The organism is Streptomyces sp. WMMB303, assembly GCF_029351045.1.
In the GTDB taxonomy this organism is placed as follows: Bacteria; Actinomycetota; Actinomycetes; order Streptomycetales; family Streptomycetaceae; genus Streptomyces.
Genome location: NZ_JARKIN010000001.1, coordinates 3,327,844 through 3,385,308 on the forward strand (window position 1 = coordinate 3,327,844; position 57,465 = coordinate 3,385,308).

Below are 57,465 nucleotides of genomic sequence, written 5' to 3' on the forward strand. Positions count from 1 at the left end.
CCAGAGCTGCCCACGACGTCGGGGGCCGATTCGCCCGGACAGCCTCATTCCCCCGCACGTATGACGAGCTGTCGATAAACCCCATGTACGCCCCCAAGCCTGTGCTTTCCGCCCCTGCTCCCCACCCCGGTACCGCAGTCCCCGCACGTCAGCACGGGATCGGAGACAGCGGCCGGGCCCGGCGCTCGCCCGACCGCGCGCGCCGCCGTCCGCGCGCCGCCCCGGACCACCCGTCGTCCGGCCGGTGCCCCGTCCGGTGGTTTCGTCCGGTGGCTTCGCCGGAGGACTTCGTCAGCTCGGCGGGCGCCAGCCCGGGTCCCGCCCGGCGAGGCCGACGATCCTGTCCAGCAGCGGGGCGTCGGCCTCGACGTGCACGACCGGCCCGAAGATCCCCTGCTCCCCGTCCTCGGCGACCGCACCGGCCAGGAAGCTGTGGACGGCACGCAGGCTCGGCTCGTCCGGCTCGTACTCCTGTCCGGTGGCCCGTGCCAGGTCCCAGCCGTGCACCACGAGCTCGTCCAGCGTGACCAGACCGCCCTCCGTCCCCGTCAGGGTGATGCCGCCCGCCTGCGTGCTGCCCGTCCAGGCGTCCGGCGCCGACCACGCCACCGCCAGGTCCGCCAAGGAGTGCGGCAGGCTCTCGCGCCAGTCGTCGGGGAGCTGCTCTCCCGAGAAGGGGACCGGAGCCTCGGCCGTGCCCTCCCCCACCTCCTTGCGCGCCGTGCGCTGGAGGCCCACCGCCAGCTGGCCGATGTGCCGGAGCAGGTCCCGTACGGCGAACTCCGTGCAGGGCGTGGGGGCGCCGAGCTGGTCGTCCCCCACGCCGGTCACCACCGCCGCCGCGCGACGCGCCGCCGGACGCAGGTCGACGGGAACGTCTTCCCCGCCGCCCGGCCCGGCCCCCGCCCCGGACATCACGTCACTGACACCGTCCACCATGCCGCTCGCCTCCCGTTCCGCGGATACGTCGCTGCCGCCAGAGCGAGGTGCCCGCGCGACGCGGCCGCCGCCGCGCCCCGGCGCCGCCCCGGCGGGACGACGCCGGGGGTACAGCCGTGCGGCCGTGAACACCCCGTGACACCAGCGTCCGCCTCTGCAGACCATCCGGCACGGCGGAACTCGTCGACCGCGGGCCCGGCACCCTCCGGTGCCTCCTGTCGCCCCGGCTCGCGGGCGGGTCCCGTACGGCCGCCGCGCGGGAAGAGCCCTTCGCGGGTGCTCCGCCGTACGGGTGGATCAGCCACCGGCACACCCCGCGGAGCCGCGGGCCGCTGCTCGCCCGCGGCGGCCGGCGTGAGCGGCGTGCCCGTGTTCGGCGTGCCCCCTCCGTTTGGCGGTGATCTGCCGGGGAATCATCGACCCCAGGGGAGTATCGGAGCATCGGGGGAAGCTCATGGGGGATACGTCGCGCCCGCGTCGCACCGACGCCGAGGCGGTCGGCACAGACGCCGCAGCGGACGCCGGAGCCGCGGCGGAACGGGCCGCGAATCGCACCCGCGCGCGGGCACCGCTCCCGCGGCGCGACCCCGACCGGTTCGCCGACGGGCCTCCCGACCCACTCGCCTCACTGCTGGCCAAGGTCACCAAGGGGGAGACGGTTCCGACTCCCGGGAGGGGCACCCCCGGTACCCACCCGGACGGCGAGGAACGCGACCCCCGCGAGGAGGAGTGGCGGGAACACGACCGCCGCGGCCCGTACGGGCAGGGCCGTCGCCGCAGGAACTGACGGGCGCTCCGTTCTTCCGCCCGTCCCGACGGACCGCCCGCCGCCGGGGCCCATGCGGCATGTCCGCCACCTCTGGCCCACGCATGGCCCGCACACGCTGGTCAGGGATGGCAGATGAGGGAAGCGAGGTGCGACACGCACGCGCGGAGGGGGTTCCTCTCCGACGGAGGAACCCCCTCTGACCTGCACGCTTTCTAACTGTGCGGAGGCGGTGGGATTTGAACCCACGGAGGTGTCGCCACCTCTACGGTTTTCAAGACCGCTCCCTTCGGCCGCTCGGGCACGCCTCCGGGTGTCGTCGCGCGTACGACACGGGAACAGCCTAGCGTGTGATCAGTCGTCGCCCTTCCGGGATCCGAGGGTCAGCTCGACGGTCTTCTCCTTGCCGTTCCGTTCGTAGGTGAGCTCGACCTTCTCGCCCGGCTGGTGGGTCCAGATGGTGCCGATGAGGGTGGGCCCGCTGTCGATCAACGTGTCGTCCAGCTTGGTGATGACGTCGCCGGGCTCGAGGCCCGCCTTGTCCGCCGGTCCGCCCGGGGTGACCGGGTCGGCGCCGCCCTCGCCGCTGTCGGAGATGGTGGCGCCCTTGCCGTTGCCGCCCAGCTGGACTGTCGCGCCGATCACCGGGTAGACGGGCTGCCCGGTCTTGATGAGCTGCTTCGCCACGCGCTTGGCCTGGTTGGAGGGGATCGCGAAGCCGAGACCGACGCTGCCGGACTGGCCGCCCTGCATACCGCCTCCGCCACCGCCCGGCTGGATGGCCGAATTGACGCCGATGACCGCGCCCTGGGCGTTCAGCAGCGGGCCGCCGGAGTTGCCGGGGTTGATCGAGGCGTCGGTCTGGAGCGCGCTCATGTACGACGCCTTGCTCCCCTGGCCGTCGCTGGACGCCACCGGACGGTTCTTCGCGCTGACGATGCCGGTGGTGACCGTGCCGGAGAGGCCGAACGGGGCGCCGATGGCGATGGTGGCGTCACCGACCGCCACGTTGTCGGAGTCGGCGATCGGCAGCGGGTTCAGCTTGCGGCCGCCGAGACCGCTGAGCTTCAGCACGGCGATGTCGTAGCCCTGCGCCTTGCCGACCACCTGGGCGTCGTACTTCTTGCCGTCGGAGAACGTCGCGGTCAGCTTGCCGCCCTGCGCCCCGTTGGCCACCACATGGTTGTTGGTGAGGATGTGGCCTTCCTTGTCGAAGACGAACCCGGTTCCGGTGCCCTCTTCGCCGCCGCCGGAGGAGCGGATGGTCACGACGCTCGGCAGCGCCTTGGAAGCTATGCCGGCGACGGACTTGGGTGAGCGGTTCAGTTTCTCGGGGTCGCCGGAGGAGCTGATCGTGGTGGCGCCGTCGCTGCGGTCGGCGGCCCAGAAGCCGATTCCGCCGCCGATCCCGCCGGCCACGAGCGCGGCGACGAGGACACCGGCGAGCAGGCCACCGCGGCGCTTCTTGCCGCCCGGTCCCGGGCCGGCCGGGCCGGACGGCATCGCCCAGGGGTCGTGCGGGGGCATCCCACCACCGCCCGGACCACCGGCGCCGGGACCACCCGGGCCGCCGGGGCCCGCCGGGCCGCCCGGACCGCCGTAGGGCGGTGGTGGAGGCGGCATCGGGGTTCCCGTTCCGTCCTGGCCCCAGCCGCCGGACTGCCCCGCGCCGGGCGGACCCGAGCCGGGACCCGCGTCCGGTCCGGAGCCGACGCCCGGGTCGTCGCCGGGCTGCCGCGGGCCGGCCTCGGTCGCCACGGGGGCCGGCGCGGCGGAAGCGGGCGGCGTACCGGGGGCGGCGGGGGCCGCCGCCGGGGGGGCGACCGGTGCGTCGGCGGGCTGCTGCGGGGTGGGGACCGCGGGCTCGTCCCCCGCGGACTGCTGCGCCGCGGGCGGCGCGTCGGTCCCCCCCTGCGGTGGCTGCACGAGCGTGTCGTCCATGGACTCCCTCTTCGATACGACCGTGTCCTGGACGTCCGGACCCTTCTGCGTACGGTCCGCGTCGGTGGCGGCGTCGGCGGATGCGGGGGCGGACGAGTCAGGGGAGGGCAGCGAGAAGTCGCCGTCCTCGCGGCTCGTCGGGGCGCCGGTCGACGGGGCCTGGGCCGGCGCCGGGGGCGTGGGACCCGGCCCCGCCGCAGGCGTCACGGCAGCGCCCTCGTTCTCGGTGCTCACAGCTCACTCCTCATCAGGTACACGACATCGCAGAGATGGGCGTGTTCACGTACGCGGGTATCCGGAGACAGCTTTTCCCATCACACATCAGACGGGCGTAAACCGACGCTGAGCGTCCGCACCCCCTTCTTTACGTCGGGTCAAAACCGGACATAGAACCCCATTTTCTCGGTAGCTCCCGGATTTGCGGGCGCTGCCGGGCGCGCGAGTCGGCTCCGGCGCGACGTCACCCACACGCGTGATCACGGCACCCAGCCTAGGCGCGCCCGCACCGAACCGCCCCTCGGCGGATCCGCACCGAAACCGTCCCTCGGCGCACCGGTACCGGATCCCACCGGGTCCGGCGCCGATCGAAACCCCGCGAGCGCCGCGAAGTGCTCCCCACAACCCTGCACAGTGTGTCCATTCGGCCCGGTGGCACGATATCCCGGTGAGCAACGAGATCCGTGCCGGGTCACGCCATCGCCTCGACCACCTGCCGTCCGTCATCGCCCATCGTGGTGCCTCCGAGGCGGCACCCGAGCACACGCTGGCCGCCTATCGCCGGGCGATCGAAGAGGGCGCCGACGGGCTGGAGTGCGATGTACGGCTCACCGCGGACGGCCATCTGGTCTGCGTCCACGACCGCAGGGTGAACCGCACCTCCAACGGGCGCGGCGCCGTCTCCGCCCTGGAGCTCGCGGACCTGGCCGCCCTCGACTTCGGCTCGTGGCGGGACCGGCACGCCGACCTGTACGAGTCGCCGGACAGCGCACTGGACCCGAGCGCCGCCACGCACGGCGGGGCGGCGAACCCGGCCGGCGCCCCCGAGCCCCCCGAGCCCCCCGACCGCTGCGCAGGAAGCCCGGTGCGCCGCAGCACGACACGACGCCCCAGCCCTGCCGGACCACCCGGCCCTGCGGAACGCCTCGGTACGGCGGAACCGCTCGGCGCGATGGGGCGGCTCGGGGTGGCGGCGGACCCGGAGAGCACCTCCGTCCTCACTCTCGACCGCCTTCTCACCCTGGTCGCCGAGGCACCGCGCCCGGTCGAACTGGCCATCGAGACCAAGCACCCCACCCGCTGGGCGGGCCAGGTGGAGGAGCGACTGCTGGAACTCCTGGACCGGCACCGGCTCCGCACACCGGTCCGCATCATGAGCTTCTCCGCGCGTTCCCTGCAGCGGGTCCGCATCGCGGCGCCGGAGATACCGACGGTGCTCCTGACCCAGTTCCTGCTCCCCCGCCACCGGGACGGCAGACTGCCGTACGGCGTGCGCACCGTCGGTCCCAGCATCCGCGTCCTGCGCAGCCATCCGGAGTACGTGGCCCGGGCGCACCGGGCCGGCCACGAGGTGCACGTGTGGACGGTCGACGAACCCGGGGACGTCGAGTTGTGCGTGCGGCTGGGGGTCGACGCCATCATCACCAACCGTCCCCGCCAGGTGCGCGCCCAACTCCGGCGCGGGCTTCCAGGTTGAGGACGCAGGAGCCGGTCGGAGGGCGTGCACCGGCGCACTCGGTGCTTATTGCAGCCGCGCGGGTGCGTCAAGAGAACGGGCGTGGCCGGTTTCCGCCGCACTCTGCTGGGGCATTCATCCCGATGGCGTGGGGCAAAGGAGGTCTCGGGGGTGGCGTTGGTGGTGGCACAGGAGGTGCCTACTTCGTCGACCATGGCCGTGCCCCATGGTCCGTCGGGAGTACGCGTCGCACGGCGCAGGATGCGCGAGGAACTCCTCGCGTGCGGAGCACCCGACTCGGTGGTCGATGATGCGATCTTGATTCTTTCCGAACTTCTCAGCAACGCGTGCCGTCACGCGCGGCCGCTGCACGAGGAGACGACCGGAGCGAGCGGCGCGAGCAACCCGGTGGAGACCGTCAGGGCGTCGTGGCGCAGGGACGTACGAGGCGAGGTGACCATCGCGGTCACGGACGGGGGCGGTCCGACCCGTCCACTTCCGGCCAAGCCTTCCGTCACCGCCCGCGGCGGCCGAGGGCTCGCCATCATCACGGCTCTCGCCCGCGACTGGGGGGTGCGTTCGGAACCCCGCACCCTCGCGGACGAGCCACCCGGGGTGACGGTCTGGGCGGTGCTGCGGCCCGACAGCTCGTTCAGCGGCCGAGTCGCCGCCAGCCTCGGAGGCGGGCTGAGCGGCGAGTTCGATCTGGCCTCCGTGGAGGAGCTCCGTTAGCCGGGGCGGTCCTCGACCGCCCCGCCCGGCGGGCGCCGGCCCCTCGACCCCAGTCGGTCCGCGTCGGCCGGTGGCGGCCCGTGTCCCCTCGACACCAAGTGTCCGCACTGCGCCACGGCGAGCCCCGGTGCGCGCCGTGCCGAGTGCGGAGGGCGGCGGGTGCCGTCGAGCTACTAGGATCGCGGACTCCACAACCGCCGCACACCTGGAGAACCGCTCGCATGGCAAAGAAGCGCCGACCCCAGACAGCCGCCGCGGCGCCCGCCGGAACCCCCGCGGGCGCGGCAGCAGCCGGAGACTACCCGGTGGTGGGAGCCCGGCAGCCCTGCCCGTGCGGTTCGGGCCGCCGCTACAAGGCGTGCCACGGCCGGGCGGCAGCGCAGGCGGCCACCGAGCTGGTGCGTCGCCCGTTCGAGGGTCTTCCCCACGAGTGCGACTGGGTCGCGATGCGCGAGCTGGTCCCGGCCGCCACGGCACGCCTCACACTCAAGGGCGGCCTGCCGGAGGGGGTCCCCGCAGTGACCCTGGCGACGGTGCTGCCGATGGCGTGGCCCGCGCTGCGTCGCGACAGCGGCGAGGTGCTGCTGGGCCTGCAGAACGACACCGCGTCCGGCGACATCAGCCGCGACCTGGCGGACACCCTGAACCGGGCGCTGGCCGCCGAGCCCGGTACGCCGGTCGCCGCGGGCCGTCCGGCGCCGGACGGCCCGCGACTGCAGGACCTGCTGGATCTGGAGGCGCCGTTCGTGCCGGAGGTGCACTCGGGCTTCGAGTTCTGGCTGGATGGCGAGGAGCAGGCGGCCGGTGAGGTGGCGGCCTCTCTGGAGAGTGCCAACGAGGCCGTCATCCCGACCGCCAGGCTCGCGTCCGTGGAGGGCGCGTACTGGTGCGAGGCGCCGGAGAAGAACCATCTGCGCTGGGTGATGACCCACCCCGAGGAGCAGCTCCTGGACGCGCTCGCGCGGCTGCACGCGGCCGGCGCCTCGTCACTGGACGAGCCGGGCGGCGGCTCCGGGGACTCGCGGCTCGTGGGTTCCTTCCGCGCCCACGGTCTGACGGTGCCGGTGTGGGACCTGCCGCGCGGCATGAGGTCCGAGGACTGTGAGAAGCCCGCGGCGGGGTTCGCTGAACGGCTGGCGGAGGCACTGGCGGTCACGGCGCCGCTGACGTCCGAGGAGCGCCGCTCCCGGAGCGGCCTCACCAACCGTCAGGTAACCCTCAACTAAGGGGTTTCGGCGGGATCCTGTGTGGATTCGGCGAAGGTTTCACGACCGTGACTCCCGTCACACTGACACCTCAACTCGCCCTGCCCACAGGTAAATCGGCGTCCGGATCTGGGCGATCGAATTTGCTAACCGCCGATCTCTTGTTACCGTTCTAAGAGCCCGGTCGCTGGTGCATCCCCCGTCGCCAGCGACCGGGTTCTTTTGTGCCCGGCGTCGGCCGGTCCCGCCGACGTCGGCGAACTCCTCTCACGACACGGTGAGTTGACTTCCCCCCTACGGCCGGCGGTCGCTTCCGGCACGCAGCAGCCGGTCCCCGTTCACCGAGCTGACCTCGGCCACCGCGGAGTAGGCGTGCGCCGCCAGCGGTGGACGGTCATCCGAGGTCTCCGGGGTCCCGTCGCGCGGCGTCTCGCAGACGCCGCCCTCGTGCCCGTCACGCAGGACGCAGCGCACCCGCGCCGTCCGCCCGTCCGGCCCGTGCAGGGTGAGAAGAGCGGGCAGCCGGCTGCCGGTCGGATTGCGGTAGTACGTACGGGCCCAGGTATCACCGCCTTCGGTCAACACGCAGACCCGGGCCGCCACACCATGGGGCGAGACGATTTCCAGCCCGCACGAGGTGGCCTGATCCCCCTGTCCGGACGAGGGGGAAGCGGAGGAGTGCGCCCCGGGTGTTCCGTTCCCGGCCTGCCGTGGCTGGGCGGCCTGGAACACCTCCGCGGCCAGACGCGCGTCCTCGCCCGCCACCGCCGCCGCGAGGGGCACCGCGGCGACGAGCGCCACCGCGCTGGCGAGTGTGACCACACGGAGCCGGGAAGCTCTCTGTTGCGGCTGGTGCATGAGGGAACCCACCTGGGACGCGGAGAGGACCGGACCGACTGATGAGGTGAACATATCGGGACCGAGGGGCCGCCGAGGCGCTACAGCGACCTGTTTCCCCCGTAACTCCGGTCGGCTGCTACCCGTACGGGGGAATGACCGCATCGCCGGGCCGCCACCGGGCCCGGTACAGGTGACACCGAGCCGCCCCGGGCTCGGGACGACCGGCTCGGAAACGCCCGGCCCTGGCGCAGTCGGCGCACGGCACATCGACGCACGGCGCATCGACGTACGGCGGCGCGTCGGCGCACGAGGGTCGTGCCGTGCGCGTCGCTCAGTAGGCCAGCCGGCTTCCGCTGTCCGGGGACGCGGCGCTCTCCTCGACCAGCACGTCGAGCAGCGTCTCCATCCGGGGCAGCCACGGACGGCCCGCGTCCGCGCGGTCCGGCTCCCGCTCCCAGCGCACCTTGCCCGCACCGGTGAGCGAGCCGGGGAGTGCCACATAACCCCCGTCGCCGTGGAACCGCAGCGAGCTGGGTACCCGGTCCTGGGCGTACAGCAGTTCGCCCAGCTCTTCGAGGCCGTACGGCTCGACCAGCACCGAGAAGCGGGTGGGCGTCGCGATCACCGGGCCGACGCGGACGCCGGTGCGGTCGAACGTCGCGAGTGCCCGTGCCCCGGCGACAGCCGGAAGACTCAGCGCGCAGGGCGCGGTGCCGCCGGTCGCGAGGATGACGGAGGCGTCCGGCCTGTTCCGCCACCACCAGCGGACCATCGTCGGGTCGGTGGTGGCCGCCAGCAGCACGGGATCGAAGGGGTGTGCCCCAGGAACCACGCACTCAGGGTCCGGGCACGCGCACACAGCCGACGCGCCGCGGGTCCCCGGGGCGGTCAGAGCGGCGCCCGGCACCACCGGCCACTGCCACTGGGCGGCCGCCGTCAGCGCCGTGCTCCGCATCGGTGACCTGTGGTTGTACCGTCCGGACCGCGCCCAGAGCCGTCGGCCCTGGAGCTGCGCCCAGGCCCGGAGGGAGCGCCTTCCGAGGATCTCGCGCATGAGCGCTCGTTCCTTTCCGTGAACGCCGAACAACGCCTATTTCATGAACACCGCAAACACCGCCAACTGGCCGTGCCGACCGATCTCTAGCTCACTTCACCATGGGGAACGCTGGTGACCGTGCGTGCCGAACAGCGCATCATGTTGCGGGTCGAGCGTGGAACGTGGCGGGGGGTGGCGCGCACATGGCGTTCGGTCCGTGGACTGCCACCTGCGCCGGTGCTGCTCGTACTTGCTCGTCTTGTACCGGGGACCGCTCGTGGTCCGCCGTACCGCGCATGTGCTGACTGGTGCAATCCTGCGGCTGATGCCCTCCCGCAAGAAGCGGGCGGGCCTGCGCCCGCTGCTCCCTAGGACGCCGTGACTCTCCACAGGGTTCCGTACCCGCAACAGCGGTGCCAACGCGCCGCTGAATGGCCTCAGTCGACAGCAGTATGCACGCCATGTGGGCGATTTTCCGCCAATCTTCTCACCCCTCGGCCTGCCCTCGTGAGACAGGTCCGCTCGCCGGACATTCTCGGCACTGCAGCGTACGTGCTGGACATGCCCCAACGGCATGTGTAGATGTAGTGGCATTGATAGCGGAGCAGCATGACATGGGGGTTTGCGATGCTATTGGGACAGTTCACCCGCAGCCCGAGCTGCCGCCCATGACCTCCTCGCGCCTGCCGAAAGTGGCTGGAATCCAGTCGTCGGTTTCCTCGAACCCGTCGCCGGCCGCCGCGGCCTCCACCGCCGCGGCCTCCACGGCGGCCCCGGGGCCCGCTGTCCCTGCTTCTTCTGCCGCGTGCGCTGCGGATTCATCCGCGCGGGCCACCGCGCTCGGCCCCGGAGGCTCACCGGCCGACCGGGACCGGATCGGTGACCTCTCCTCCCTTCACGACCTCACCATTCGTCTCGTTCGCACCACGAGCCTCGACTCGGCGCTCCGGGAGACGCTGCGCGCCGGCGCCACGCTGCTGGGCGCCCCCCGCGGCATGGTCGCGCTCGCGCCCGGCACCGATCCTGGAAGCGAACCCTCCGATTCCCCGGAGCGGGCCACCGAACGCACCATCGGCCTCGGCCTCGGGCGTGCCGACCTGGGGCAGATCGAGACCGTTCCGCGTTTTTCCGCCACCTACGCGCGCGTCCTCGACGCGGAAACCGACCGCAGCCGTACCACCGGACCGGATGCCGGACGCGGCCATACGGCCGGACCGGACACCCGCCCGGCGGACGAGACGGACGGGACTCATGCGGCCGACGGAGCGAGCCGACCGCACCAGCCCGGCCGCGGCCCCGACCACGAAACCGGCCACGAGCCCGCCCCGGGCGAGGCCGGAGCGAGCGCCTCCGAGGCGGAGTCCGTACCCGACCCGGGTGCCGGGCTCGCCCACCCCGCCCTGATCTGCCCCGACATCGCGGCCGACCAGGCGCTCTCCCCCCGGCACCGGGAGGTCGCGGCCCGCCTCGGCTACGCGGCCACCTACGGCGTGCCGCTCACCACCGGGTCCGGCACCCGGCTCGGCGCCGCCGTCTGGTTCTTCGACGAGCCGGGTGAGCCCACCGTCCGTCGGCGGGAACTCCTCGACAGCTATCTGCGGCACGCCACCGAACACTGCGCGCGGCTCGGAGAGTGCGCACGCACCCGCGCGGACATGGTCACCCTCCGTGAGGAACTGCTGCCCAGCGCGCTTCCCCGCGTCCCCGGGGTCTCCCTCGCGGTACGGCACCGCACGGGTCCGCGCGGCGGCGGTGACTGGTACGACGCGCTGCCACTGCCGGAGCGGGCGGTAGGACTCGCGGTCGGCGGTGTCACCGGCAGCGGGCCGGCGGCGGTCGCCGCCATGGGCCGGCTGCGGGCCTCCCTGCGGGCGTACGCGGTGATGGAGGGGGAGGATCCGGTCGCTGTCCTGTCCGACCTGGAACTGCTGCTGCGGCTGACCGAGCCCTCCTGCTCGGCCACCGCGCTGTTCGCCTACGCGGAGCCCGCGAGCCGCAAGATCCTGCTCGCCGGGGCCGGGCACTGCGCCCCGCTGATCGTCGGCCCCCGGCGCATCGAACCGGTGGAGACCGCGGTCTCGGCGCCGTTGGGGATGCTGGCGTGCTGGGAGGCACCCAGCGCGGAGGTCGTCCTGCGCGAAGGCGAAACGCTTCTGTGCTACACCGACGGGCTGCTGCACCGCACCGGCCACTCCATGGACCGCGCCTTCGCCCGGCTCCGCTCGGCCGCCGCCTCCGCCCCGCGCACGGCCCGGGAGGATCCGGACGCCCTCGTCGACCACGTGCTGCGCACGGTGCTGCCCGGGCCGCTGGCAGATCTGCCCGACCACCCCGAGGACGTCGTCCTGCTGGCCGCCCGCTTCTGAGCGGCGGCACCGCCCGACGGCACCGTTCAACATCACATGCGCACGGCTGTGGACCAACCGGGCCCCACCCATACGATGGAAGGTGGTTTTATCCGTCAAAGAGGAGGCAGACGTGGCAGACGCCGCTGACGAGCAGCCGATCAAGCAGCGGAAGAACGGCCTGTACACGGGCGTCTCCGACGAGCTCGCCGCGAACATGAAGTCCGGCTGGAGCGACACCGAGCTGCACGATCTGGAGCCCGTCGCACAGGCGGCGGAGCTCGCCGAGCGGCGCGAGCGGCTGTCGGCGCGCTTCCCCGGCGAGCGTCTGGTGGTCCCCGCGGGCAACCTCAAGACCCGGTCCAACGACACCGAGTACCCCTTCAGGGCCTCCGTCGAGTACGCGTACCTGTCCGGGAACCAGACCGAGGACGGCGTACTGGTCCTGGAGCCCACCGGTGCCCGCGGCCACCGCGCCACGCTGTATCTGCTGCCCCGCTCCGACCGGGAGAACGGCGAGTTCTGGCTGGACGGCCAGGGCGAGCTGTGGGTCGGCCGGCGGCACAGCCTCACCGAGAGCGCGACGCTCTACGGAATGCCCTGCGCCGACGTCCGGACGGTCGCCGACACGCTCCGCGCGGGCACCGGCCCGGTGCGGGTGGTCCGCGGCCACGACGCCGGAGTCGAGGCGGCGCTGGCCGACAAGATCACCGCCGAGCGGGACGAGGAGCTGCGGGGTTTCCTGTCCGAGATGCGGCTGGTCAAGGACGCGTTCGAGATCGGCGAGATGCAGAAGGCCGTCGACTCCACCGTGCGCGGTTTCGAGGACGTCGTCCGCTCCCTCGACAAGGCGGAGGCCACCTCCGAGCGCTACATCGAGGGCACGTTCTTCCTGCGCGCCCGCGTGGAGGGCAACGACATCGGCTACGGCTCCATCTGCGCAGCCGGACCGCACGCCACCACGCTGCACTGGATGCGCAACGACGGCCCGGTGCGCTCGGGCGAGCTGCTGCTGCTCGACGCCGGTGTGGAGACCCGTACTCTCTACACGGCCGACGTGACGCGCACCCTTCCGGTCAACGGCCGCTTCACCGAGCTGCAGCGCACGATCTACGACGCGGTGTACGAGGCGCAGGAGGCGGGCATCGCCGCGGTCAAGCCGGGCGGCAAGTACCTCGACTTCCACCGTGCGGCGCAGCGGGTGCTCGCCACCAAGCTGGTCGAATGGGGTCTGATCGAGGGCCCGGTGGAGCGCGTGCTGGAGCTGGGGCTGCAACGCCGCTGGACGCTGCACGGCACCGGCCACATGCTGGGCATGGATGTGCACGACTGCGCGGTCGCCCGCCGCGAGACCTACGCGGACGGCACGCTGGAGCCGGGCATGTGCCTGACAGTGGAGCCGGGGCTCTACTTCCAGGCCGACGACGAGACCGTGCCCGAGGAGTACCGGGGCATCGGTGTGCGCATCGAGGACGACATCCTGGTGACCGAGGACGGCAACCGGAACATGTCAGCCGCACTGCCGCGCAGCAGCTTCGAGGTGGAGAGCTGGATGGCGAAGCTGCGGGCGTGAGCCCGCGCGCACCGGGCGGGCTCACGCCCGGTGCCTGCGCGCCGACGGGCACCGCCCGGTAGCGGACGCCGCGGGGCACACCCCGGCGCCGACCGGGCGGTCCCGACGACCGGCCGGAACCCGACCGGACCATCGAGCACAGCGGCGATGACGGGAGACGACGTCACGGCACGAACCTGCTGCGCCTGTCATCGACTAGGAAGAGAGCACGCTTTGGTCTCCCGGTTGCGGACCGGACTGTTGTCCGCGTTTCCCTTCCTCGCCATGGGTGCCGTCGGTGCCGCCGATCTGACCGGCGGACCCGGGATCGGCCTGCAGCCGATGATGGCGCTCGGTCCGGCCTTCGCCGGGCTGAGCGGCGGCAAGCGGCGCACCGCCCTGGTCGGCGCGCTGGCGATGGCACTGTCGATCGCGCTCAGCCTCTACAACGGCCAGTTCGGCGAGCGGCGCGGCAACGCGACGCTGATCTCCGTGGCCGGGGTCTCCGTGGCGGCGCTGGTGGCGACCGCGATGCGGCAGAAACGGGAGGCGGAGCTGGCCAACGTGCGCTCCATCGCGGAGGCCGCACAGCGGGTGCTGCTGCGCCCGGTGCCGCGCAGTGCCGGGCGGCTGCAGGTGGCCGTCTCCTACACGTCGGCCGTCGCCGAGGCCCGGATCGGCGGCGACCTGTACGAGGTGGTCACCTCGCCGCACGGGGTACGGGTGATCATCGGTGACGTCCAGGGCAAAGGGCTGGAGGCGGTGGAGACCGCCGCGGTGGTGCTCGGCGCGTTCCGCGAGGCCGCGTACGACGAGCCGGACCTGGCCACGGTCGGGGACCGGCTGGAACGGGCCCTGGACCGGCATCTGCTGGGCGAGAAGTTCGTGACGGCGGTGCTCGCCGAGGTGCCGCACGGGTCCGGCACACGCACCGCGACCCTGCTCAACTTCGGACACCCCGCCCCGCTGGCGGTCCGGCAGGACGGCAGCGTGCACTTCGCCGAACCGCCGCGGCGCTCGCTGCCACTGGGGCTCGGCCTGCACGGCAGTGAACCGCCGCGTCCGCACGAGGTGCCGTTCGCGCCGGGCGACCAACTGCTGCTGTACACCGACGGCGTCACCGAGGCCCGCGACAGCGACAACCTCTTCTACCCGCTCGACCACCGCGCCCACCTGCTCAAGGACTCGGACGCGGAGGGCGCGCTGGAAGCCGTGCGGCTGGACATCCAGGAGCATGTGCGCTCTCCGCTGCACGACGACGCCGCCATGCTGCTGCTGCGCTACCGGAGCCCCGCCGTGCCCCGCGGGCCGCGGACCGCCGCGGCCGAGGAGTGAGACGGCGGCCCGTCCGGACGGAGGGCCGGTTCTCCCGCGGAACGCGCCCTGGTCAGGAAGCGGTCATCAGATGCCCGTCGCGGCGGGCGAGCACTTTGTCGAAGCTGACGACGGCCCCGCCGCGCCCGGAGCGGTTGCGGAACCGCACATGGTCGGCGAGGGACTCGATCAGGTAGAGGCCGCGCCCGCTCTCCGCCTCGTTCCCGCATCGGGGGTCGTATCCGGAGGGGAAGCCGGGGCCGGTGTCAGCCACCTCGATGCGACAGCGGTTGCCCTCCAGATAGGCCGAGACGCGGTAGGCACCGCCCAGGTCACCGGCGGCGCTGCCGTGCTCGACCGCGTTGGCGCACGCCTCGGACAGCGCCAGGCACATGTCGTAGGCGACATCCGGGTCGACACCGGCCGAGGCCATGGAGCTCAGCAGGAGTTGGCGCGCGAGCGGCACACTGGCGGCTTCGCGCCGTAGCCGGAGAGACCACCACAGGCTGCTCATGCTCACCCTCCATGCGGCTCGACACACGGCTTACCTATTGCCTGCGGGTACCGGCACTACGCGGCGCCGCGGCGATGCCCCCCGTACGGCGGAAGAGCGCGGCGCCGGGTAGTGGAGCCGGGGGCCCTGCGTGCGGGTACGGCGGAGGCACGCACCGGGGCACGCGCCCCCGGCGAGGCCACCCGCGCACGCTGGCCCCGAGCACCGGTGAGTCGGTTGAGCACCGGTGGAGCGGGTGTGGCCCTGGTGTGTGCGGGCTGGGACGACGGTGAGATGATGGCGCGGCCATGACTGCCGGTGCGGACCTGAGACTGCTGCGGGCCGCGGTGTTCGCCGCGGTCTGCGTCACCGTGTCCGCCGCGGGGCATGTGCTCGCCGCGGGGACGGTCCTGCCGTTCGGCACGCTGGCACTCGGCTTCGGCTGCGTCTTCGCGGTCGCCGTCGCGCTCGCCGGGCGGGAGCGCTCGCTGCCGGGTATCGCGGGACTGCTCGCGCCGGGGCAGGTCGCCTTGCACCTGGTGTTCTCGATGGGCTCCCACAGGCTGCACGGCGGAGCGGCGGCGGCCGCTCCGGCGGGCCCGCGGCCGGGCGGCATCCAGGCTCTGGCGGGGAAGCTGCTGTGCCACGGCGGCACCGCGCCGCTGAGCGACGCCGAGGCGCGGCGCGTGGTGGTGAACGCCGGGCTCGATCCGCAGACCGCCGCGGGCGCGGACGGCGCCGGAAGGACGACCGCGGACGCGGCGCACGCGGCCGGCGCCGGCTCCTTCCCCGGCACCCCGCTCGACTGCCTGCACGAGGCGGCGCGGGCCGCGGCCGGACTGCTCGACGTACCGATGCTGCTCGGGCACGTGTGTGCCGCGCTGCTGCTCGGCTGGATGCTGCGGCGGGGCGAGGCCGCGCTGTGGCGGCTGGTGCGGCTGTCCTACTCAGCCGCGGCAGTGGCCGAGGAACTGGTGGCCGCGCGTGCCCTGCGCACCGCCCTGGCCTTCGTCCGGGCCCTGCACAACGGGCTGCTGCCGCGGGTTCCGGAACGGCCCGTGCCCGAGCGCCCGGAGGACGGGACGGCGCACCCGTCCTCGCTGCTGCTGCAGCACTCCGTCCACCGCCGCGGCCCGCCCGCGCGGCAGGCGGACGCTTTCACGCTCGCGGCCTGACGCACGCACGACGCTCACCGGACCGAGCCGTCCGCCCCCGCCCCGGGGTGCGGTCGGCGCGGGCCGTGACGCTGCGCGCGGTGCCGCCCTCGCGTGCCCGCCTCCGATGCCATGCCATGCCATCCGTCCTGTGTCACTCAGGAGCTCATTTCATGAAGATCGCGAACCGCCGCGCCGCAACCGTCTGCGCGCTCGCCGCCGGAACCGTCCTGCTGGTCGCGGGGCCGGCGTCGGCGCACGTCGGCGTCGACCCGCAGGAGGCCGCCAAGGGCGGCTACAGCACCGTCAACTTCAAGGTGCCGAACGAGAAGGACGACGCGTCGACCGTCGAGCTGGAGGTCAACTTCCCGGCGGACCACCCGCTGACGTCCGTGATGCCGCAGCCGGTACCCGGCTGGGACGTCAAGGTCGAGAAGAAGAAGCTGGACAAGCCGATCACGATGCACGGCGAGAAGGTCACCGAGGCCGTCTCGAAGGTCACCTGGAGCGGTGGGAAGGTCGAGCCGGGCGAGTTCCAGCAGTTCCCCGTCTCCATGGGGCAGCTTCCGAAGGACGCGGACCACCTGGTGTTCAAGGCGCTGCAGACCTATGACGACGAGGACGTCGTGCGCTGGATCGAGGAGCCGCAAGAAGGCGGGGCGGAGCCCGAGCACCCGGCGCCGGTGCTGAAGCTGGCAGCGGCGGAGGAGTCCGGCGCGGACGCGGACGACTCGGCGGACGACGCCAAGGCCGCCGGGAAGACGGCGGCAGCGCCCGAGGAGGACTCCGGTTCCGGCTCCGACACCACGGCGCGCGTCCTCGGCGTGGCGGGCATCGTCGTCGGCGTCGCGGGCATCGCCTTCGGCGTCCTGGCGGGGCGCCGTCGGACCGCCTGACTCCCGCCCGCACCTCCCCCGGGTGGTGCGGGCGACGTCGGCCGCCGCCCGCACCCCCGGCCCTGCACAATCCCTACTGCACGATGCGGACAAGCACTATGCGCACCATGAGAACGACCGCGGCAGCCGCGGCACTGGTCGCGGCCGCCGGGCTCGCCCTGGCGGGCTGCGGCTCCGGCGACGACGGCGGCGGCAGCGCCACGGACAAACCGGCGACGGTCGAGAAGCAGCAGCACAAGGGCGGCACCGTCCTCGACCAGCCCTTCGACAAGCCCGATCTGACGCTCACCGACACGCACGGCAAGAGCTACGACCTGATCGAGAAGACGAAGGGCCGCCCCACCCTGCTCTACTTCGGTTACACGCACTGCCCGGACGTCTGCCCGCTGACCATGAGCAACATCTCGGTTGCCAAGTCCAAGCTGCCCGAGGAGCAGCAGAAGAAGCTGCGGGTCGTCTTCGTCACCAGCGATCCGGAGCGGGACACCCCCAAGGAGCTCCGGAAGTGGCTGGACGGCCAGGACCCGTCCTTCATCGGGCTCACCGGTGACTTCGACACCATCCAGGCGGGCGCTCGCAGGGTGGGCGTCAGCATCGCGCCCTCGTACAAGAAGAAGAACGGCGACGTCGTCTCCACGCACGGCGCCCAGGTGCTCGCCTTCTCCCCCGAGGACGACAAGGCGCACGTCCTCTACACGGAGGGCAATTCCGGGCCGGACATCCTCGAGAAGGACCTGCCCGAGCTGATCGAGGGGAAGAACCCGTGACCGCCGCGCGCCGCCCGCTTCCCGCTCTGGCACTGGGCGCGGTGTGCGCGCTCGCCCTGACCGGCTGCTCCGGCGGCGGGGACGGGAGGGACGGGAAAGACGCAGCGAAGGGGGACGGCCGCCCGGAGCTGAAGGTCAGCGGCGCCTACGTGCCGCAGCCGCCGACCGAGGAGATGGCCGGGGGCTTCCTGACCGTACGCAACAGTGGCGACAGCGCCGACAGGCTGACATCGGTCTCCAGCGACGTGGCGGGCAAGGTCGAACTGCACAAGACCGTCGAGCAGCAGATGCAGCGGGTGAAGTCACTGTCCGTGCCCGCGCACGGCGAGCTCGAACTGGGACGCGGCGGCAACCATCTGATGCTCATGGACCTGGAGCGCAAGCCGACGAAGGGCCAGACGGTCACCTTCGTGCTGCACTTCCAGCGGTCCGGCGCCGTCACGGTCAAGGCTCCCGTCGAAGCGACGAACTACACCCGACGGAAGTGAGGTTCGCAGGCGTGTCGTCCACCCTCCCAGGCCCCCTCCGCACCACCTCGCGGTCCGCTGTCCGCACGCTGTCGGCCCTCGCCGCGGTCGCCGCCGCGCTGCTGGGAGTGCTGGCACTGGCGGGCCCGGCAGCGGCGCACGCCGCGCTGACGGGCAGCGATCCCGCGGAGGGTACTGTGGTGGACGACGCGCCCCGGCAGGTCACGCTCGACTTCTCCGAGGGCGTGGCCATGTCGGACGGCGCCATCCGCGTCCTGGACCCGCGCGGAGCACGGGTCGACACCGGGAAGGTCCGCGACACCGGTACGAGTGGCACAGTGCGGCGCACCGTCGCGCTCGACCCGGGGCTGGGCCAGGGCACCTACACCGTCGCCTGGCAGGCCGTCTCCGCGGACAGCCACCCCGTCTCGGGCGCGTTCACCTTCTCGATCGGCAAACCGTCCGAGACGAGCGCGAAGGTGCCGCAGCAGGACGAGGACGCGGGCGGCGGGAGCGTGGGCGCCCTCTACGGCATCGGGCGGTACGTCGCCTACGCGGGCTACATCCTGCTGATCGGCGGTGCGGCCTTCGTGCTGCTGTGCTCGCCGCGGACGGCCTCCGCACGCGCGGTGCAGCGGCTGGTGACCACCGGCTGGAGCCTCCTGGCGGCGTCGACGCTGGCGCTGCTGCTGCTGCGCGGGCCCTACACCGGATCGGGCCGGTTCGCGGACGTGCTCGACCTGGGCGGGCTCAAGGACGTGGTCGCCACCAAGCCGGGAGCCGCGCTGGTCTCCCGGCTGCTGCTGCTCGCGGCCGGCGCGCTGTTCACCTCGGTGCTCTTCGGCGTGTACGCGCGGCAGCGGGCACCCGAAGACGAAAGCGGCGAACGGGAGGAAGCCCGGCAGAACGGTACAGCCGGTGCGGCTGGTGCGGCTGGTCTGCCGCGGGAGGCCGGGGAATCCGAAGCCGCACCCCGGGAGGGCCAGGCGGCGCGGCAGCGGCGGGACCTGCACTACGGACTGTCCGCGGGCGGGGCCCTGGTGGCCGCCGGTCTCGCGGCGACCTGGTCGCTGGCCGAACACGCCTCCACCGGCATCCAGACCGGGCTGGCGGTGCCCGTGGACGTGCTGCATCTGCTCGCCGTCGCCCTGTGGCTGGGCGGTCTGGCCGCACTGTTCTGCCTGCTGCGCTGGGGACCCTCGCCCACGGGTACGACAGTGCGGCGGTTCTCGCGGCTGGCGTTCGGCTGCGTCGTGGTGCTCGCGGCGACGGGGCTGTACCAGTCGTGGCGGCAGGTGGGCTCCTGGGGCGCGCTGACGGACACCTCGTACGGGCAACTGCTGGTGGTGAAGATCCTGCTGGTCGGCACCGTGCTGTCGGTCGCCTGGTTCTCCCGGCGGTGGACAACCCGGTTGACCGAACTCCCGGAGCAGGCCGCCGCCTCGGCGATCCGGGACGCCGCCTCCGGGAGCCGGGGGACTACGACCGGTGCGGCGGCAGCCGTCCCGCACGGCCGCACCCCGGAAGACGCCACTGTCCGGGCCACGGCCCCGGGCCCGGACGACACGCCACGGACGCGCAGCGGTCCCTCCCCCGCCCCGGAGGGCGGCCACTCCACGCGGCCGCAGGAGAGCGCCCCCGGCGACCCCGTCCGGGCCGCCCAGTTGGCCCGCCAGCGGGCGGCCGCCGACGCCGCCCGGCAGCGCCGGGAGCGGGAAGCCGATCCGGGGCGCAGCGCGCTGCGCCGCTCGGTGCTGGCCGAGGCGTCCCTCGCCGTGGTGCTGCTCGCCGTCACCACGGTCCTGACCGGCACCGAACCGGGCCGCACCGAGGAGCAGGCGCGTGCGGCCGAAGCGGCGCGGGACCCCGGTGGGCCGGTGGATGTGGAGGTGCCGTTCGACACCGGCGGCCCGGGCGGGAAGGGGCGGGCCGCGCTGGAGATCTCCCCCGGCACCCGCGGCGGGAACACCCTGGAGCTGCGCACCACCGCACCCAGCGGCAAGCCCGTCGAGGCGGCCGAGGTGAAGGTCGCCTTCACGCTGCCCGCGCGGGATCTCGGCCCGCTGTCCGTTCCGCTCGAAGCGGTCGGGCGGGAGAAGGGGCACTGGAGAGCCGACGGACTCCAGTTGCCCATGGCCGGAAAATGGAAGGTCGCGGTCACCGTCCGCACCTCCGACATCGATCAGATCACCAGGACCACGACCGCCACCATCGGCTGAGCCGGAACCGAGCGACGACATGAGCACTCAGAACACCCGTAAGACTCCTCCCACGCAGCGCTCGCAGCGCACGCCCGAAGCGCCGGGCGCGCCGGACGGCGCCGACGACGGCAGCAACGGCGACGGCGCGGCCGGCGGACAGAGCCGAGAGCCCCGGCAGAGCGGGCGGATCACCCGTCGGCGGCTGCTGGGCACCGCCTCCGCGGCGGGCGCCGCCGGGCTGACGGCGGGCGCCGCGGGCGGCGCCTGGGCCCACTCGGCGGCCCAGGACGCGCCGCCCACGACCCTCTCCTCGCTGGGCTCCACGGCCGTGTCCTTCCACGGCACGCACCAGGCCGGAATCGTGGCCCCGGCCCAGGCGCACGGCCACCTGCTCGCCTTCGACCTCGCACCCCGGGCCGGCCGCAAACAGGCCGCGGCGCTGCTGCGCCGCTGGTCGGAGGCGGCTCGACGGATGATGGCGGGTGAACCGCCCGAGGGCGGCGAGCGGGACACCGGGATCGCGCTGGACGCCGGCCCGTCCTCGCTGACGGTCACCTTCGGATTCGGCCGTACGTTCTTCTCCCGTACCGGGCTCACGGACCGGCTGCCGGCGCAACTCGCGCCGCTGCCGGACTTCTCGGCGGACGCGCTGGACAAGAAGCGCTCGGACGGGGACCTGTGGGTGCAGATCGGCGCGGACGACGCGCTGGTCGCCTTCCACGCGCTGCGCGCCCTGCAGCGCGAGGCGGCGGACACGGCGCGGGTGCGCTGGCACATGTCCGGTTTCAACCGCTCTCCGGGCGCCACCGAGCAGCCCCGCACGATGCGCAACCTGATGGGGCAGGTCGACGGAACCAACAACCCCCGCCCCGAGGAGAAGGACTTCGACGAGCGGATCTTCGTACCGTCCTCGGGCGCCCCCTCCTGGATGGCCGGGGGCTCGTACGTGGTGCAGCGGCGGATCCGGATGCTGCTGGACGCGTGGGACACCCACTCGCTCGGCGATCAGGAGCAGGTCATCGGGCGGCGCAAGTCCGACGGTGCTCCGCTCTCCGGGGGCCATGAGCGGACCGAGCCCGATCTGGACAAGCGCGGGCCGGACGGGCGGCCGCTGATCGCCGCGGACGCGCACATCCGGGTGACGGCCCCGGAGAGCAACGGGGGAGCGGCGATGCTGCGCCGTTCCTTCTCCTTCCACGACGGGTTCCGCGGCGACGGGGCGCCGGACGCCGGGCTGCTGTTCGTGGCCTGGCAGGCCGATCCGCTGCGCGGCTTCGTGCCGGTGCAGCGCAAGCTCGACCGGGGGGACGCGCTGTCGCGGTTCCTGCGGCACGAGGCGAGTGCGCTGTTCGCGGTGCCGGGAGGCCCGGGCAAGGGCGAGTACGTGGGCCAGCGGCTGCTCGAGGGCTGAGATCGGCACCCGGTGCCCTGTGGACCGGACTACCGTGGCGGTATGTCATCTGCGAGCCGCTATACGTACCTGGGACCCGAGGGCACCTTCACCGAGGCCGCGCTGCACACCCTGCCGGAAGCAGCCACCCGCCAGCTCACTCCCATGGTGTCGGTTCCGGCTGCTCTGGACCCCGTCCGGAACGGGGAGGCCCAAGCGGCGTTCGTACCGATCGAGAACTCGGTGGAGGGCGGTGTCACCGCCACCCTCGACGAGCTGGCGGGCGGCAGCCGGCTGATGATCTACCGCGAGGTGCTGCTGCCGATCGCCTTCGCACTGCTGGTGCGGCCCGGCACGCCGCTGGCGGAGGTCAAGACCGTCACCGGCCATCCGGTCGCCCAGCCCCAGGTGCGCAACTGGCTCGCGGCGCAGCTGCCGGACGCCGTGTGGGAGTCGGCGGCCTCCAACGCGGACGGGGCCCGGCTGGTGCAGGAGGGCCGTTACGATGCCGCGTTCGCGGGCGAGTTCGCCGCCGCGACCTACGGTCTGGAGCCGCTGGTCACCGACATCCATGACGCGGAGAACGCGACGACCCGGTTCGTGCTGCTGGGGCCGCCCGGGCGCCCGGCGGCGCCGACGGGCGCCGACAAGACCTCGGTGGTCTTCTGGCTGCGCGGGGACCAGCCCGGCGCGCTGCTGGAGGTGCTGCACGAGTACGCCTCGCGCGGCGTCAACATGATGCGGATCGAGTCGCGGCCCACGGGCGAGGGCATCGGGCAGTACTGCTTCCAGATCGACTCCGAGGGCCATGTGCAGGACCGCCGGGTGGGCGACGTGCTGATGGGACTGCGGCGCTCGTGTCGCGCGGTGCGCTTCCTGGGTTCGTACCCGCGTGCCGACCGGCAGCCGCCGACGGTGCGCTCGGGTACCGCGGACGAGGACTTCGTGGCGGCGGCCGACTGGCTGTCGCGGTGCCTGGACGGACGGGACTGACCCAACGGCACCGAACGGCACCGAACGGCACCCAGCGACGCTCAACCATGCCGACGGGCGGACCGGATCACGGCCGGGGTCGCACCGGCGAGGCCGGATCGCGGCCGGAACGGTCACGCGGGCCCCGTACGCAGACCCCGGGAAGTTATCCACAGGAGTGAAGGGTGACCTGTGCACAAGTCGACAGGGAAAACGGACGCAGTCGACAAAACGGCATACAGACCACATCCCCCTCCACAGGGCGCGCCCCTCACCGCGTCACTACAATTCCCTTGATCAACTCTTTGGGGTGAGCTATTCCCCCTCGATTGAGTGGGTATTTCGGGTTTACCCGGGGAATTCCGCGCCGATCGCACCGGCGCCGGAACGGAACGCCTTCATTTCCACAGCACTCCTCCCGCCCCTGTGGAAAACTCGGCCGCCGCACCCCCGGCTGTGGATAAGTGCCTCCGGAGGGCCCGCCCAACTTCCCCGTGCATGCCCCCAGTCCACCCCATCCCCCGCGCAGCGCAGCGCACCGCACGGATCCATCCCGCACGGAAGCCGGAAAGCCGGAGAACCGGAGAATCGGAAGAACGGGAATCCCGGGGAACAGCAATTCCCCGGAATACCAAAACCCCCAATTCGGACAAAACGCATCAAAGGGATGTCGAATCGAGCAGCTCCCGAGGCCACCGGTACCCTGGCGGGGTGATTGACCTTCGCCTGCTCCGTGAGGACCCCGACCGTGCGCGCGCCTCCCAGCGCGCCCGTGGAGAGGACGTCGACCTCGTCGACGCGGTGCTCTCCGCCGACGAGCGGCGCAGGTCCTCCAGTGTCCGCTTCGACGAACTCCGCTCCGAGCAGAAGCAGCTCGGCAAGCGCATCCCGAAGGCCGCGGGCGAGGAGAAGGACGAACTGCTGCGCCGCGCCGGGGAACTGGCCGGCGCGGTGAAGGCCGCCGACGCGGAGAAGGACGAGGCCGCGGAGGAGACCCAGCGGCTGCTGCGCCGGCTCAGCAACCTGGTGCACCCCGACGTCCCGGTCGGCGGCGAGGAGGACTTCACCGTCCTGGAGACCCTGGGCACGCCCCGCGACTTCGCGGCCGAGGGCTTCGAGCCCAAGGACCACCTGGAGCTGGGCCAGAAGCTCGGCGCCATCGACGTCGAGCGCGGCGCCAAGGTGTCGGGCTCGCGCTTCTACTTCCTCACCGGCGTCGGGGCCCTGCTGGAGCTGGCCCTGGTCAACGCGGCGATCGCCCAGGCGACCGAGGCCGGCTTCACCCCGATGCTGACGCCCGCGCTGGTAAAGCAGCAGGCCATGGACGGCACCGGCTTCCTCGGCCAGGCCGCGCAGGACGTCTACCACCTCGACAAGGACGACCTGTATCTCGTCGGCACCTCCGAGGTCGCGCTGGCCGGCTACCACATGGACGAGATCATCGAGGCCGACCGGCTGCCGCTGCGCTACGCCGCCTTCTCGCCCTGCTTCCGCCGCGAGGCGGGTTCGTACGGCAAGGACACCCGCGGCATCTTCCGCGTCCACCAGTTCGACAAGGTGGAGATGTTCTCCTATGTCGCACCGGAGGACTCCCAGGAGGAGCACCGCAGACTGCTGCAGTGGGAGAAGCAGTGGCTCTCGTCCCTGGAGCTGCCGTTCCAGGTGATCGATGTGGCCACCGGCGACCTGGGCTCCTCCGCGGCCCGCAAGTTCGACTGCGAGGCGTGGATCCCCACCCAGGGCAAGTACCGCGAGCTGACCTCCACCTCGGACTGCACCGAGTTCCAGTCCCGTCGGCTCGCGGTCCGGATGCGCGAGGGCCGCGACGGCAAGGCCGTACGGCCGCTGGCGACGCTGAACGGCACACTGTGCGCGGTACCCCGCACCATCGTCGCACTGCTGGAGAACCACCAGCAGGAGGACGGCTCGGTGTGGATCCCGCCGGTGCTGCGGCCCTATCTGGGCGGCCGCAGCGCACTGGAGCCGGTCGCCAGGTGAGCACGTCGCCCGCGGCACCCTCCGGCCCGCCTGCCTTCCCCTACCGTCTGATCGCCACCGACCTCGACGGCACCCTGCTGCGCTCCGACGACACCGTCTCGGAGCGCACCCGGGCCGCCCTCGAGACCGCCACCACGCGGGGCGCCGCGCACATCGTCGTCACCGGCCGGGCCGTGCCGTGGACGAAGCAGATCCTGGCGGACCTCGGCCACCGCGGGCTGGCGGTGTGCGCACAGGGATCGCAGGTGTACGACGCGGGCTCGGGCCGGCTGCTGACCTCCGTCACCCTCGACAGGCGGGTCGCCGAACAGGCCCTCACCCTGCTCGAGAAGGAGGTGGGCACCGTCGCGGTGGCCGCCTCCCGGGACGGCCTGGACGGCGAGGTACTGGCCGGACCCGGGTACCGCGTCCACGACGGACCGCTGCCGTATGTCCCCTTCGAGGACCGCGAGACCATCTGGCGGAAGCCGCTCAACAAGCTCTACATCCAGCATCCGCAGCTCGGCGACGACGAGTTGGTGAAGGCCGCACGGGCCGCCGTCGGCGACCTGGTGGGTGTGGTCATGGCCGGCGAGGGCATCGTGGAACTGCTCCCGCTGGGCCTCAGCAAGGCCAAGGGGCTCGCGCTGGCGGCCCGCCGTCTCAAGGTCCGCGCGGCCGAGACCCTCGCCTTCGGCGACATGCCCAACGACATCCCCATGTTCGCCTGGGCGGGGCGCGGTGTCGCCATGGAGAACGGCCACGAGGAACTGCTGGCCGTCGCCGACGAGATGACCACCTCCAACGACCAGGACGGCATCGCCCGGGTGCTGGAGCGACTGGCCGCGTAGCGGGAGTCGGCCCCGCCGCCCTTCAGGACGGCCCCGGGGCCTCCTCCGGCGCCGGGGCTGCCCCGTCCGACGGGGTGCTCCCGTGCTGCACGTCGTACAGCGCGGCCGTCTCGCGGACCCGGAGCAGCAGTTCCTCGATGGCTTCGGGCGGATCGACCACCCGCACCCAGGGGCCGAACTGGAGGAGTACCGACACGGCGGGGAGGGCGGAGAACGCGAGACGGGCGGTGACCCAGTCTCCCTCGGCTCCCTCGGCTCCCTCGGCTCCCTCGGCCCCGTCGTCCCCCGCGGAGTTCTCGTCCGCCTCGGTACCGAGGGGTGCGGCCAGGACGGGCGCGACGATCCGGGCGAACATGCCCAGCCGGGATCTGTGCACCCGCGCGGTCACCCGCACGTCCCGGTTCCGCTCCTCCACCCGGCGCCGCAGCGTGTGCCAGACGTCCGCGAGTTCGACGCCCGCGCGCCGCCGCACGGGGTCCTCCAGCGCGGTCGCGGAGGCGATCCGGTCCGCGCGGAAGAGGGCGGGGGAACCGCGCCGGTCGGCGACCAGGTACCAGACACCGGCCTTGTTGACGAGACCGTAGGGGTCGACGGTGTAGGTGTGCGGTCGGCTGTCGCCGCCGTGCCGGTAGCGGATGCGCAGCCTGCGGTCGGCGAAGACCGCGGTGTGCAGCACGTCCAGTTCCACCTCGGTGCGAGGGCCCGGCAGCCACCGGTCCGGATCGACCAGGATGCGGCGGCTGGTGAGATCGGCGGCCGGGCGGTGCGGGGCGGGCAGTGCCGCCATCACCTTGCGGAGCGCGGACGCCAGCGCGCTGTCGAGACCGAGTGCCGAGTGCGGGCCCGGTGCGGCCAGCACGAACAGCGCGCGGGCCTCGTCCGCCGTCAGCCCGGTCACGTCGGTGCGGTAGCCGGGCAGCAGCGTGATGCCGCCGTGCCGGCCGCGCTCCGCGTACACCGGGACCCCGGCCGCCGACAGCGCCTCGATGTCCCGGTAGATGGTGCGTGCGGAGACCTCGAGCTCTGTCGCCAGCTCTTCGGCGGGCACCCGGCCGCGGGTCTGGAGCAGCAGCAGGATGGCCAGCAACCGGTCGGATTTCACCCCACCAGAGTGCCGGAAAAATGTTGACGGGTCATGTCAGGTTTTCCCGGCAGACTCTCCTCCGTCGAAGCCGCGGCTCCGCACGGCGGAGCCCGACGTATGAGGAGAGAACTGTGAGCAGCACACCCGCGATGCCCGACCCCCGCCCGCTGTACGCCCGCGGCACCGCGCAGTTGGCGACGGTGGTCGCCGCCGTCCGGACCGAGCAGCTCGACGCACCGACGCCGTGCACCGAGTACGACGTGCGCTCCCTGCTGGGTCATCTCGTCGGCGCCATGCGGCGCATCGCCGCCGTTCCCGGCGGCGGCGACGGCAAGGGTGCCGACCTGCCCGAGTGGACGGCCGAGGTACCGGCGGGGGAGTGGCCGGACCTCTTCGAGGACGGCCGCATGCGCATGATCGAAGCCTGGGCGGACGACGCGCTCATGGAGACCGTCGTGACGGTGCCCTGGGGGCGGGTGCCGGGGCGGATGGCGCTCGCCGGGTCGGTGATGGAGACCGCGGCCCACACCTGGGACCTGGCCCGCGCGCTCGGCTGGAGCGGACCGCTGGACGAGGAAGTGGGCCGGTTCGCGCTGGGTGTGGCCCAGCAGGCGGTGCCGGCGGCGGGCCGGGAGCAGTTGCCCTTCGGGGAGGTGCGGGAAGCCCTGGCGGGGGCCGACGGCTACGGGCAGCTGGCCGCCTGGCTGGGCCGGGATCCCGAGTGGCGGGCACCGGACGCGGCAGCTCGGTAGGGCCGCGGGATCGGGCGGGAGCAGGAGCGGCGGATGGAGCCGTACGGCCGGTCGGCCCGGCCGGCCGGCGAGACCTCGGGAGTGGAGATGATGCGGACGAAGGCGCTGGAGGCGCTGCGGGACGCGGTACGCGGCAGTGTGCTCCTCCCCGGTGACGCGGGATACGACCGGGAGCGCACCGGTTTCCAGCGCGGGGACCGGCACGGTCCGGACGTGCTCGTCGCGGCGCGGACGCCGGAGGATGTGCGGGCGGCGGTGGACCACGCACGGCGCCAGGGGATGCCGCTGGCCGTACAGGCGACGGGGCACGGACTGCGCGCGGCGGGCCGCGGGGGCGTGCTGGTCGCCACGCGCGGGATGACGGGGATCCGGATCGACGCGGCGGCCCGTACCGCCTGGGTCGAGGCGGGGGTCCGGGCGGGCGACCTGGTGGCGGAGGCCGCGCGGCACGGGCTGGCGCCCGTCAACGGTTCGGCTCCCGGGGTCGGCGTCGTCGGGTATGCGCTGGGCGGCGGGGTGGGGCTGCTGGGCCGGGAGTTCGGCTACGCGACGGGCCTGGTGCGGCGGCTCGACGTCGTGACCGCCGACGGCCGGCTGCGCCGGGTGACCGCGGAGAGCTGCCCGGACCTGTTCTGGGGGCTGCGCGGGGGCGGTGGCGGCCTGGGAGCGGTGACCGGGCTGGAGCTGGGCCTGGTGCCGGTGGAGCGGATCTTCGGCGGTCGTCTGGTGTTCGACGGCGGCCAGGTCGCCGAAGAGGTGTTGCGGACATGGCAGGAGTGGACCCGGTCGGTTCCCGACACGCTCACCTCTGCCGTGACGCTGCTGCCGATGCCGGACCTGCCGGCTGTCCCAGCGGCACTGCGGGGACGGTATCTCGCCCAGGTGCACCTCGCCTTCACCGGACCGCGGGAGGAGGGTGAGCAGTGGGTCCGGCCGCTGCGGGAGATCGGTGCGCTGCTGGTGGACGAGGTGCGGGAGATGCCGTACACGGAGTGCGCCACGGTCTTCAGCGAGCCGGAGACGCCGCACGCGTACCGCAGTTCGAACGTCCTGCTGGACGCGGCGGGGCTGGACGACGACGCGCGGCGTGCCGTGCCGGCCGAGGCAGGCCCGTCCGCCGCGGCGATGTGCGTGCTGTGCGTGCGGCACCTGGGCGGCGCGTTCTCCCGCCCGCCAGAGGTACCGGACGCGGTCGACCACCGGGACGCGCGGTATCTGGTGTACGTGCTCTCCCCGGTGTCGGGGCCCGACCAGGACGACGCGGTGCGGAGTCTGCACGCGCGCGTGCTGGCCCCGGTGACCGGCCCGGCACCGGCCCGGAACGGCAACTTCCTCTACGGCCCGCAGGAGCCCGCCACCCTCCGGTCGGTGCACCGGGACGAGACGACCACGCGGCTGGAGCGGCTGCGGGCCGAGTTCGACCCGCAGGGGTTGTTCCGCGGCCGGTGATCGGGTGGCCCTCTCAGTGCCTCGGCTGCTCCTGTGCGTCGACGATGCCGGTGAGGGCTCGCAGACCCGCCCGCACCTGGCGCGCCGAAGCCTGCCCCACCCGCTCCTACGGCCTGTACTGGTCGACGGACGACGCGGCGACCGCCCTCGGCCGCTCCTACGACATCCTCATCCACCTCCACCAGGTCAAGGCCGCCCACATCCTCCAGTGACGCAACAGGCAGGGGCGGGGTCGGAGTTCCGGAAGAAGTCGGCAATGTTCGACCACCGGCCCGCCCCCACCAGGCGAAAGAGGCGCGCAGCGGCAGCACGGAGACCGGACCGAGCGGGAGAACCTCCGCGCGTCCACGCCCTCCTGCCGCCCTCACCACCCCCACCGGCAGCGAAATTCCGCAACCCCGCTCCGAAGCCAAGACCGTGACGACACGCTGAGCTACTCACCGCTTGGCGGCTCCGGGAGAACAGGGCATTCGCGTAACCGTACGACTCTCGAATCGTTGTACCTCTTGCGTGGAGGCGATGTACGAGCGACGGCGTCGAGAGTGTGTGAAGTGGTGGTAGCCGGCGGGGACAAGGCCCGACGCGGGGCCTCCCGCCGGTCGTGCGGTACGTGGGAAGACATGAGCTGACCTCCGCTCCTGGCTCCTGGATACGGACACCTGACGACCCCAGGCGAACGGGGTTTCCCAGACGTGTCCGAGACCAGGACCAAGGAGGGTCTGCCATGTACACCGATTCCGTCCTTCTGGAGTCGCGAAGCGCGCGCTCCGGTATGACACACAGGGTCGAGATCCTCGACAGAGTGAAGGCGTTGGCGATTTCCACAGGTGGTGCACAGGCCACCACGCGGGATGTGGCCGACTACTTCGAAGTGCCCCTCAAGACTGTGGAAAAGCTGACCGAGCGGCACCGCGACGAGCTCATCAGCAACGGAATGGCTGTCCTACGGGGCGTTGAGCTGCAGAAATATCAGACCGACGAGTTGTCGGTCTCATCCGAGCAGGCGCAAGGTTATCCACAGCGGCGCAGTGGCCTCACCGTCTTCAGCCGCCGCGCCGTCCTCGACGTGGCGATGCTGCTGCGGGACAGCGTGATCGCGCAGCGGGTGCGTACATACCTCCTCGATGTCGAGGAGAGCGCTCGTGCACGCCCCGGGATGGAGGAAATGCGGCAGTCGACACAGGAGTTGCGGCAGACGGTCCGGACGCTGTCCGCCGGATACGGATCGCTCGACCGCAAGGTCGGCAACCTGGAGACGACCGGTGCCGAACTCGGCGCCGTACTGCAGGAACTGGCCCCGGTCATCGGCCGTATCTCCACGCGCGCCGAGCGCATGGACCACCGGCTGGCAGACACCGAACAGCGCACGGAGCGCACCGAGCGGGTGGTGTGCGCGATGAGCCAGCGGCTCGCCGACATGGGCGAGGAGATGCGGGGCGTCCGCCGGGAGTTGCAGGCTGTCGTACGCGCCGTGAGCGCCGCGTCGACTCCCCCGGCGCCGCGCGCGGAGTCCTGAGCCGGCACACCAGGAGAGAAATCCGAGAGGAGTGAAGTCGGGGGACAAGGGGTGACCCCGGCTCGTCGTACCGGGCCGGGGCACCATCTCAGCCGAGGGCACTTGTAGGATGACCGGGCAACCGGGCGAATGACTCGAGGAAGCCGAAGGAGTGGGAGCCATGACGCTGCGGGCCGCGGGGCGGCAGTCCCTCGTCGACACCGTCGTCGGTGAGCTGCGCGCGCAGCTCACGGCGGGAGAGTGGCCGGTGGGCGAGCGCATCCCCACCGAGCACACGCTGGCCGAGCAGCTCCAGGTGGGACGCAACACCGTCCGCGAGGCGGTGCGGGTACTGGTGCACGCCGGAATGCTGCGCTCCCGGCAGGGCGAGGGCACGTTCGTCGTGGCCACCGCCGACCCCGGCGAGATCGTCCGCGGGGTGCAGCGCGCGGACGTACGGGACGTGCTGGAGCTGCGGATCGCACTGGAGGCCGAGGGCGCCCGCCTGGCGGCCCTCCGCCACACCGCGGCCGACCTGGAGCGGATGCGCGCCGCGCTCGCCGCGCAGGCCGCCTTCCGCGACCCCCTCGGACAGCCCGCGCACGGGCAGTACGAGCTGTACGCGGAGCACGACATCGAGTTCCACGTCGCGGTCGTCGACTCCGCGCACAACGCCGCACTGAGCGCGACGTACGGCTGGTTCAGCAGCTCCGTCCGGGACGCACTGGTCGCCTCGCTGCACGACCGGCACATGCCCCGCATCCACGAGACCGACCACCACGACCTCGTGGACGCCATCGGGACCGGCGACCCGGAGGCCGCCGAGCGCGCCGCGAGGTCGCTGCTCGCCAAGCCGAAGCAGGCCGTGGACGCGCTGCTGGACACCGGCCCCGGCACCGGTACCGACCCGAACGCCGGCCCCGGCACCGGTACCGACCCCGGCGGGGGCGCCGGTTGAGGCACCGGCATCCCCGCGCACCAGCTGCCCGTCGAGAAAGGCACCACCCCCGCATGTCCCGGTCCCCGCACCCGCCGTCGCCGCAGCAAGGGCTCAGCACCGAGGAGCTGCCGACAGCCGAGTTGATCGACGCGACGGAGGGTCCGGCGCCCGGGCCCGCCGCGGCGGCGGCCCGCCGCAGGCTGCGGTCCCATCCGCTGCTGCTGCTCGCCGGTATCGTCCTCGCCTCGCTCAACATGCGCGCCGCCCTGGCCGGGGTCTCCCCCGTGCTGGGGCAGATCAGCGACGACTTCGGCATGACCGCCACGGTCAGCAGCCTGGTGACGACCATCCCGCTGCTCTTCATGGGTGTCGTCTCACCGCTCGCACCGGGGCTGGCCCGGCGCCGGGGCACGGAGACCGTGCTGTTCGGCGCACTGGTGCTGCTGACGGGCGGCATAGTGCTGCGGATCGCGCCGCCGACGGTCGCGCTCTTCCTGGGCTGCGCCGTGGTCGGCTCCGGCATCGCGCTGTTGAACGTACTGATGCCCGGTCTGATCAAACGGGACTTCCCTCAGCAGGCCGCGGGGATGACGGCCCTCTACTCGACGGCGATGATCCTGGGCGCGACCGCCTCCGCCGCGGCTGCCGTGCCGTTGGAGCGGGCCCTGGGCGGCTGGCGTGGTTCGCTCGTCTCCTGGGCGCTGCCGGCCGGGCTCGCGGCCTGCGTCTGGCTGCCCCAGGTCCTCCTCGTCCGGCGCCGGACGCCGCACGGCCGTCCTGCCGCCGCTGCCGCACATGCCGCGGCCGGTGCCGCGGCGACGCGGGAGGTGCCCGGCCCCCGGCTGGCCCGGTCCGTACTGGCCTGGCAGATCACGCTGTTCATGGGATCGCAGTCGCTCATCGCCTATGTGACCATCGCCTGGCTGCCGACCCTGTTCACCGACCACGGGATGAACGAGACGAGCGCGGGCCTCGTCTTCGCGTTCAGCACACTGGTGCAGATGGCCGGATCGTTCGTGGTGCCCGTGCTGGCCGGGCGGATGCGCCGGCAGCGGCTGCTGTGCACGACGGTTGCCCTGTCCATGGCAGCCGGAATCGCCGGGCTGCTGATCGCCCCCGTGACCGGCGCATGGGTGTGGGCGGCGCTGCTGGGCCTGGGCCAGGGGGGTGCCCTCGGGCTGGCCCTGACGCTGATGGTGCTGCGCTCGGGGGACGCGCACACCGCGGCCCGGCTGTCCGGCATGGCGCAGACCTGGGGCTATCTGCTGGCCGCCGCGGGCCCGTTGCTGCTCGGCGCGGTGCACCAGGCCACGGACGGCTGGACGGTGCCGATCGTGCTGCTGCTGTGCGTGTGCGCGGGACTGGTGCTGCTGGGCCTGGGCGCGGGCCGGGACCGCCGGATCGGCGACGGCGCAACCGCCGGCTGAAGGCCCCGGCCCGGCGGAAGTTGCCCACAAGGGGCAGCACGCCCGGTCGCGGCGGCCTGCCGGTGGGACCGCGTGCCCTCCCACCGGCGGGGCGCCGTCCGACTACTCCTCCCCGGCCAGCTTCAGGGTCCGCAGCTTCTGCCCCGCGAAGAGAGCGCCGCCGACGGTGACGATCACGAGGAGCACCACGGCGGTCGGCACCGCCACCGACGAGCTGACGTCCGCACCGCTGCCCGCGATCTTCTCGGCGAGCGCGAGTGCCCACTGCTGCACGCTGAGCGTCTTGGCGCCGGGCACCAGACTGCCGATGAGCGCCTCCCAGATCAGCGCGTACACCAGGCCGATCACGACGGCGTGCCTGCTGACCGTGCCCAGCAGCAGGAACAGCGCGCTGTAGGCGAGGGAGGCGACCGCGGCGGCCACCGCGTAGGCGACGGCGAGCTGCTGGCTGTTGCCGTTCAGCACGAAGCCCGCGACGAGGACCGGCACCGCCGCGAAGACGGCGGTCGTCCCGGCGGCGACGAGCAGTTTGGTGACGATGATCGAGGTGCGGCCGACCGGCTTGGCGAGCAGATAGACGACCGAGCCGTCGTCGATCTCCGGACCGATGGCGCCGGTTCCGGCGATCACGCCGATCAGCGGCACCAGGGTGGCGAGTGCGAAGCCGCCGAGCAGTTGGCTGGTGACCGCGTCGTCGGCGCCGTTCATGGCGCGTACGGCGGCGGCCACCACGAGCAGCAGCGCCGGCAGCGCGCACAGGATCAGCGCGCGGCGGCGGCCGAGGAGAGCCCGCCAGGTGAGCCGCGCGACCGTCGGGTTGTACATCGGGTCAGCTCCTTTCCGCCGCTCAGGCCGCGACGAGGTACGAGAAGACGCTCTCCAGGGACTCGTCGGAGGGCGAGACGGTGTAGAGCCGGATGCCGTGCTCCCGTGCGGCACGGGGCAGCAGGGTGGTGAAGCGGGTGAAGTCCACGGCCTGGATGCGCAGTGCCTCCTCGGTCCGGTCCAGCTCGATGCCCGCTGTACAGGCGTCCGCGATGAGCGCGGCGGCCAGCCGCCGGTCGTCGCTGGAGCGCACCAGGTAGCGGTGCGGCCGGTCGGTCATCAGGCGGCGGATCTTGCGGAAGTCGCCACTGGCCGCGTGTCGTCCGGCGACGATGACCTCGATGTGCGAAGCGAGCTGTTCGACCTCCTCCAGGATGTGCGAGGAGAACAGCACGGTGCGGCCCTCGTCGCCCATCTTGCGCAGCAGCTCCATCAGATGCATGCGCTGGCGCGGGTCCATTCCGTTGAACGGCTCGTCCAACAGCAGCACCGTGGGGTGGTGCACCAGTGCGGAGGCCATTTTCACCCGCTGTCGCATGCCCTTGGAGTAGGTGGAGATCCGGCGGTCCTGGGCGTGTTCCATCTCCACCGTCGCCAGCGCCTCGGCGGCGGCGGCACGCGGGTCGCGCAGCCCGTGCAGTTCGGCGTTGGCCAGGACGAACTCCTCGCCGGTGAGGAAGTCGTACATCCCCTCCCGCTCCGGTACCAGGCCGATGTGCCGGTAGGCGTCCTCGTTGCGCCAGATCGGCGCCGCTGCGGGCCTGCCGTCCGGACCGGGCGGGGGCTCCAGGGTGACGGTCCCGTTCGAGGGCGAGAGGAAGCCGCCCATCATGTGGATGAGGGTGGACTTGCCGGCGCCGTTGGGCCCGAGAAGGCCGGTGACACCGGGGGCGATGTCCATGGTGATGTCGTTGACCGCGACGACGTTCCCGAACCAGCGGGAGACGCGGTCGATGTGGATCGTGCTCACAGTCCGGCCTTTCGGTAGCGGCGCAGCAGCAGGGTGCAGAAGCAGACGATCAGTGCCGCGAGGACGACGAGGTAGACGGCGCCCTGGATACCGGTGAGGGTCTGCGCGTCCGGGAACCCGGAGCGGCCGCCCAGGAACCTGCTCTGCACACCGTCCAGCAGCGTCCCCGGCGATCCCAGACCGAGCCAGCCGATGGCGGCGTTGTTGTCCGAGGTCCAGGCGATGCCCTGGAGCGCGGTGACGAGGAAGTACGGGACCGTGATCGCGACGATGATCGCGGCCACGCCGAAGCCGCGGCGCGGGGTGAGGGCGGCGATCCAGGCGGCGATGGCGGCGTGCAGCAGCGCGAACAGCGCGCAGAACACCAGGCCCTGCGCGGCCCCCTCGGTCTGGTCGCCGAAGTCGAGCTTCACCAGCAGGGCACCGATGTACATGATCAGCACGGGGATGGCCGTGAACAGGAAGAGCGCCGCCGACAGGGACGCGTACTTGGCGGCCACGTAGTCGCTGCGCTCCATGGGGCGCGAGAAGTAGAGCGGCGTCGTCTTGAAGCGCAGGTCCATGGAGATGGCCTGCGGCGCGGCAGCCGCCAGGTAGATGCCCAGCAGCGGCTGCAGCAGCAGTATGTACTCCGCGTATCCGACCTCCAGGTCCTTGGCCTTGGTCAGAGCCGCGACCGCCACCAGGATGGCGGCCGGGATGCACACCGCGGCGAACAGCAGCAGCGGCAGCACCTTGGACTTGGCCGAGCGGCCCAGCCCGTACGCGCCGCGCAGCGACTGGCTGAACAGCGCCCGCCGGGCGTAGGAGCGGCCCAGCCGGGGCCCCTCGTAGCCGCGGTAGCCGATGTTGTGGATGACGTCCTGGCCGCGTTCGGCGGCGGGCGCCCCACCGCTCGCGGTGGCCGGCGGCGCGGGGGTCTGGTCAGGCGACATCGCCGCTGCTCCTTTCCGTGAAGACCTCGGAGATCTGGTGCCTGCGCCGTTCCATGCGGACCAGGCCCAGGCCGAGTTCGGCGACGGTGTCCCGCACGGTGTCCAGGACCGACTCGTCGGCGTCTCCGCTCTCGCCGCCGATGTCGAGGGTGACCAGGTGCCCGGCACCGGGCGCCGGTGCGCTGCCGGGCGCGGGCTCGTGCGGTTCCAGGCCGCCCTTCCGGAGCGCGGCGCGGAGGACCGCCGTGCCGTCGGGGTGCTCGTCGGTGTCGGTGACCTCGACGGCCAGGACGGCGGTGCGCTGGGTGAAGTCGGCAGTCGAGGAGGAGCGCAGCAGCCTGCCGCCGTCGATGACGACTATGTGGTCGCTGGTGCGTTCCAGTTCGCCCAGCAGGTGCGAGGTGACCAGGACGGAGATGCCGAAGTCGGTGTGCACCCGGCGGATCAGGCCGAGCATCTCGTCGCGGCCGACCGGGTCGAGTCCGTTGGTCGGTTCGTCCAGCAGGACGAGCCGCGGGTCGTGCACGAGCGCCTGGGCGAGCTTCACCCGCTGCTTCATGCCGGTCGAGTAGCCGCCCATCGGCCGGTAGCGCTCCTCGTAGAGGCCGACGTGGCGCAGGGTGTCGGCGGTGCGCTCCCGCGCCGCGGTCGCGGGCAGGCCCGACATCCGCGCCATGTGGACGACGAACTCGGTGGCGGACACATCCGGGGGCAGGCAGTCGTGCTCGGGCATGTACCCCACGCGCTCCCGGATCGCGCCGCCTTGGGTGGCCACGTCCATGCCGAGCACGGACGCGGTGCCCTCGGTGGCCGGTGAGAGCCCGAGCAGGATCTTGATGAGGGTCGATTTCCCGGCTCCGTTGGCGCCCACCAGACCGGTGACGCCCGGCTCGATGCCGACGGTCAGCCGGTCCAGGGCGGTCACCCGGGGGAACCGCTTGCTGAGGCTTTCGATCGCGATCACAGTCACGCTCCGACGCTATGAGCCGCTCGCCGCGTCCGCGTCAGACGCTGCGCCGGTTTCGGCGCGGAGCACGTACCTCTCAAGTGCTCCGGCGCCTCACTCTCAGGTCGGAGGCACCCGTAGGGGAGCGCCGCGACCGGCCCCGGAGCAGCTGCCGGCGACCGGCTTCCGGGGTTTTCCACAGGCTGGGAGGACCCTCTTGACCACGCCACGGACCGATGTCACATTCATCGGTGTCACGTTGCGCAGGTGCCGGAGGCCGCCGACGAACGCACCGGGGAGGCAGGACGGGACGGGCGCGAAGTTCGAGGAGATCCTGGTCGTCACCGACTCCCGGGACCTCCTGGAGAGCGCGTTCTGGCTGGAGAACGATCTGCCGCGTGTGCGGCCGGCAGGAGGAGGTACGGGCGGTATGAACGAGAACACGGACGGCAGCACGGAGGCGGGCGGACTGCCGGCGGGAGCGCGGGAGCGCCGCGTCGCCACCGGCGGGATCGAGCTGTGCGTCGCGGAACTCGGCGACCCCGCGCGGCCGACGGTGGTCCTGCTGCACGGCTATCCGGACAGCAAGGAGGTCTGGTCCGCGGTGGCGCGCCGGCTCGAGGACCGCTTCCACGTGGTCCTCTACGACGTACGCGGCTGCGGCAGGTCCACGGTGCCCAAGCCGCTGCGCGGCGGGTTCACCCTGGAGAAGCTCACCGACGACTTCCTCGCGGTGATCGATGCGGTCAGTCCGGGCGAACCCGTGCATCTGGTGGGCCACGACTGGGGGTCGGTGCAGGGCTGGGAGTTCGTGACGGTGCACCGTACCGAAGGGCGGATCGCCTCCTTCACCTCGATCTCCGGCCCGTCGCTCGACCACTTCGGCCACTGGCTCAAGAAGCGGACGACCCGGCCGACGCCGCGCCGCGCAGCCCAGCTCCTCGGCCAGGGCGCCAAGTCCTGGTACGTGTACGCGCTGCACACCCCGATGCTGCCGGAACTGGCGTGGCGGGGGCCGCTCGGCAAGCGCTGGCCCCGTCTCCTGGAGCTGTCCGAGAAGGTGCCGCGCGGCGGCTATCCGACCGACTCGCTGCCCGACGACGCGGCGCACGGCGCCTGGCTCTACCGCGACAACGTCCGGGCCCGGCTGCGCCGCCCGCGCACCGACTGCTACGCACACGCACCGGTGCAGCTCGTCACACCCACCGGGGACGCTTTCCTGAGCGAGCACCTGTACGACGATCTGGAGCAGTGGGCGCCGCGGCTGACCCGGCGCACGCTTCCGGCCAAGCACTGGGTGCCCCGCACCCGGCCAGACCGGCTGGCGGACTGGATCGGCGAGTTCGTCGACGGCAGCGATCCGCAGCTGCCGACCCCCGCGCCGTCGGCGACCGGCTCGTACGCGGACCGGTTCGCCGGTCAGCTGGTGCTGGTGACGGGCGCCGGCAGCGGGATCGGCAGGGCGACGGCGTTCTCCTTCGCGGAGGCCGGAGCGCGGGTGATCGCCGTCGACCGGAACGCGGAGAGCGCCGCCCGCACCGCCGACATGGCCCGACTGATGGGCGCGCCGCAGGCGTGGGCGGAGACGGTCGATGTCGCGGACGAGCAGGCGATGGAAAAGCTGGCCGAGAAGGTGGCCGCCGAGTACGGCACTGTCGACGTGCTGGTCAACAATGCGGGCATCGGAATAGCGGGTGCCTTCCTGGACACCTCGACGGAGGACTGGAAGCGCACGCTGGACGTCAACCTCTGGGGGGTCATCCACGGCTGCCGCCTCTTCGGACGGCAGATGGCCGAACGTGGCCAGGGCGGGCACATCGTCAACACCGCATCCGCCGCCGCCTATCAGCCCTCCCGCGCGCTGCCCGCGTACAGCACCTCCAAAGCCGCCGTGCTGATGCTCAGCGAGTGTCTGCGCGCCGAGCTGGCGGGAAAGGACATCGGGGTGACGGCGATCTGCCCCGGCTTCGTGAACACCGGCATCACCGCGACCGCGCGCTTCGCCGGGGTGGACGAGGCGGAGCAGCAGCGCCGCAGGCGCCGCACCTCCCGGCTCTACGGGATACGGAACTACCCGCCGGAGAAGGTGGCGGACGCCGTCCTGCGTGCGGTCGTACGCAATCAGGCCGTCGTACCGGTGACACCCGAGGCCCGCGGGGCACGGCTGCTGGCCCGCTTCGCCCCGCGGGCCCTGCGCGGGATAGCCCGTATCCAACCGCCCACCTAGACCCGAGGTGACGGCCGGCGGACCCGAGGGCCCGTCGCGTGCCGTACCGGCCGTCAGAGGAGTTCACCACCATGCCTCCGTCCCCCCATCCCGCGGGGCCGACGCCGGCTTCGACGTCGGAGTCCGAGTACCGCATCGAGGATCTCGCGCAGCGCAGCGGCGCCACGGTGCGCACCATCCGCGCCTATCAGGACAAGGGCCTGCTGCCCAAGCCCGGGCGGCGCGGCCGTGCCAACGTCTACGACGACTCGCACCTGGCACGGCTCCAGCAGATCGCCGACCTGTTGGAGCGCGGCTACACGCTGGCCTCGATAAGGGAGCTGCTCCAGGCGTGGGACGAGGGCCGTGGGCTCGCCGGGGTGCTGGGCCTGGTGACAGAGGTGGACGGGCCGTGGACGGACGAGGTGTCGGGCCGCGTCTCACGCGCCGAGCTCGGTGAGCTCTTCGGCGGGGAGTACGACGAGGAAGCGGTCTCGGAGGCGGTGGCCCTGGGAGTGCTGGAACCGCTTCCGGGCCGCGAGGACGAGTTCCGGGTGCCGAGCCCGCAGGAACTCTCGGTGGCGGCCGAGCTGCACACGGCGGGCGTGCCGCTGCCCGCCATCACCGGGCAGCTGCGGGAACTGCGGGGCCAGGTGGAGCACATCGCCGCCCGGTTCCTGGACTTCACCAACGAGCATGTGTTCGTCCGCTATCTGGGCGTCCACCTGTCTGACGGGGACGCCTCCGAGGCGGCGGACCTGGTGCGCCGCCTCCGCCCGCTGGCACAGCAGACCGTGGAGGCCGAACTGGGGCGGGCGATGCAGAAGTTCGCCGCCCGCAACCTGCGCGACCATCTCCGCTCGGCGGCCGCTGCCCCGACCGACCCCGTACCGGCGGAGCCGGCCCGCACCACACGGATACGGCTGCCGACCGAAACCGTGGAGGCGGTCGGCGCCCTCGTCGGCGAGGAACGGGTGCCGGACTTCATCGCGGCGGCGGCGGAGCGGGAGGTGCGGGCCCGGCAGATGGATCGGATGAGTACGGAGGGGAGATGAGCTGCGGGCCCCGGCTCGGCCAGCCGGGTACCGGGGGCTCCGGCTCAGCCGGCGCGACCGAGCTGGGCGGGGGCTTCGGTGGCGATCCGCTCGAAGATCGCCTCGTCGGCCTCGAAGCGGGTGCCCGGGAGGGGCCAGTGGAGGACGAGTTCGTCGAAGCCGAGAGCGGCATGGCGGCCGGCGAAGTCCACGAAGGCGTCGAGGGACTCCCACGGGCGGTCGGGGGTGAAGCCGGTGAGGAGGGTACGGCCCAAGGTGTCCGGCGCCCGGCCGCTGTCGGCGCACGCCTTCTCCAGAGCATCGGCCTGGCGGGCGAGGGCGGCCCGGGAGTCGGCGGGCGTACCCGACTCGTTGGCGGCCGGGTCACCCGTCGTCACCCATGCCTGGCCGTGGCGGGCGGCCAGCCGCAGCCCGCGCGGACCGGTCGCGGCGACGGTGAACGGCAGCCGGGGCCGCTGCACACAGCCGGGGAGTCCGCGCGCTTCGTGGGCGGCGTAGTAGGTGCCCTCGGCCGTCACCTCCTCCTCGGTGAGCAGCCGGTCGAGCAGCGGGACGAACTCGGCGAAGCGGTCCGCCCGATCCCGGCGCGACCATGCCTCCTCACCCAGGGCGGTCGCGTCGAAGCCGGAGCCCCCGGCGCCGATACCCAGGGTGATCCGGCCGTCGCTGAGATCGTCGAGGGTGATCAGTTCCTTGGCCAGCGGGACCGGGTGCCGGAAGTTCGGCGAGGTGACCATCGTGCCGAGGCGCAGCCGGGAGGTGACGGCGGCAGCAGCGGTGAGGGTGGGGACGGCACCGAACCAGGGGCCGTCGCGGAACGGGACCCGCCACGAGAGGTGATCGTAGGTGTACGCGGCGTGGAAGCCCAGCTCCTCGGCCCGCCGCCACCTCTCCCGTCCACCCTCGGACCAGCGGCGGACGGGGAGGATCACGGTACTCAGACGCATACCCCGAGCTTAAGCGCACAGCCCCGCGCACCCCGCTTCGCGGCCCGGTGCGGGAGCAGGCATCCTCGGTGGTATGGACCACACCCATCCGCCGCACCGCATGCCGGAGCTCCACAGCACCGAGTCGGCCGTCTCCGTGCTGTGTGCGCTGGCGGAGCGCAGGGGGCTTCCGGTGTCGGTGGAGCATGCCATCGGTGCCGACGAGTCGTCCCGGCGGACGGCGGCCGGAGCGTTCGCGGTCACCGACGAGGACGGCTCCCTGCCGCACGAGGCGCTGCTGGAGATCCCCGCGACGGGCAGCACGGCGGACGGCGGCGGTGCGCCGCTCACCCCGAAGATCTCGATTCAGCTCTTCGAGGAGGGCGACGCGCACATCACGGTCGACGGGGTGACCTTCCACGATCTGCCGCGCGAGGCGACCCCGGCGTTCCTGGAGGCGGTCTTCGACCGGCGCGCTCATCTGAAGCGGACCTGGTACCCGCCGTTCTGCCGGCTGGTGGTCGCCCTGGACGACGAACTCTCCTACCGGGAGGTCGTTCCGATGGCGTATGGCGGCCTGTCCCGCTGGATGAACTCCCTGCCGGGATAGCCGCCGGACAGCCAGGCCAGCCGCCGGGACAGCCTGGACAGCCGCCGGGACGGTCAGGAAGCCAGAAGACAGGACGTCGAGGGCCGGGTCTGCCGCCGTCGCCGGGTCAGTCCAGTCCGCAGACCCGTGCCGCGTTGTCGTGGCACACGGCCCGCAGCCACGCGGGGCCGAGGCCGGTGCGCTCCTCCAGCGACTCCAGCGCGTCGGCGTACGGGTACGGGATGTTGGGGAAGTCGGTACCCAGCAGTACCCGCTCGCCGAGGTCGGCCAGGCGAGGCAGGGCGTCGGGGGGAAAGGGAGCGGCCTCCTCGGCGAAGCCGGTGAAGGCCATCGTCGTGTCCAGCATGACTTCCGGATGGCGTGCGGCCAGCGCGAGGAACTCGGTGTACTCGGGCATGCCCAGATGCGCGACGACCAGGCGCAGCTTCGGATGCCGCTCCAGTACGGCACCGATCGGACCGGGGCCGGTGAACGCTCCGGGTACCGGCCCGGAGCCGCAGTGCGTGACGACGGGGGCGCCGGCGTCGGCGAGCAGGCCCCACACCTCGTCCAGCACGGGGTCGCGCGGATCGAACCCGCCGACTTGGAGGTGGCATTTGAAGACGCGCGCGCCCTGCTCGATTGCGCGGCGCACGTCGTCGGAGGCACAGGGTTCGGCGTAGAAGGTGGCGGTGTGCAGGCAGTCTGGCGTGCGGGCCGCGAAGTCGGCAGCCCAGTCGTTCAAAGAGCGGGCCATGCCCGGCTTGTGCGGATAGAGCATCGAGGTGAACGCGCGGACGCCGAAGCCGCGTAGCACCTCCAGTCGGCGCTGCTCGTCGGTGCGGTAGGTGATCGGCCAGGCGCGTCCGACCAGTGGCCCGGCGGCGTCGAAGTAGGCCCACACCTTGGCCAGCAGCCGTTCCGGCATGAAGTGCGTGTGGATGTCGATCAGCGCGGGTGCACCGATGCGGGTGCGGAACGCGGCCACGCGCTGCCGCTCCGCGGCGGCCCACTCCTCCAGAGCCTGCTCGTCCGCGGCGCGGTCTTCGGTGGCCCGGTCTTCGGTGGCCCGGGCCGCCGGTATGCCGCTTCCCGGCGCCCGGTTGTCCTGCGCCTGCTCGTGCCTGCTCATATCCGACTCCTGTGACTCTCCGGGTGGGCGACGGAGGCGGCCGCCGCGCTCGTCCGGCCACCCGTTCCGCCCCCTGGCGCGGGCTGTGAGCGGCCCTGACGCGGGTGGCACACAGGCAGGACGGAGGAAATGACGCGCCCGAGCGGGAAGCCGACGCGGGTTACAGCACCTGGCTCGCGACCTCGGCCGGCCGTGCCAGCCGGGTGCCCTTGTCCGTCACCACGAAGGGCCGCTGGATCAGTGCGGGGTGTGCGGTCATGGCCTCGATCAACTCGGCGTCGGTCACCTCCGGCCGGTCGAGGCCGAGTTCCTGGTAGGCGGCCTCCTTCGTCCGGACGGCGTCCCCGGTCCGGATCCCCGCGTCGGAGATCAGTCCGCGGAGGGTGTCCGCGTCCGGCGGGGTCTTCAGATACTCCACGATCTCGATCTCGTAGCCCGCGTCCTCCAGCAGTGCCAGGACCTTTCGGGAGGTCCCGCAGCGGGTGTTGTGGTAGAGCGTCGCCGTCTTCGCCATGGCGTCATGCTATGCCGGTGCCTCGGCCCGGCTCCGCGCCGCGTCCGCCCGGCGCCGCGTCCGCCCGGCGCCGCGTCGGGCCGGCGCCCCGTCGGGCCAAGGCCCTGACCGTACAAGGCCCCGTCAGTCCAGCACCGCGAGCAGTTCTCGTTCACGCTCCGCGCCGAGTCCGGCCCGCCGCGGCCTGTCCAGGCCCTGCTCGCGCTCCCAGCGCAGGGTGTCGGCCAGCATCTCCGGGCGGGATCGGTGGTGGAGTCCGGCGGCGCGCGCGGCGGCGCCGCTGCGGGCCGAGAACCCTTCCCAGCCGGGCTTCACCAGCCACATCGGCAGCGACTCGGGGCCCATGTACTGGGCCACGTCGTGGGCGAGCAGCCATTCGGACCCCGCCGAGCGCACCGGTCCGGTGTGGCCTCCCGCGTCCCGGGACATCTCGATCCAGTCCGCGAAGGGAACGACCGGTCCCACCGCGTCGTAGGTACCCGTGGTCCCGTTCGCGGCGGCGTGGAGCAGCCAGGCGACCAAGTCCCGCACGTCGACCGTCTGGGTCGGCAGAGCGGGGGTGTCGGGCACCAGCATCGTCCCGTGCGGGTCGCGGGCCGCGCGGGCCACCCAGTAGCCGGACCGGCCGCTCACATCGCCGGGCCCGCCGATGAGGCCGGAGCGGGCGGTCAGCAGCCGGTCGCCGACAGCGGCTGCCGACGCCTCCTCGCAGGCGACCTTGGCCTCGCCGTACAGCGAGCGGTCGACCTCGCCCCGGTCGGTGGGGGCGAGAGTGGCTGCGGACTCGTCGGCGCCGAACTCGGCGTGGGAGGCATAGGCGTTGCCGGAGGAGACGTAGGTCCAGTGTCCGGCCCGGTCCCCGAGCGCGTCGAGCGCACCGCGGACGAAATCCGGCTGCCAGGACACCTCGAAGACCGCGTCCCATGCCCGTCCCGCCAGCGGCGCGTACGCCGCTGGGTCACGCCGGTCGGCGGCGACCAGCGTGGCGCCGTCGGCGACCCCTCCGCTCTCCCCGCGCGCGAGGCACGTCACCGTGTGCCCGCACTCGATCGCCTGCCGCGCCAGTTCGCGCCCTACCCACGCTGTTCCGCCCAGAACGAGTATCTCCATCCCGCCACACAACCAGCGAAAGCGCGGCCTGCCCAGGCCACTTCGCCGAGAGCGCAGCCCACGGGCGGGACCCCGCCCGTCCGCGCCAACCGCGCGCGAACGCCACATGCGCGCCCCCGGTGACGGGGACGCGCACGGGGGAGGCGCCCGGGGCGCCGGGAGAGTGCCGCGAGTACCGGATACTCGTCGGCCGCTCGGTCACTTCGTGACGGGCCACTCCAGCGGGGCCTTGGAGAAGCCCCGGTTCAGCTCGACCGCGGCGGCCTTCTGGCCCTCCGGGATGAGGAAGGCGGAGCAGATCTTCTCCGAGTCGCCCTCCTTGACCTTCTTGTCGGAGTCGAAGCCGGGGCAGTTGGGCCACTTGGCCTGCCCGAGAAGGACGATGAGGGCGCGGGTGCGCTTGTTCTTGTCCGTCTTGATGACCAGGTCGTCGTCCATGTCGCCGAGTTCCATGGTCTTGCCGCCCTTGTGCTCCAGGGTCGACCAGACGTAGACGGGGATCTGCGGACCGTCGTCCTCGTCCTTCTTCAGGCCGGAGTTGTCCATGTCGGCCTTCGTGCCGGTCTGCACCTTGGTCGGCGTGACCGTGTACCTGGCGCCCCTGGAGCTCGACTCGTCGCTCTTCTGTACCGGGCCGGCCTGCCCCAGCCGGAAGGTCGTCTTCTCCTTCGAGGAGCGGGAGCCGGAGTCGGAGGAGTGCGATCCCGCGTGGCTCTTCTTCTTCGACTTCTTCGAGCTCGAGTCGCTGTTGCACCCGGTCACCGCGACGGTCAGCACCAGCGCTCCCGCCACCGCCGGAACAGCACGAGTCCACGTACGCATGTCTTCCTCACTTCCCCGTTGATCCCCGTATCCGGCCGGGGCGGCTTCGCCAGCACGGCCGGACCATGTTCTGAGCGCATGATCCTGCCAGAGTTGAATCCGCCTCTCGCAGGGAGGGGTTGCCAAGGCGCCACCGCCGCGGCGCGGCGGCCCGCACCGGGCCGGTTCCGTGCGGTTCCCGCCTGGGGTGCCCGCCCGTGCTCAGAGCCCGGGGGCGCCCCAGACGGGGAACCAGCGGCCGAGGTCCTCCTCCACCGTCAGGTCGTTCGCCAACAGGCCGCGTACCTGGAGCTCCAGCGCGTTGTCCCGCTTCTCCGCGCCGCCGGGCAGCGGGGCGAACGGGTAGAAGGTGCCGCGCTTGTAGAGGTAGATCAGCGCGAGGGAGGCGCCCGAGTTCTCGTGCCGGAAGGACACCAGCGAGCAGAGCAGTTGCGGGCCGAACCCGCCCTCGGCGAGGAGCGTGTTGACGGCGTGCAGATCGTTGACGAGCGACGCCATGTCGTCGGCCGACTGGCGTGCGGTGAGCCAGGTGTAGCCGTAGGAGTCCTGGCCGAACTCGACGGGGATGCCGCCGCGCGCCGTGTCCGCGTCCAACAATTCGCGTACGTCGCTCTGCAGCCGGTTGAACGCGCCGCCCTCCACGCTGGCGAAGCAGACGGCGCCGACGCCGGTCGGCAGGAACGCGGTCCCGGCCTGCAGGGTCAGCGCGGCGGCGGGCAGCGCGAAGAGCTGGTCGAGGTCGGGCCGCTTGGGCTTGCTGCGGCCCAGAAGCACGTCGAGAAAGCCCACGCTCGGCCTCCGTTCGGAAGTGGGTCGTCGCCCACGGTCAGGAGAGTGTGCTTCGTTGTGAGTCGTCCTTCGGTGGTCACTGGCCGAGCTGCGTCGATATCCGGCTGAGCTGCTCCAGGCGCTTCTCCAGCTTCGGGTGCGAGGAGAACAGCGAGGCGAGGCTCTCGCCGGAGAGGGCCGGGACGAAGAAGAAGGCGTTGTACGGCTCGGCCTTCCGCAGGTCCTTGGTCGGTATCCGGGCGATGTCGCCGCTGATCTTGGTGAGGGCGGAGGCCAGGGTGGAGGGGCGTCCGGTCAGCAGGGCTCCGGCGCGGTCGGCCGACAGCTCGCGGTAGCGGGACAGCAGCCGGGTGAGCAGAAAGCTGATCACGTAGACGACGGCGCTGACCAGCGGGACGAGCAGCAGAAGCAGCCCCACCCCGTTGTTGTCCCGGCCCGCGCTGCGGCCGAGGCTGCCCCACAGGGCCACCCGCGTCATGATCCCGGCGAGCACCCCGAGGAAGGAGGCGATGGTCATGACGGCGACATCCCGGTGTGCGACGTGCGACAGCTCGTGCGAGAGCACCCCTTCGAGTTCGTCACGCTCCAGTCGGCGCATCAGTCCGGTGGTGGCGCAGACCAGGGCGTTCTTCTGGTTGCGGCCGGTGGCGAAGGCGTTGGGGACGTCGCTGTCGGCGATCGCCACCCGCGGCTTGGGCATGTCGGCGAGGGCGCACAGCCGGTCGACGGCGCCGTGCAGCTCCGGGGCCTGCTGCGGGGTGACCTCGCGAGCGCCCATGCTGAAGGCGGCGATCCGGTCGCTGAACCAGAACTGCGCCACGAACAGCCCGCCCGCGATCACCAGCACGAAGGGCCAGGCGTTGCTCAGCACTGCCACCAGGACGCCGACCAGAACGACGTAGAGCAAGCCGATCAAGAACATGGTGGTGACCATCCGTGCGGTCAGGCCACGGTCTGCGACGTAGCGCGAGTGACGAGCCATGGCGGCCGCTCCTTCCTGAGGCGCGGAGGCTGTAGCGCGGGAACGCAGCACGTATGGGGCGCTCTCTTCGATTGTGCCTGTTCGACCGCTTTGGGGGCGATAAGTGCGCTCTGCCTGCGCTGACTGCGCCCTGACCGTGCTCTGACCTGCTGAGCGCCGCGTGACCGCGATGACCGTGCTGTTCGAGGGGCCGGGCCGCCGTGACCCGAGGGCCGCCGTGTCCGTGCCGCTGGTCGGGGGCGTGCGCGGAGTGGCGGCCCGTGCCAGCGCCCCCGCACCCGGCCGGGTGGGCACACGGGGGTGCTCACTCTCGTCCCGTGCGCCCCTTGCGTGCGCTGGCGTGCCCCCTGTCCTCACTGTGTGCTCTCATTCATCACTCATCCGTGCAGAGGTCCGCACGCATGTTCAGGCATATGCGCGAAGATGGTTCACGTGACTTATCCGACGCGTTCGTCCGCACACCCCGCCCCCCGGCCCCAGCCGTCGCCCGGCAGGCGCACCGCCCCCCGCCTGATCGCCACCGATCTGGACGGCACCCTGCTGCGGAACGACAAGACGGTCTCGGACCGCACCATCGCGGCCCTCGCCGCGGCGGAGTCCGCCGGGATCGAGGTGTTCTTCGTCACCGGCAGGCCGGCCCGCTGGATGGACATCGTCAGCGAACACGTGCACGGCCACGGGCTCGCCATCTGCGCGAACGGCGCGGCCGTCGTCGACCTGCACGCGGGCGGCCGGGTGATCCGGGTCCGCGAACTCGCGCGACCGGACGCGGTCAATGTGGTGCAGGCCCTGCGGGCCGCGGCGCCCGGCGTGAGCTTCGCCGTCGAGCGCACCGCGGGCATCCACTACGAGCCCGCGTACCCGTCCTTCCCACAGGACCCCGGAACCTCCTACGCGCCGGTGGACGAGCTGCTGGCCGACGGCGGGGACGGCCACCTCGCCGACCCGATCGTCAAGCTCCTCGCCCACCACCCGACCGGCGACCCCGACGCCTTCCTCACGCTCGGCTGCACGGCCGCCGGGGCGCACGCCGAGTTCACCCGCTCCAGCCCCAGCGCCCTGCTGGAGATATCCGGCCGCGGCGTCAGCAAGGCCAGCACTCTCGCGCTGGCCTGCCAGGAGCGCGGCATCGCCCCGCACGAGGTCGCCGCCTTCGGCGACATGCCCAACGACCTGGCGATGCTCACCTGGGCCGGCACGTCCTACGCGATGGCCAACGCCCACCCGGACGTGCTGCTGAGCACGGACCACGTCACCGGCTCCAACGAGGACGACGGGGTGGCCGCCGTGATCGAGAGCTTCCTGTGAGACACCCCGTACCGGGCGGTCCGGACGTCGGGCCGAGAGCGCTCGCGGCGGGCGGCGGCCCGCTCGCCGGGGTGCGTCAGGAGTGCTCCCGGTAGAGGTCGGTCAGCAGGGCGGCCGCGGCGTGGGTCGCGGGGTGCGGGTCGTGGTGCTGCCAGACGAGATGGACGGGGACGGGAGCGGCGTCGCGCAAGGGGCGGTAGGCGATGCCGACGCGGCGGTACTGGGTGCTGGTGGCCTCGGGGGTGATGCCGACGCAGCGCCCGGTGGCGATGGCCGCGAGCCAGTCGTCGATGTCGTGGGTGTACTCGATGGCCGGGCGCGCCTCCGCGGGCCACAGTTCGAGAGTGGTGCTGCCGGTGCGCCGGTCCACGACGACGGTGCGCTGCCGCACCTCGTCGAGGCGGACGCCGCGGCGCCCGGCCCAGGGGTCGTCGGAGGCCATGGCGAGGACGCGGCGTTCGTGGCCGAGGACCGCGTGCGCGTAGCGGTGCCGGTCGACGGCGGTGCGCACGAGGGCGAGGTCGCACACCCCTTCGGCCAGCCCGCCCGTCGGGCTGTTGTGACGGATCAGCTGCAGCTCGATGCCGGGGTGGCGCTCGGCCCAGCGGCGCTGGAACTCCGCGGTGTGGCGGCCCGCGGAGGCCCAGGCGTGTCCGAGGCGGAGGCGGGTGCGCCCGGCGGTGGCCGCGCGGACCAGGTTGTCGGCCTCGGCGAGCAGTTGGCGGGCGCGGACCAGGACCTCCACTCCGGCGGTCGTGGTGGAGACGGTGCGGCTCGTGCGGTGCAGCAGCCGGACGCCGAGGAGCTGTTCCAGGGAGCGCAGGGTGCGGCTGACCGAGGCCTGCGAGACGCCCAGTTCGAGGGCGGCGTCGGTGAAGCTCCCGGTGTCGACAATGGTGACCAGGCAGCGCAGCTGGCGCAGCTCCAGTTCCGGCCCTGATGCGTTCTGCATACGCACAGCGTATCGATGGCGACTGCGATGCATTTTGCGTATGCATGATGGCGGACGACAGTGCGGTCATGGCACGGTCCTCCGCACCCCGCACGCACCAGACGCCCCACGCACCCGCCCCAGCACCTGCACCCGCACCCGCACCTGTCATCGACGCCCTGGCCACGCCCGGCACACCCGGCACGGCAGACGTGCCTGCCGTGTACGCAGCGCCCGGGCCCACCCGCCGCGGCCGGCTGTCCGGACTGGCACTGATGCTGTGCAGCAGTGTCTCCAACCAGTCCGGTGCGGCCCTCGCCTCGCTGGCCTTCCCGACCCTCGGCCCGGTCGGCGTGGTGGCGGTGCGCCAGTGGGTGGCCGCCGTGCTGCTGCTGGCCGCCGGCCGGCCGCGGCTGCGATCCTTCACCGCCGCGCAGTGGCGGCCGGTGCTCGGCCTGGCCGTGGTGTTCGCCGCGATGAACCTGTCGCTGTACGCGGCGATCGACCGGATCGGGCTCGGCCTGGCGGTGACGCTGGAGTTCCTCGGCCCGCTGACCGTGGCGCTGGCCGGTTCGCGGCGTCGGCTGCATCTGGGCTGCGCCGGGGCCGCCGCGGCGGCCGTCGTCGTGCTGGTGCGGCCCGAGCCGAGCACCGACTACCTCGGCATCGCGCTCGCGCTGCTGGCGGCGGTCTGCTGGGGCTGCTACATCCTGCTCAACCGCACGGTGGGGGAGCGGCTGCCCGGGGCGCAGGGCTCGGCCGCCGCGGCACTGGTCTCCGGAGCGCTGTATCTGCCGCTCGGGATCGGCGTGCTGCTGCACCACCGGCCCACGCTCGCGGCCGTCTCCTGCGCCCTGGCCGCCGGGGTGCTGTCCTCCGCCGTCCCGTTCCTGTCCGACCTCATGGCCCTGCGCCGGGTCCCGGCACACTTCTTCGGGGTCTTCATGAGCGTCAACCCGGTCTCGGCGGCGCTGATCGGACTGGTCGCGCTGGGCCAGCACCTTCCGGCGCTCTCCTGGGCGGCGGTCCTGGTGATCGTGGCCGCCAACACGGTCGCGGTGAGCACCGAGGCGCATCCCCGCAGCCCGGGTCCGCCGGTGGTGGAGAAACGCGGTGGACCGGCGGGGCGGCCCGGCCGATAGTTCTCCGTATGTCTTCTCTCGTGCGCCACCTCACCTTCGACTGCCACGACGCCTACAACCAGGGCCTGTTCTGGGCCGCGGTGCTGGAGGGCACCCTGTCCGACGACGACCATCCGGGCGACCCCGAGGCGCTGGTGACGGCGCCCGGCGCGGCGCTGCTGTTCGTGACCGTGGAGGATGCCAAGACGGTCAAGAACCGGGTCCATCTCGATCTCCAGCCACAGGACCGCACCCGGGAGGAGGAGGTCGAGCGGATCCTGGCGCTGGGCGCCACGCTGGTGGCCGACCACCGCACCGCGGACGGCCGGGGCTGGGCGACGCTCGCCGACCCCGAGGGCAACGAGTTCTGCGTGGAGCGCAGCGCCGCCGAACGCGCGGCCTGAGCAGGCAGGCTGCCGCAGTACCGGGTCGGTGCACAGGTCACACCGCCGACACCGGAGCGGCCCCGGAAGCGGCGGCAGCGCCGGAGGCGGCAGCGCGTTCGCGCTCCAGCGCCGCCGCGAACGGGCCTTTGGAGCGGGTCAGTTCGGCGTAGCCACCGCGTTCGACGACCCGGCCGCGGTCCAGCACGACGATCTCGTCCACCGCGGCCAGCCCCTGGAGGCGGTGGGTGATCAGTACCGTCGTACGGCCCTCCGTGGCAGCCAGCAGGTCGGCGGTCAGTGCGTCGGCCGTGGGCAGGTCCAGGTGCTCGGCGGGCTCGTCCAGGACGAGGACGGGGAAGTCGGCGAGGAGGGCCCGGGCCAGCGCGAGGCGTTGCCGCTGACCGCCGGAGAGCTGGGCGCCGTACTCGCCGACCAGGGTGTCCAGGCCGCGTGGGAGGGTCGCCACCCAGTCGTCCAGACGGGCGGCGGCGAGTGCCGCGTGCAGTTGGGGCTCGGTCGCGGACGGCCTGGCCAGCCGCAGGTTCTCCCGTAGCGAGCTGTCGAACAGGTGGGCGTCCTGGGCGCAGAGACCGACCTGCCGTCGGACGGTGTCGGTTGCCGCGTCGAGCGCGGAGACGGTCGGGTCCGGGCCGAAGGTGTAGGTGCCCGCCTGTGGGTTCACGAAGCGGAGCAGCACGTTGGCGAGGGTCGTCTTGCCGGAGCCCGAGGCGCCGACGACGGCCACCCGGCGGCCGGGTGTCAGATCCAGATCGAAACCGGCGAGGGCCGGCCGCGCCCCCGTCGGGGCGTCCGGATAGCGGACGGTCAGGCCGCGGACGCGGAGGGGGAACGGGTCGGCGGGCAGCGGTTCGAGGTGCTCCGGTTCCTCCACGGGGGCGGGCGCGTCCAGCACCTCGTACACCCGCTCCGCCGAGCGCCGCACCCGCTGCCGGAACTGCACAGCCTGGGGAATCGGCGTCACCACCTCGAACACGGCGAGCGGGGTGAGGACGACCGTCGCCAGGAGGAGCCCGTCCAGCCCACCGGCCGTGGTGGCGCGTGCGCCCGCCCACGCCGCTGCCGTCACGGTCAGACCTGCGGCCAGGGTGCTCAGCCCGGACGCCAGCGCGGTGCCGGACGCCGAGCGCGCCGCGATCCCGGTCAGCTCCGTGTCCGCCTCGGTCACACCGGCGCGGCGGGCCGCGAGCGCGCCGGTGACCGGCAGTTCACCGGCCGCGGTACCGGTGAGCAGGTCCACTGTGCGGACCGCCAACCGGGCTCGCGCGGGGGCCAGTCGGCGCTCCGTACGCCGGGAGAGGGCCGCTGTGAGCGCGGGTACCGCGATGCCGGCCACCGCCAGGCCCACCGCGAGGGCCGCCCCGGCGGCGGGCAGCAGCCAGGCGGTGAAGACGACCGCCGCCGCGCTGACCGTTCCGGCGACGGTGGCCGGCAGCAGCCAGCGCAGGAAGTAGTCCTGGAGCGCGTCCACGTCCGAGACCAGGCGGGTGAGCAGGTCGCCGCGCGCCCGGTTCCGCAGGCCCGCCGGGGCGAGGCGCTCCAGTCGCCGGTAGACGGTGACGCGGAGCTCCGCGAGGACGCGCAGGGCGGCATCGTGCGAGACGAGGCGTTCCGCGTAGCGGAAGACGGCTCGGCCGATGCCGAAAGCCCGGGTCGCGGTGACCGCCACCATGAGATAGAGGATCGGCGGCTGCTGGGCGGCGCGTGAGATCAGCCAGCCCGAGGTCGCCATCAGCCCTGTCGCTGCGGCCGCCGCGAGGGCGCCCAGGGTGAGGGCGAGGGCGAACTTGCGGCGCAGGCCGTGGGCTGTTTCGCGGACGCGGGTGAGGGGGTTTCGGGTGGGGGCGGCGCCGGCTGCCGGTGAGAGGCGGGCGTCGGTGGGTGTCTGCGGGCTGCCTCGTCCCTCCCCCGCTCTCAGGCCGGGGGCGTCCCCGCTGCCGCCCCCGACCGCGGGCAGCTCCGATGCGGTCGCGGCAGCCCGCGTCATCACCGCGTCGCCGGGCAGCTCGAGCACCCGGTCCGCCGCTGCCGGCAGCGTCGGCCTGTGGGTCACCAGGACCACCGTCCTGCCCTTGGTCAGCCGCCGTACGGCGGCCAGTACGGCGGCCTCGGTCGCCCCGTCCAGCGCGGCCGTCGGCTCGTCCAGCAGCACCAGCGGGCGGTCGGCGAGAAAGGCGCGGGCGAGGGCGACGCGGCGGCGCTGTCCCGCGGAGAGACCCGTCCCCGACTCCCCCAGCTCCAGTGCCGGGTCGAGATCCGGCGCCCCGGCGTCGGCGAGCGCCCGGACGACGGCTGCCTCACCGGCGTCGGGCCGTGCCAGACGGACGTTGTCCGCAACCGACCCCGCGAAGAGGTACGGGTGCTGGGGCACCCAGGCGATCTGCTGGTGCCAGGCGGCGAGGTTCAGCTCGGCGAGCGGCAGGCCGCCCACCAGCACCCGGCCCTCGGTGGGAGGTGTGAAGCCCAGCAGCACCGACAGCAGGGTGGACTTGCCGCCTCCCGAGGGACCGGTGAGGGCGACCGTCTCACCGGGGCGCAGCATCAGGTCCGTCGGTGGCAGCGACCGTCCCGCACGCCCCTCGTGCCGTACGGCGACTCCCTCCAGTGCCACGGCGGCACCGGAGACGTCCACGCGGGCCGTGCCGGAGGGCGGCATGGGCCGCTCCAGCACCTCGAAGACCGACTCCGCCGCCGCCAGCCCTTCGGCGGCCGCGTGGTAGTGGGTGCCGACCTGGCGCAGCGGCAGGTACGCCTCCGGCGCGAGGATCAGCACCATCAGCCCGGTGTGCAGGTCCATCTCCCCGCGCACCAGGCGGGTTCCGATGCTGACGGCGACGATGGCCACCGAGATGGTCGCCAGCAGTTCCAGCGCGAACGACGAGAGGAACGCCAGCCGCAGCGTGCGCAGGGTGGCGCGGCGGTAGTCGGCGGTGATGGTGCGGATGTTGTCGGCCTGGGCCTTGGCGCGGCCGAAGACCTTGAGGGTCGGCAGTCCTGCGACGACGTCGAGGAAGTGGCCGGACAGCCGGGCGAGCAGCTTCCACTGCCGGTCCGTCCGCGACTGGGTGGCCCAGCCGATGAGGGCCATGAACACCGGGATCAGCGGCAGGGTGACGACGATGATGGCCGCCGAGATCCAGTCGGCGGTCCCGATGCGGGCCAGTACGGCGACGGGCACCACGACGGCGAGGCCGAGTTGGGGCAGGTAGCGGGCGAAGTACTCGTCGAGCGCGTCGATGCCCCGGGTCGCGAGGGTGGTGAGTTCGCCGGTGCGCTGCGTGCTGAGGAAGCCGGGCCCGAGCGCGGTGGCCCGCTCCAGCAGCCGCCGCCGAAGCTCGGACTTGACGGCGGCCCCGGAGCGGTGCGCGGCCAGTTCGGTCAGCCAGGAGACCAGGGCGCGGGCGAGGGAGACGGCGGCGAGCAGGAGCAGTGCGCCCTGTTCGAACCGGCCGTGCCGGTAGGCGCCGACGACCACGTCCGTGAGCAGCACGGCTTGGGCGACGACGAGTCCGGCGCCGGCCAGCCCGAGAGCCACGGAGGCGACGAGGAAGACACGCGTGGCACGGGCGTACCGCACAAGCCGCGGATCGACAGGTTTCATCAGGCAGTCCCCGGCTCAGTGTCCGCCGGAGGGTGCGAGGTGCTGGGTTCCGATGCGCTTGCGGAACACCCAGTAGGTCCAGCCCTGGTAGAGCAGGACGACGGGGGTGGCCAGCGCCGCGCACCAGGTCATGATCTTCAGCGTGTACGGGGTGGAGGAGGCGTTGCTGACGGTGAGGCTCCACTGCTCGTTCAGCGTCGAGGGCATGACGTTCGGGAACAGGGACAGGAAGAGCATCGCCACCGCGGCGACGATCGCCAGCCCGGAGAAGGTGAAGGCCCAGCCCTCGCGGCCGGCGAGGTTGGTGGCGAGCGCGGCGACCAGTGCGGCGGCGGCCACCAGCAGGGCGGCCAGGGAGCCGGTGTCGCCCCGGTGGGCCTGGGTCCACAGCAGGAAGCCGAGTGCGAGCACGGCGGCGGTGGCGCCCGCGCCGGTCGCGGTGCGGCGGGCCCGGGTGCGGATGTCGCCGGCGGTCTTGAGCGCGGTGAAGACGGCCCCGTGGAAGGTGAAGAGGGTGAGGGTGACCAGGCCGCCCAGCAGCGCGTAGGGGTTGAACAGGTCGGCCAGGTTGCCGACGTACTCCATGTCCGCGTCGATCCGCACCCCGCGCACGATGTTGGCGAAGGCCACTCCCCACAGGAACGCGGTGATCAGGGAGGTCCAGAAGATGGCGTGCTCCCAGTTGCGCTGCCAGTGCTCCTCCTCCCGCTTGGCGCGGTACTCGAAGGCGACGCCGCGCACGATGAGGCAGAGCAGGATGATCAGCAGCGGCAGGTAGAAGCCGGAGAAGAGGGTGGCGTACCACTCGGGGAACGCGGCGAAGGTGGCGCCGCCCGCGGTGAGCAGCCACACCTCGTTGCCGTCCCAGACGGGCCCGATGGTGTTGATCAGTACCCGCCGCTCGGCCCGGTCCCGGGCGAGCAGCTTGGTGAGGATGCCGACTCCGAAGTCGAAGCCCTCCAGGAAGAAGTAGCCGATCCACAGGACGGCGATGAGGACGAACCAGACGTCGTGGAGTTCCATTGCGCAGCGCCCCTGTCTGTCAGTACGAGAAGGCCATGGGCCGGTCTTCGGAGTCGGCGTCGGCGCCGCCGCTGCCGCCGCCGATCCGGGTGGGCGGGTTGAGGTCGGCCTCGGTCAGCTCGGGTGGCCCGGCCTTGACGTACGTGACCAGCAGCCGGACCTCGATGACGGCCAGCAGCGCGTACAGCGCGGTGAAGGAGATCAGCGAGATGAGCACCTCGCCCTGGGAGACGCTGGGGGAGACGGCGGCGGAGGTGGGCAGCACGCCGTAGACGACCCAGGGCTGGCGGCCGGTCTCGGTGAAGATCCAGCCCCAGGCGTTGGCGATCAGCGGGAAGCCGAGGGTGAGGACGGACAGCCGCCAGTACCAGGTGCCGAGCCGGGTGCCCAGTTCGCGTTCCTTGGTCAGGGCGAGCCGCGGCACCTGGTCCTCGCCGGTGCGCAGCCGCTCGGCCAGCCAGAACCGGCGCCGGGTGAGGTAGAGGCCGGCGGCGCCGAGGGCGAGCGAGGACATCCCGAAGCCGATCATCCAGCGGAAGGACCAGTAGGCGACGGGGATGTTGGGCCGGTAGTCGTCCAGCCCGGTGCTGTCCTTGAATTTCTCCCTGAGCTGCGCGTTGGTGTCGTTGATCCCGGGGACGGCCTCGTAGAAGTTGTCGTGCGCGAGGAAGGAGAGGACGCCGGGGATCTCGATGGCGACCTTGTTGTGCCCCTTGTCGACGTCGCCGTAGGAGAAGACGGAGAAGGGCGCCGGTGCCTGGGTCTCCCACAGCGCCTCGGCGGAGGCCATCTTCATCGGCTGCTGCTCGTACATGATCTTGCCGAGCCGGTCGCCGCTGACGGCGGTCAGCAGTCCGGCGGCCACCAGGGTGACCAGTCCGAGCCGCAGCGAGCTGCGCATCACGGCGATGTGCCGCTTGCGCAGCAGGTGGTAGGCGGCGATACCGACCATGAAGGCGGCGCCGGTGAGGAAGGCCGCGGTCATGGTGTGGAAGAACTGCGCGAGCGCGGTGTTCTGGAAGAGGATGCCGAAGAAGTCGGTCATCTCCGCGCGGCCGTTCTGCTCGTTGATCCGGTAGCCGACCGGGTGCTGCATCCACGAGTTCGCGGCCAGGATGAAGTAGGCGGAGGCGACGGTGCCGAAGGCGACCAGCCAGATCGTCGCCAGGTGCAGCTTCTTCGGGAGCTTGTCGCGGCCGAAGATCCACAGCCCGATGAAGGTGGACTCCATGAAGAACGCGATCAGCGCCTCGAAGGCCAGCGGTGCGCCGAAGATGTCGCCGACGAAGCGGGAGTAGGCGGACCAGTTCATCCCGAACTGGAACTCCTGGACGATGCCGGTGACCACGCCCATGGCGATGTTGATCAGGAAGAGCTTGCCCCAGAAGCGGGTCGCCTTGAGGTACTTCTCCTTGTTCGTGCGCACCCACGCGGTCTGGAGCACCGCCGTGAAGGTGGCCAGCGAGATGGTCAGGGGCACGAAGAGGAAGTGGTAGACGGTCGTGATGCCGAACTGCCAGCGCGCCAGTGTCTCCGGCGCCAACGCAAGGTCCACGTTGCTCTCTCCTTCAGGCACGCGCCTGAGCGCATTCGTGAATGCGTTCACATTCACAAGGCCAGCGTACGACGACCCCATTCCGGACATGTCACCGGGCCCCCTACTCGCCGTGAAGGTATGCCCAGAACGAGACCGGGCGGGCCCCCGGTCCTCGGGAACCCGCCCGGCCACCCGCGACCCGGCCGTCGCTCCACGCGGCGGAGCGACGGCCGAAACCGTCCTACGCCTCTTTTCGGAAAGCCGCCGCGACCTGCAGGAAGATGTCGTTGGCCGCGACCTCGCCGAGGGAGACCCGCACCCCTTCACCCGGGAACGGGCGCACGGTGATCCCGGCCTCCTCGGCGCGCTCCGCGAAGCCGGCGGCCTGCTCCCCCAGCCGCAGCCAGACGAAGTTCGCCTGCGATTCCGGCACCGCCCAGCCCTGCGCACGCAGCTCGGCCAGCACACGTGTGCGTTCCTTCACAAGCGCCTCGACCCGCTCCAGCAGTGCGTCCTCGCTGCGCAACGAGGCGATCGCCGCCTCCTGTGCGAGCTGGCTCACCCCGAACGGCACGGCGGTCTTGCGCAGCGCGGCGGCCACCGGCTCGTGGGCCACCGCGAAGCCCACCCGCAGCCCGGCCAGGCCGTACGCCTTGGAGAAGGTGCGCAGCACGCACACGTTCGGCCGGTCGCGGTAGAGCTCCAGCCCGTCGACCACCCGCTCGTCGCGGACGAACTCGCGGTACGCCTCGTCCAGCACCACCAGCACGTCGCCGGGCACCCGGTCCAGGAAGCGCTCCAGATCGGCACGGGGGATGGCGGCGCCCGTGGGGTTGTTCGGGTTGCAGACGAAGATCAGGCGGGTGCGTTCCGTGATCGCGTCCGCCATCGCGTCCAGGTCGTGCGCCTCCTGCTCCGCGCCCCCGGTCAGCGGCACCCGGACCGACGTCGCGCCGGAGATCTGGGTGATGATCGGGTACGCCTCGAAGGAGCGCCAGGCGTAGATCACCTCGTCGCCGGGTCCGGCGGTCGTCTGGAGGAGCTGCTGGGCCACGCCGACCGAACCCGTCCCGGTGGCCAGG

At 72.5% G+C, this 57,465-nt stretch carries 50 protein-coding genes and 1 tRNA gene (1 of these 51 only partly in view); 28 read left to right on the forward strand and 23 right to left on the reverse strand.

Annotated features, from left to right (window positions below):
* Positions 1–291: 291 nt before the first annotated feature.
* Positions 292–939: a TIGR03086 family metal-binding protein gene (locus P2424_RS14825; protein ID WP_276476211.1), complete on the reverse strand. Its 648-nt coding sequence runs from the start codon at positions 937–939 to the stop codon at positions 292–294.
* 454 nt (positions 940–1,393) lie between these two features.
* Between P2424_RS14825 and P2424_RS14830 the strand changes: the two genes are divergently transcribed.
* Positions 1,394–1,726 carry a hypothetical protein gene (locus tag P2424_RS14830; protein WP_276476212.1) on the forward strand — a complete coding sequence of 111 codons (333 nt, stop codon included), beginning with the start codon at positions 1,394–1,396 and terminating at the stop codon, positions 1,724–1,726.
* Positions 1,727–1,929: 203 nt separating this feature from the next.
* Here P2424_RS14830 and P2424_RS14835 read toward each other — a convergent pair.
* Together P2424_RS14835 and P2424_RS14840 are read right to left on the reverse strand one after the other, a co-directional pair.
* Positions 1,930–2,016: transfer RNA gene (locus tag P2424_RS14835), tRNA-Ser, on the reverse strand.
* Positions 2,017–2,059: 43 nt separating this feature from the next.
* Positions 2,060–3,880: a trypsin-like peptidase domain-containing protein gene (locus tag P2424_RS14840; RefSeq protein WP_276476213.1), complete on the reverse strand. Its 1,821-nt coding sequence runs from the start codon at positions 3,878–3,880 to the stop codon at positions 2,060–2,062.
* Between the two features lie 430 nt (positions 3,881–4,310).
* Here P2424_RS14840 and P2424_RS14845 point away from each other — a divergent pair, with 430 nt between their 5' ends.
* From P2424_RS14845 to P2424_RS14855, 3 genes are all read left to right on the forward strand, one after another.
* A complete protein-coding gene (locus tag P2424_RS14845; protein WP_276476214.1) occupies positions 4,311–5,339 on the forward strand; it encodes a glycerophosphodiester phosphodiesterase family protein in 1,029 nt (342 codons plus the stop codon).
* 240 nt (positions 5,340–5,579) lie between these two features.
* Positions 5,580–6,050, forward strand: a complete 471-nt coding sequence (locus P2424_RS14850) for an ATP-binding protein (protein ID WP_276478978.1) — start codon at positions 5,580–5,582, stop codon at positions 6,048–6,050.
* A 221-nt stretch (positions 6,051–6,271) separates the two neighbouring features.
* A complete protein-coding gene (locus tag P2424_RS14855; RefSeq protein ID WP_276476215.1) occupies positions 6,272–7,276 on the forward strand; it encodes a DUF5926 family protein in 1,005 nt (334 codons plus the stop codon).
* 273 nt (positions 7,277–7,549) lie between these two features.
* Here P2424_RS14855 and P2424_RS14860 read toward each other — a convergent pair whose 3' ends face one another.
* Both P2424_RS14860 and P2424_RS14865 read right to left on the reverse strand, forming a co-directional pair.
* Positions 7,550–8,113 carry a hypothetical protein gene (locus tag P2424_RS14860; RefSeq protein ID WP_276476216.1) on the reverse strand — a complete coding sequence of 188 codons (564 nt, stop codon included), beginning with the start codon at positions 8,111–8,113 and terminating at the stop codon, positions 7,550–7,552.
* Positions 8,114–8,426: 313 nt separating this feature from the next.
* Entirely contained in the window at positions 8,427–9,149 is a 723-nt protein-coding gene (locus tag P2424_RS14865) for a bifunctional DNA primase/polymerase (RefSeq protein WP_276476217.1), read from the reverse strand.
* 650 nt (positions 9,150–9,799) lie between these two features.
* Here P2424_RS14865 and P2424_RS14870 point away from each other — a divergent pair.
* The 3 genes from P2424_RS14870 to P2424_RS14880 all read left to right on the forward strand — a co-directional run bounded on the left by P2424_RS14870 (position 9,800) and on the right by P2424_RS14880 (position 14,363).
* Positions 9,800–11,497 (forward strand): PP2C family protein-serine/threonine phosphatase, encoded by a 1,698-nt coding sequence (locus P2424_RS14870; RefSeq protein WP_276476218.1) that lies wholly within the window; start codon positions 9,800–9,802, stop codon positions 11,495–11,497.
* Between the two features lie 112 nt (positions 11,498–11,609).
* Positions 11,610–13,049: an aminopeptidase P family protein gene (locus P2424_RS14875; protein ID WP_276476219.1), complete on the forward strand. Its 1,440-nt coding sequence runs from the start codon at positions 11,610–11,612 to the stop codon at positions 13,047–13,049.
* Positions 13,050–13,313: 264 nt separating this feature from the next.
* Positions 13,314–14,363 carry a PP2C family protein-serine/threonine phosphatase gene (locus tag P2424_RS14880; protein ID WP_276478979.1) on the forward strand — a complete coding sequence of 350 codons (1,050 nt, stop codon included), beginning with the start codon at positions 13,314–13,316 and terminating at the stop codon, positions 14,361–14,363.
* A 52-nt stretch (positions 14,364–14,415) separates the two neighbouring features.
* Here P2424_RS14880 and P2424_RS14885 read toward each other — a convergent pair whose 3' ends face one another.
* The gene (locus P2424_RS14885; protein ID WP_276476220.1) at positions 14,416–14,856 is read right to left on the reverse strand and encodes an ATP-binding protein; all 441 of its coding nucleotides are present in this window, start codon (positions 14,854–14,856) and stop codon (positions 14,416–14,418) included.
* Positions 14,857–15,143: 287 nt separating this feature from the next.
* Between P2424_RS14885 and P2424_RS14890 the strand changes: the two genes are divergently transcribed.
* From P2424_RS14890 to P2424_RS14930, 9 genes are all read left to right on the forward strand, one after another.
* Positions 15,144–16,010, forward strand: a complete 867-nt coding sequence (locus tag P2424_RS14890; protein ID WP_276476221.1) for a hypothetical protein — start codon at positions 15,144–15,146, stop codon at positions 16,008–16,010.
* A 152-nt stretch (positions 16,011–16,162) separates the two neighbouring features.
* On the forward strand, positions 16,163–16,885 hold the full coding sequence (locus tag P2424_RS14895; protein WP_276476222.1) for a YcnI family protein: 723 nt from the start codon (positions 16,163–16,165) through the stop codon (positions 16,883–16,885).
* 98 nt (positions 16,886–16,983) lie between these two features.
* On the forward strand, positions 16,984–17,652 hold the full coding sequence (locus P2424_RS14900) for an SCO family protein (RefSeq protein ID WP_276476223.1): 669 nt from the start codon (positions 16,984–16,986) through the stop codon (positions 17,650–17,652).
* Positions 17,649–18,140: a copper chaperone PCu(A)C gene (locus P2424_RS14905; RefSeq protein ID WP_276476224.1), complete on the forward strand. Its 492-nt coding sequence runs from the start codon at positions 17,649–17,651 to the stop codon at positions 18,138–18,140. The genes P2424_RS14900 and P2424_RS14905 overlap by 4 nt, the downstream gene beginning before the upstream one ends.
* 11 nt (positions 18,141–18,151) lie before the next feature.
* A complete protein-coding gene (locus tag P2424_RS14910; RefSeq protein WP_276476225.1) occupies positions 18,152–20,338 on the forward strand; it encodes a copper resistance protein CopC in 2,187 nt (728 codons plus the stop codon).
* 19 nt (positions 20,339–20,357) lie between these two features.
* Positions 20,358–21,731 (forward strand): iron uptake transporter deferrochelatase/peroxidase subunit, encoded by a 1,374-nt coding sequence (gene efeB, locus P2424_RS14915; protein ID WP_276476226.1) that lies wholly within the window; start codon positions 20,358–20,360, stop codon positions 21,729–21,731.
* Between the two features lie 42 nt (positions 21,732–21,773).
* Positions 21,774–22,703: a prephenate dehydratase gene (gene pheA, locus P2424_RS14920; protein WP_276476227.1), complete on the forward strand. Its 930-nt coding sequence runs from the start codon at positions 21,774–21,776 to the stop codon at positions 22,701–22,703.
* A gap of 690 nt (positions 22,704–23,393) precedes the next feature.
* Positions 23,394–24,680, forward strand: a complete 1,287-nt coding sequence (gene serS, locus P2424_RS14925) for a serine--tRNA ligase (RefSeq protein ID WP_276476228.1) — start codon at positions 23,394–23,396, stop codon at positions 24,678–24,680.
* Positions 24,677–25,510, forward strand: a complete 834-nt coding sequence (locus P2424_RS14930) for an HAD family hydrolase (RefSeq protein ID WP_276476229.1) — start codon at positions 24,677–24,679, stop codon at positions 25,508–25,510. The genes serS and P2424_RS14930 overlap by 4 nt, the downstream gene beginning before the upstream one ends.
* 22 nt (positions 25,511–25,532) lie before the next feature.
* Here P2424_RS14930 and P2424_RS14935 read toward each other — a convergent pair whose 3' ends face one another.
* Positions 25,533–26,612 carry a WYL domain-containing protein gene (locus tag P2424_RS14935; protein ID WP_276476230.1) on the reverse strand — a complete coding sequence of 360 codons (1,080 nt, stop codon included), beginning with the start codon at positions 26,610–26,612 and terminating at the stop codon, positions 25,533–25,535.
* Between the two features lie 113 nt (positions 26,613–26,725).
* On the opposite strand from P2424_RS14935, the gene P2424_RS14940 reads away from it, so the two are divergent.
* From P2424_RS14940 to P2424_RS14965, 6 genes are all read left to right on the forward strand, one after another.
* The gene (locus tag P2424_RS14940; protein WP_346660089.1) at positions 26,726–27,346 is read left to right on the forward strand and encodes a TIGR03086 family metal-binding protein; all 621 of its coding nucleotides are present in this window, start codon (positions 26,726–26,728) and stop codon (positions 27,344–27,346) included.
* 33 nt (positions 27,347–27,379) lie between these two features.
* Entirely contained in the window at positions 27,380–28,795 is a 1,416-nt protein-coding gene (locus P2424_RS14945; RefSeq protein ID WP_276476231.1) for an FAD-binding protein, read from the forward strand.
* Between the two features lie 50 nt (positions 28,796–28,845).
* Positions 28,846–29,007 (forward strand): hypothetical protein, encoded by a 162-nt coding sequence (locus P2424_RS14950; protein ID WP_276476232.1) that lies wholly within the window; start codon positions 28,846–28,848, stop codon positions 29,005–29,007.
* Between the two features lie 512 nt (positions 29,008–29,519).
* Positions 29,520–30,311, forward strand: a complete 792-nt coding sequence (locus P2424_RS14955) for a hypothetical protein (protein ID WP_276476233.1) — start codon at positions 29,520–29,522, stop codon at positions 30,309–30,311.
* Between the two features lie 160 nt (positions 30,312–30,471).
* Entirely contained in the window at positions 30,472–31,248 is a 777-nt protein-coding gene (locus tag P2424_RS14960) for a FadR/GntR family transcriptional regulator (RefSeq protein ID WP_276476234.1), read from the forward strand.
* Between the two features lie 53 nt (positions 31,249–31,301).
* Positions 31,302–32,657, forward strand: coding sequence for an MFS transporter (locus tag P2424_RS14965; protein ID WP_276476235.1), 1,356 nt, complete (start codon positions 31,302–31,304; stop codon positions 32,655–32,657).
* 102 nt (positions 32,658–32,759) lie between these two features.
* Here the strand turns inward: P2424_RS14965 and P2424_RS14970 are convergent, their stop codons facing one another.
* From P2424_RS14970 to P2424_RS14985, 4 genes are read right to left on the reverse strand one after another with little or no spacing between them, the layout of a single operon-like run.
* A complete protein-coding gene (locus P2424_RS14970; RefSeq protein ID WP_276476236.1) occupies positions 32,760–33,482 on the reverse strand; it encodes an ABC transporter permease subunit in 723 nt (240 codons plus the stop codon).
* A gap of 22 nt (positions 33,483–33,504) precedes the next feature.
* On the reverse strand, positions 33,505–34,452 hold the full coding sequence (locus P2424_RS14975; RefSeq protein WP_276476237.1) for an ABC transporter ATP-binding protein: 948 nt from the start codon (positions 34,450–34,452) through the stop codon (positions 33,505–33,507).
* Entirely contained in the window at positions 34,449–35,387 is a 939-nt protein-coding gene (locus P2424_RS14980; RefSeq protein WP_276476238.1) for an ABC transporter permease subunit, read from the reverse strand. Before P2424_RS14980 ends, P2424_RS14975 begins: the two co-directional genes overlap by 4 nt.
* The gene (locus tag P2424_RS14985; protein WP_276478981.1) at positions 35,377–36,351 is read right to left on the reverse strand and encodes an ABC transporter ATP-binding protein; all 975 of its coding nucleotides are present in this window, start codon (positions 36,349–36,351) and stop codon (positions 35,377–35,379) included. Before P2424_RS14985 ends, P2424_RS14980 begins: the two co-directional genes overlap by 11 nt.
* Positions 36,352–36,763: 412 nt before the next feature.
* Here P2424_RS14985 and P2424_RS14990 point away from each other — a divergent pair, with 412 nt between their 5' ends.
* Entirely contained in the window at positions 36,764–38,560 is a 1,797-nt protein-coding gene (locus P2424_RS14990; RefSeq protein ID WP_276478982.1) for an SDR family oxidoreductase, read from the forward strand.
* 71 nt (positions 38,561–38,631) lie between these two features.
* Complete coding sequence (locus tag P2424_RS14995; protein ID WP_276476239.1) at positions 38,632–39,594, forward strand: MerR family transcriptional regulator; 963 nt, start codon at positions 38,632–38,634, stop codon at positions 39,592–39,594.
* 44 nt (positions 39,595–39,638) lie between these two features.
* Here the strand turns inward: P2424_RS14995 and P2424_RS15000 are convergent, their stop codons facing one another.
* Entirely contained in the window at positions 39,639–40,541 is a 903-nt protein-coding gene (locus P2424_RS15000) for an LLM class flavin-dependent oxidoreductase (RefSeq protein WP_276476240.1), read from the reverse strand.
* Between the two features lie 73 nt (positions 40,542–40,614).
* Between P2424_RS15000 and P2424_RS15005 the strand changes: the two genes are divergently transcribed.
* Positions 40,615–41,130 carry a hypothetical protein gene (locus P2424_RS15005; protein WP_276476241.1) on the forward strand — a complete coding sequence of 172 codons (516 nt, stop codon included), beginning with the start codon at positions 40,615–40,617 and terminating at the stop codon, positions 41,128–41,130.
* Positions 41,131–41,236: 106 nt separating this feature from the next.
* Here the strand turns inward: P2424_RS15005 and P2424_RS15010 are convergent, their stop codons facing one another.
* The 6 genes from P2424_RS15010 to htpX all read right to left on the reverse strand — a co-directional run bounded on the left by P2424_RS15010 (position 41,237) and on the right by htpX (position 46,458).
* Complete coding sequence (locus P2424_RS15010) at positions 41,237–42,241, reverse strand: amidohydrolase family protein (protein ID WP_276476242.1); 1,005 nt, start codon at positions 42,239–42,241, stop codon at positions 41,237–41,239.
* A gap of 160 nt (positions 42,242–42,401) precedes the next feature.
* Positions 42,402–42,755 carry an arsenate reductase (glutaredoxin) gene (gene arsC / locus P2424_RS15015; RefSeq protein WP_276476243.1) on the reverse strand — a complete coding sequence of 118 codons (354 nt, stop codon included), beginning with the start codon at positions 42,753–42,755 and terminating at the stop codon, positions 42,402–42,404.
* A 123-nt stretch (positions 42,756–42,878) separates the two neighbouring features.
* The gene (locus P2424_RS15020; RefSeq protein WP_276476244.1) at positions 42,879–43,865 is read right to left on the reverse strand and encodes an NAD-dependent epimerase/dehydratase family protein; all 987 of its coding nucleotides are present in this window, start codon (positions 43,863–43,865) and stop codon (positions 42,879–42,881) included.
* 198 nt (positions 43,866–44,063) lie between these two features.
* Positions 44,064–44,687: a hypothetical protein gene (locus P2424_RS15025; RefSeq protein WP_276476245.1), complete on the reverse strand. Its 624-nt coding sequence runs from the start codon at positions 44,685–44,687 to the stop codon at positions 44,064–44,066.
* 201 nt (positions 44,688–44,888) lie between these two features.
* Complete coding sequence (locus tag P2424_RS15030; RefSeq protein WP_276476246.1) at positions 44,889–45,476, reverse strand: hypothetical protein; 588 nt, start codon at positions 45,474–45,476, stop codon at positions 44,889–44,891.
* 76 nt (positions 45,477–45,552) lie between these two features.
* Positions 45,553–46,458 carry a zinc metalloprotease HtpX gene (gene htpX / locus P2424_RS15035; RefSeq protein ID WP_276476247.1) on the reverse strand — a complete coding sequence of 302 codons (906 nt, stop codon included), beginning with the start codon at positions 46,456–46,458 and terminating at the stop codon, positions 45,553–45,555.
* Positions 46,459–46,881: 423 nt separating this feature from the next.
* Here htpX and P2424_RS15040 point away from each other — a divergent pair, with 423 nt between their 5' ends.
* Positions 46,882–47,766: an HAD hydrolase family protein gene (locus P2424_RS15040; RefSeq protein WP_276476248.1), complete on the forward strand. Its 885-nt coding sequence runs from the start codon at positions 46,882–46,884 to the stop codon at positions 47,764–47,766.
* 76 nt (positions 47,767–47,842) lie between these two features.
* On the opposite strand, the gene P2424_RS15045 is transcribed toward P2424_RS15040, so the two are convergent.
* A complete protein-coding gene (locus P2424_RS15045) occupies positions 47,843–48,718 on the reverse strand; it encodes a LysR family transcriptional regulator (RefSeq protein ID WP_276476249.1) in 876 nt (291 codons plus the stop codon).
* Between the two features lie 254 nt (positions 48,719–48,972).
* Here P2424_RS15045 and P2424_RS15050 point away from each other — a divergent pair, with 254 nt between their 5' ends.
* Entirely contained in the window at positions 48,973–49,839 is an 867-nt protein-coding gene (locus tag P2424_RS15050) for an EamA family transporter (RefSeq protein WP_276478983.1), read from the forward strand.
* A gap of 8 nt (positions 49,840–49,847) precedes the next feature.
* Entirely contained in the window at positions 49,848–50,222 is a 375-nt protein-coding gene (locus P2424_RS15055) for a VOC family protein (RefSeq protein ID WP_276476250.1), read from the forward strand.
* Between the two features lie 37 nt (positions 50,223–50,259).
* Here P2424_RS15055 and cydD read toward each other — a convergent pair whose 3' ends face one another.
* The 4 genes from cydD to hisC form a co-directional block, all read right to left on the reverse strand.
* Positions 50,260–53,823, reverse strand: coding sequence for a thiol reductant ABC exporter subunit CydD (gene cydD / locus P2424_RS15060; protein ID WP_276476251.1), 3,564 nt, complete (start codon positions 53,821–53,823; stop codon positions 50,260–50,262).
* Positions 53,824–53,838: 15 nt separating this feature from the next.
* Positions 53,839–54,846, reverse strand: coding sequence for a cytochrome d ubiquinol oxidase subunit II (cydB, locus tag P2424_RS15065; protein WP_276476252.1), 1,008 nt, complete (start codon positions 54,844–54,846; stop codon positions 53,839–53,841).
* A gap of 19 nt (positions 54,847–54,865) precedes the next feature.
* Positions 54,866–56,401, reverse strand: a complete 1,536-nt coding sequence (locus P2424_RS15070; protein WP_276476253.1) for a cytochrome ubiquinol oxidase subunit I — start codon at positions 56,399–56,401, stop codon at positions 54,866–54,868.
* Between the two features lie 223 nt (positions 56,402–56,624).
* Positions 56,625–57,465: the 3' portion of a histidinol-phosphate transaminase gene (gene hisC / locus P2424_RS15075; RefSeq protein WP_276478984.1), read on the reverse strand. It continues 257 nt past the right edge of the window; 841 of the gene's 1,098 nt are visible here — the last part of the coding sequence; its start codon lies beyond the right edge, outside the window; its stop codon occupies positions 56,625–56,627.

Coding starts and splice junctions, on each gene's coding strand:
- P2424_RS15020 (WP_276476244.1), bottom strand. CDS start 43,865: ATGGAGATACTCGTTCTGGGCGGAACAGCGTGGGTAGGGCGCGAACTG.
- cydB (WP_276476252.1), bottom strand. CDS start 54,846: ATGGAACTCCACGACGTCTGGTTCGTCCTCATCGCCGTCCTGTGGATC.
- P2424_RS14970 (WP_276476236.1), bottom strand. CDS start 33,482: ATGTACAACCCGACGGTCGCGCGGCTCACCTGGCGGGCTCTCCTCGGC.
- P2424_RS14870 (WP_276476218.1), top strand. CDS start 9,800: ATGACCTCCTCGCGCCTGCCGAAAGTGGCTGGAATCCAGTCGTCGGTT.
- htpX (WP_276476247.1), bottom strand. CDS start 46,458: ATGGCTCGTCACTCGCGCTACGTCGCAGACCGTGGCCTGACCGCACGG.
- P2424_RS15045 (WP_276476249.1), bottom strand. CDS start 48,718: ATGCAGAACGCATCAGGGCCGGAACTGGAGCTGCGCCAGCTGCGCTGC.
- P2424_RS15000 (WP_276476240.1), bottom strand. CDS start 40,541: ATGCGTCTGAGTACCGTGATCCTCCCCGTCCGCCGCTGGTCCGAGGGT.
- P2424_RS14960 (WP_276476234.1), top strand. CDS start 30,472: ATGACGCTGCGGGCCGCGGGGCGGCAGTCCCTCGTCGACACCGTCGTC.
- P2424_RS14885 (WP_276476220.1), bottom strand. CDS start 14,856: ATGAGCAGCCTGTGGTGGTCTCTCCGGCTACGGCGCGAAGCCGCCAGT.
- P2424_RS14945 (WP_276476231.1), top strand. CDS start 27,380: ATGGAGCCGTACGGCCGGTCGGCCCGGCCGGCCGGCGAGACCTCGGGA.
- P2424_RS14890 (WP_276476221.1), top strand. CDS start 15,144: ATGACTGCCGGTGCGGACCTGAGACTGCTGCGGGCCGCGGTGTTCGCC.
- P2424_RS14880 (WP_276478979.1), top strand. CDS start 13,314: ATGGGTGCCGTCGGTGCCGCCGATCTGACCGGCGGACCCGGGATCGGC.
- P2424_RS14955 (WP_276476233.1), top strand. CDS start 29,520: ATGTACACCGATTCCGTCCTTCTGGAGTCGCGAAGCGCGCGCTCCGGT.
- P2424_RS14895 (WP_276476222.1), top strand. CDS start 16,163: ATGAAGATCGCGAACCGCCGCGCCGCAACCGTCTGCGCGCTCGCCGCC.
- P2424_RS14965 (WP_276476235.1), top strand. CDS start 31,302: ATGTCCCGGTCCCCGCACCCGCCGTCGCCGCAGCAAGGGCTCAGCACC.
- P2424_RS15010 (WP_276476242.1), bottom strand. CDS start 42,241: ATGAGCAGGCACGAGCAGGCGCAGGACAACCGGGCGCCGGGAAGCGGC.
- pheA (WP_276476227.1), top strand. CDS start 21,774: ATGTCATCTGCGAGCCGCTATACGTACCTGGGACCCGAGGGCACCTTC.
- P2424_RS15050 (WP_276478983.1), top strand. CDS start 48,973: ATGCTGTGCAGCAGTGTCTCCAACCAGTCCGGTGCGGCCCTCGCCTCG.
- P2424_RS15055 (WP_276476250.1), top strand. CDS start 49,848: ATGTCTTCTCTCGTGCGCCACCTCACCTTCGACTGCCACGACGCCTAC.
- P2424_RS14855 (WP_276476215.1), top strand. CDS start 6,272: ATGGCAAAGAAGCGCCGACCCCAGACAGCCGCCGCGGCGCCCGCCGGA.
- P2424_RS15005 (WP_276476241.1), top strand. CDS start 40,615: ATGGACCACACCCATCCGCCGCACCGCATGCCGGAGCTCCACAGCACC.
- P2424_RS14825 (WP_276476211.1), bottom strand. CDS start 939: ATGGTGGACGGTGTCAGTGACGTGATGTCCGGGGCGGGGGCCGGGCCG.
- P2424_RS15025 (WP_276476245.1), bottom strand. CDS start 44,687: ATGCGTACGTGGACTCGTGCTGTTCCGGCGGTGGCGGGAGCGCTGGTG.
- efeB (WP_276476226.1), top strand. CDS start 20,358: ATGAGCACTCAGAACACCCGTAAGACTCCTCCCACGCAGCGCTCGCAG.
- arsC (WP_276476243.1), bottom strand. CDS start 42,755: ATGGCGAAGACGGCGACGCTCTACCACAACACCCGCTGCGGGACCTCC.
- P2424_RS14990 (WP_276478982.1), top strand. CDS start 36,764: ATGAACGAGAACACGGACGGCAGCACGGAGGCGGGCGGACTGCCGGCG.
- cydD (WP_276476251.1), bottom strand. CDS start 53,823: ATGAAACCTGTCGATCCGCGGCTTGTGCGGTACGCCCGTGCCACGCGT.
- P2424_RS14830 (WP_276476212.1), top strand. CDS start 1,394: ATGGGGGATACGTCGCGCCCGCGTCGCACCGACGCCGAGGCGGTCGGC.
- P2424_RS15040 (WP_276476248.1), top strand. CDS start 46,882: ATGGTTCACGTGACTTATCCGACGCGTTCGTCCGCACACCCCGCCCCC.
- P2424_RS14980 (WP_276476238.1), bottom strand. CDS start 35,387: ATGTCGCCTGACCAGACCCCCGCGCCGCCGGCCACCGCGAGCGGTGGG.
- P2424_RS14860 (WP_276476216.1), bottom strand. CDS start 8,113: ATGCACCAGCCGCAACAGAGAGCTTCCCGGCTCCGTGTGGTCACACTC.
- P2424_RS14850 (WP_276478978.1), top strand. CDS start 5,580: ATGCGCGAGGAACTCCTCGCGTGCGGAGCACCCGACTCGGTGGTCGAT.
- P2424_RS14995 (WP_276476239.1), top strand. CDS start 38,632: ATGCCTCCGTCCCCCCATCCCGCGGGGCCGACGCCGGCTTCGACGTCG.
- P2424_RS14865 (WP_276476217.1), bottom strand. CDS start 9,149: ATGCGCGAGATCCTCGGAAGGCGCTCCCTCCGGGCCTGGGCGCAGCTC.
- P2424_RS14900 (WP_276476223.1), top strand. CDS start 16,984: ATGCGCACCATGAGAACGACCGCGGCAGCCGCGGCACTGGTCGCGGCC.